Raw genomic sequence first — 53,090 nt, 5'->3', positions numbered from 1 at the left:
CCATTGCGCTGCTGAACAAACCCGACATCATCGTTGCGGATGAACCGACAACGGCGCTTGATGTGACGATTCAGGCGCAGATCCTGTTCGAGATGCAGTCCCTTTGCGCCAAAACCGGCACCGCGCTGATTTGGGTCACTCATGATCTGGCCGTGGTTTCCGGTTTGGCGGATCGACTCGCCGTCATGTATGCGGGCCGGATCGTTGAGCAGGGAACAACCACCCAGATCATCGAAAATCCCCTGCATCCCTATACAAAAGGGCTGATCGGGTCGGTGCCACACGGCAAGAAACGCGGGCAACCTCTGGCGCAGATCGGCGGCATGACCCCCTCGTTGGTGAACCTTCCCAAGGGGTGCGCCTTTCACCCCCGGTGCCCCCGTGCGGATGCGGCATGTCTCAAGGAACCCGCGTTGTTTGAACCCGTGCCGGAACGTCAGGTGCGCTGTTTCCACCCGCATCTTGAGGACGCAAAACATGAGGTGACATCATGAACCAACCAATCATCGAGATTGATGGCGTTTCAAAACGCTTTGTCGTCGATCTGGATCTGGCCGAACGTGTGGCAAACCTGATGGGTGCCAATCTGCGCAAAATGGCGGTTCATGCGGTCGATAACGTCAACCTGACCATCCACAAAGGCGAGGTTCTGGGCCTTGTTGGTGAATCCGGCTGTGGCAAAACCACCCTTGGCCGGATGGTTGCCGGTCTGCTGCCCCCTTCCGAGGGCGCAATTCGGTATCGGGGGCAAGACCTGACAAATCTGAACGCCCAGGAGGCCCATGAGGCCGCGCTTAAGATTCAGCTTGTCTTTCAGGATCCCATGTCATCTCTCAATCCACGGTTCCGGGTTGATGAATTGGTTGGCGAAGCGCCCCGCGCCCATAAACTTGTCCCGCGCGGCGCGTTGGATGGCTATATCAATGATACCCTTGCCCATGTCGGCCTGGACCCGGCCACGCGGCGACGTTACCCCCACCAATTTTCGGGCGGGCAACGGGCGCGCATCGGCATTGCCCGCGCCCTGGCGGTGCAACCCGAGGTGATCGTCTGTGATGAATCCGTGGCAGCACTGGATGTGTCGATTCAGGCGCAGATTCTGAACCTGTTCATGAAATTGCGCGACGATCTTGAACTGACCTATCTGTTCATCAGTCACGATCTGGGCGTGGTTGAACATATCTCTGACCGCATCGCGATCATGTACCTTGGCCGGGTTGTTGAATTTGGCACCAGCACCGAAATATTCGCACGGCCAAACCACCCCTATACCATCGCGCTGCTGGCCGAGGTTCCGACGTTTGAAAGCCGCAAACGCACCTATTCACCGATCAAGGGTGAAATACCATCGCCGCTGGAGCCACCGACAGGGTGTCATTTTCACCCGCGCTGCCCCCACGCCCATGCCCGTTGCAAGGTCGAAGCACCGGCATTGAAAGAAATCGCCCCGGCCCGCTTTTCTGCCTGTCATCTCAATGATGCAAGCGTCTGAAAATCCTCTGGCCGACAACCCACCGATCACACCCACAACAACGACCTGTGCATAAACCACCGAAAAGGCAGTAGAAATGACCGGCAATCCTGTAAAAGAGCCTTTTGATACCGGCTATCTTTCGGTTGGGGACGGCCACGATATTTATTACGAACAATCGGGCAATCCCGATGGTGTTCCGGTCATTCATCTTCACGGTGGTCCCGGCGATGGGTTGCGTCCGACCAATCGTGATTTCTATGATCCAAAGCAATACCGCCTGATTCAACTTGATCAACGGGGCGCAGGGAAATCCAGGCCGTCAGCAGGGATTGGCCATAACACGACCCAGCACCTGATCAGTGATCTTGAAAAGCTGCGCAAGGAACTGAAGATCGACACCTGGCTTGTGGCAGGCGGATCATGGGGCAGCTATCTGGCCATGGCCTATGGAATTCACTATCCCGCCCGCTGTCTGGGGTTGGTTCTGCGCGGAATCGTTCTTGGGCATCGCGATCAGATTGAGTGGTGGTTTAACGGGCGTTCTGTGCTGTTTCCCGATCTGCACGAGGCCTTTGCAAACTACATCCCCGAGGATGAGCGCGCGGATCTGGTTCAGGCCTATTACGTGCGTCTGGCTGATCCCGATCCGGGGGTCCATGGTCCGGCAACCGTCAGCCTGAGAAATTTCATGGGCCCCATGAGAAGCATGGGCGTTTCCGAAGATCCGCTTCCGCCCATCGACATGCACCATGCGCTGAACGTGGCGCGGTTGTGGACCCATTACTGCACCAACGGGTTCTTTTTCGACGAAAGCTTCATTCTGAAAAATATCGGCATACTCAGATATCTGCCCGCAGTAATCGTACAGGGGCGTTACGATGTCGTGACCCCCATGCGCGACGCGTTCAAGCTGCACCGTGCATGGCCCGAGGCCGAATTTGTCGCCGTGGCTGGTGGCGGGCATTCCACAGATGATCCGATCATCGCCGCCGCCTTACGCGGGGCGAATGACCGGATGTATCACCAAATAGCGGCGGGAAACGGCACAACCTAGGCCCCTGTCAGCAAACCCGAACCAATGAGACTGGCACCTTGAATGAAACCCTGACCCATCTTGGGACGACGATAAACGTGTCAAAGATCGCGGGCGTCAGCGGTAGGTGCGGATCGTTCCAACGGGTGCGCCGTCAGGTGACATGAATCGCAAAGCTTCCCAGCAGGACGAACAGCGCGATGATCAGCAGGATCAGGAAAATCTCGGCCAGGTCGGTATCGTCGGGCAGGCGTTCCGCGCGGTCAATGCGTTTGCGCACATGTCGCATCCGTGCCCAGGCCAGCAGGATCACCGCAGCGCCCGACCCCAGCAAGAGCAGATCTGACCAGCCCGGGGCGGGGGTGTTGCCCAGCCGCGCTGCCGCGAGGCCGAAACCGACAATGGCAACGGCCGTGCGCACCCAGGACAGGAACGTCCGCTCGTTGGAGGCGTGGGTTTCGAAATTCACGATCATCGCTGTCTCCTGTTTCATTGGCCCGGCAAACGCGCGTCCGGGGCATGGCGCATCAGGTCGCGCAAAATCCATGGGGCCGACACCTGTGTGCAACTGGCGCGGATCAGGTCGATGTCGGATGCCGCGCCTGTTCAGTTCGTCAATCTGTTTCTGAACGCACTAAGGCATGGGGCTGGCAAGCAAATCAAGTTGCGTTTCGGCCAAAACGAGGGGTGCGATGTGCACCCCTCGTTTGATCCCCCGTGACGTATCGGGCCAAGTATTATCCGGCCGCAGAGACATCCTCGGCGATGTGCTGGCTGCCGATGGTGTAGGTGGTAATCGTCACCGTGTCGCCGGTGTTGAAACCCGAGACATCGACACCCGAGTCGTTGTCGAAGTGATAGACGGTGCCGTTGTCCAGCGTCAGGGTCATCGCATCCTTGTCGGTGGATTTCACTGTGCCGGTCACGTTTTCCGAGTGGGCCGAAGCGATTGCCATCCCCTGGCTGTCGTCGCCGTCGCGTGCCGAATGGATGACCACATCGTCACCGGCGTGGAAACCTGACAGATCGATTTTCTCATCGCCACTGCTGGCGAAGGTATAGTTTTTGCCATTCTCAAGAGTGACCGAATTGTTTGCAGTGTCGACGGCCTTGATCTTGCCCATATGGCCGCTGGAACGGTCGGCGCTCATCGCCTGTGCCATGTGTTTGTCGCCTTCCGCGGCCCAAGCGATCGTCACCTTGTCACCGGCGCGGTATCCATCCAGAACCGGTTGGCGATACGTCTTGTCGCTGAAATCGTAGGTTGTGCCGTTTTCCAGGGTCACCGTATTCGCACCGTCGTCGATGGCGGCGATGGTTCCCGAAGTCGTGGCGGCCTGCGCAAAACCACCGGCGAACATGGCGGCCAGAAGCGCGGCGGAAAAGACGGATTTTTTCATTTCATCGTTCCTTTTTTGTTGCCCGCAGGCAAACGTTTCATTTTCGGCCCGGTTCTGCGTTGCGCCTGTTCTGCGGTCAGCTTGGTTCCGATGGGGTGTTTTTGACAGCGCGACTTGTCACGAACTTGGTGCGAACATTACAGATGCTCAAGGTTCATGCGAATTGTCGAAATCTGCCGATCTGCCCCGCCGTAAACGCCAGAGAATCGGCGATCCGCGCCTGACTCTGGTCTTGATGAATCGCCACGCCAGTGTTGCCGGGACCGAATCGTCAGGTGCCTTGAAAAGAGAAGGGGGCGACACATAAGGCCCGACCTTTGCACCGGCGGCGCGGCATTCGCGCAAGGCCGCAGGACGCGCGATCAACCCGCCCTAATGCACGGCCGTCGCTGCCGCGCCTTTCGGCGGGCGTTGCAGGAACAGCACCACCGGCAGCATCGCAAAGGCAGCAAGCCCGCTCAGCCAGAATGCATCCTGAAAGGCAAGCATCGTCGCCTGCGCCTGAACCTGAGCGGCGAGTTGCGCGGCCCCGGCGGGCGAATCCGGCGTCAGGCCGAGCGGCGCAAGATAGGCGCGCGCGGCCTCGCTGTAAGGTGTGATCCCGGCAGACAGGGCCGACCAGTGAAATTGCATCCGGCTGGCCACCTGCCAACCGACGATGGCGATGCCGACCGAACTGCCGATGGAACGGGTCACGCCGTAGATTCCCGATGCCTCGTCCTGCCGGTCCGGGCCAATGTTCTGGAACGCAAGGGTCGACATCGGCACAAAGAAAAGCCCCATGCCAAGCCCCGAAATGACCCCGGGCCAGGCCAGATCCCAGAACCCCGCCGTCAGATCGAGCCAACCCATCATGACGTTTCCCGCCCCGGTCAGAATCAGCCCGACCGCGACCAGCAGGCGCTGATCGACCCGGTTGACCAGCACCGCGCCGGTGAACACCATCGAAAAGCCCGCTGCGATGCCGCGCGGGATGAACAGATAGCCGGATTCCAGCACCGGATAACCCAGCAACCCCTGCACGAACAGCGGCAGGATCGCGATCGAGCCGAACATCGCGACGCCAAAGCCCATGATCGCCACGTTGGCGCCGGCAAAACTGCGGTCGCGAAACAGCGAGAAGTCGATGATGTTGTCGCCCTTGCCGATCCCGCGGATGACAAAACTTGCCGCGCAGACGACGCAGGCGATGGCCGCAATCTGAATCAGATGCGACGAAAACCAATCCCATGTTTCACCAAGGTCCAGCATCAGTTGCAGCGCAGCGATGGCCCCGACCATCAGCGCCAGTCCGACCCAATCCACCGAAAGTTTTCTGGTTTCCTCGTTCTTCAGCTCGCCCGAGATCATGACCAGAGCAAAACCCGCAATCGGCAGGTTGACGTAGAACACGGCACGCCAGGAAAAATATTCGGTCAGGATCGCGCCCAGTGTCGGCCCCAGCACGGGCGCCACAACAACGCCCAGCCCGAACAACGCCATGGCCTGCCCGCGCTTTTCCTTGGGAAAGCTGTCGAACAGGATGGACTGCGATAACGGAATGAGGAACGCGCCAAAGATCCCCTGGCCGATCCGGCAGGCGACAATGATCTCGACGCTCCAGGACAGGCCGCACAGCGCCGAGAACCCGGCAAAGCCCAGAATCGCCATTGTGATCAGCCGCCGCCGCCCGATCCGGCGCACAAAGAACCCCGTCAGCGGCATGACCACCACCGAGGACACGATATAACTGGTCAGGATCCACACCGTCTGATCGTTGGTGATGCCGAACGCCGCCTGCATGTGCGGCAACGCCACGTTGACGATGGTGCTGTCAAGCACCTCGAGCACTGCCGTCAGCACGACGGCAAGGATGATCGTCCAGCGCGCGCGCTGCGGGGCGGCGGCGGATGGGGCGATGGTTGTCATTTCGCCTTATCCATCGACGAGGTGTCGACCGTTGCCGTCACGCTGGCCCCGACGCGCAGTTGCATGGCCGCGTCCTGTGGTTTGCTGTCCAGCCTGATCCGCACCGGGAAACGCTGCGTGACCTTGACCCAGTTCCCGGTCGCGTTCTGCGGTGGCAAGAGCGAAAAGACTGCGCCTGAACCGGCGCCGATGCTTTCAACGGTGCCGTTGAGAGCAAGACCGGGATACATGTCGACCGACAGCGTGACCGGCTGCCCGGGCCGGATGCGGGCAAGATCGGTTTCCTTGAAGTTGGCGTCGATCCACCAATCTCCATCCTCGACCAGTGAGAAGACCGGCGCATCCTGTGCGACGATGCTTCCGACCCGCAAGTCGATGTTCGAGACCCAGCCGCCGGTTGGCGCGGTGATTCGCGAATGGGCAAGCTCGATCTGCGCTGTGGTCAGATTGGCGAGCGCGGCGCGCACCGCGGCATTGTCGTCACCATGCGCCCCGGCCTGATTCCGTGCGGCGGCAAGGGTGGCATCTGCCGCATTGACGGCGGCTTGCGCCTGATCGCGCGTCGCTGTTGCCTGATCCAGGGCGGCCTGTGCCACATCGCCAAGACGAAACAGTGCCTGCGTCCGGTCAAGGCTGACCTGCGCATCGGTCAGCGCGGCTTTTGCGCTTGCCAGATTGGCCGCTGCCGCCGAAACGTCCGACCCGGATGCGCCTGCGCTCTGCCGGGCAATATCGTATTGCGCCTGCGCCGCCTGAACCGCCGCGTTCAGCACAGCCGTATCGAGTTGCACCAGCAGATCGCCCGCCTTGACATGATCGTTTTCGGAAACCGCAACGCGGGTGACGCGGCCACCGACTTGTGGCGCGACCGTCAGGATATTGGCCTGAAGATAGGCATCGTCGGTGGATGGATATATCTTTTCGTGGTTCCACCACCACCAGAGGCAAGCACCAAGAGCAAGAACCGCGACAAGCAGAATGATGAATTTGAGGTTTTTCATGGTGTTTCTGTCCCAAGGCCGTGTTTTTCGTTTTGGTCGCGAAGACGGCGGGCCCAAGGGCCCGCCGTGGGGTGTCAGTCACATGAGTGGTCTTCAGACGCCGCCGAACACATGCGGAAAGAGCCCGGCCAACCCGAAGAGGATCAGAAAGCCGGCAATCACATAGTTCAGGATGCGCGGAAACGCGAGAATCAGGACACCGGCAATCAGCGCCATGATCGGTTGAAGATAGACAACGGTTGTCATGCCGGTTTCTCGTCGTGGGCCTTGATTTCGGCAGCGTGCGCCTTTTCGAACGCGCGGCGCAGGTGGCTTTCGGCATCGGTATCGAGGTTGGTGCGCAACACGCGGCCGCCCTTTTCGCCGAGCCTCTCGATCACCCTGTCGGAGGCGTTGGTGCGCACCATCATGAACAGCGCGGCCTGGCCCGGTTGCAGGATGGTCGCGACGTCCTTCATGAATGTGTCGTCGATACCATAGTCAGTCAGGCCGCCGGACAGCGCGCCCGCACCTGCGCCGACGGCAACACCGAGCAGGGGATTGAAGAAGATAAGCCCGACCAGCAGGCCCCAAAAGGCGCCGCCGGTGGCGCCGGCCGTCCAGAGATTGACCATCTGGTTCAGCTTGACCTTGCCGTCCTTGTCGGCCGTGGCCACCACGGCATCGGCAACATCGACCAGGTATTCACGGGCCATCGACATGAGTTCGTCACGGGCGGTTTCGGCCTGATCGGGTTTATCGTAACCTATTACGATGAGTTCGGACATTGATAGAGTTCCTTTCCTGGCTGGGTTTGGGGAATTTGATGATCTGGTGGCGCCGCTCAGGCGATTCCATCGCGTTGATCGGGTCGCCTGGCGTGTTCATTGCTTTTTTCAGGATCCGCAATCGAAGCCCGATGATCTTCGGCGATACTATCGAGCCACTGATGGACCGATTTTTCGAGATCGTTGATATGGTGGCCATGGGCCTCCGCATCGGTCCCATCGCCGTTCAGCCGATTCTGCAGGATGTGATAGCGCTCTTTCAGGTCATCCGCCGTCAGATGCATTTCGTCGTGAAAGAGATGCGCCTCGCGTTGCATGCGCTCGCGCGTCTTGGTGATTGTCTGGCCAAGCCGTTCAAGACGGGCGCGCAGGTCGTTGCTTTTCATCGGAGTTTCCTTTGCGTCGTTCGGGTTCAGTTCATGTGCCAGTCGTGGCTGACCACCAGCGATTGCCCGCTCAGTGTGTTGGTAGAGAGCCTTGTCAGCGACGCGCAGGCAGGCTGCTGTGTCTCGGTGGTGGCCTGCCTGTTTCGTGGCGGGGGGTCGAGAATATTACCCCCGCCCATGGGTAACGCGATCCACGGTGTGACCCGCCCCGCAAGGGCCGCGGATCACGAACGCAGCCCCCTGATCGACGTCATCGGCGATAGGGATCTGCACCGCCGCAGCCGGTACCGCTCAGTTGCTATAGAGCCAACCCTGCCGTGCGTATTCGGGTGGCGGCGGGCCGTTGAACACCGCACCATAGACCTGCTGCTCGAATTTGGACACGTTGCTTTCGCTGCGCTGATCCTGGGCTGCGTCCGTATTGAGCCAGGTGCAGTAGGATGAAATCATGATATCGGCGATATCGGTGTCGCCCGCCTGCGGATATTTCGTGCGCAGGTCATCTGCGATGGAGCCGAGGCTCTGTCCGTCCTGGCCCGCGCTGCCGACGGTTCGGGCAAGATCGCTCAGCATGGCCGTTCCGGCATCGGCTTCGCCGAACACGGCTGGCGCGTCCGGACAGTCAAGCGGCGCGGCAAGGCCGAGCGACGGTGCGCCAAGCGTGAAGGTGACGATCAAAAGTGCGAATGAGGTCTGCATGGGGTTTCCTTTCGTTGACAGTGGAAATCAGTCGGCCCGCGCGATCTCCCGGAGGTCGGGCGCGTTCATGTTCAGCACAAGCCTGGCCGTAATGCCGTCAATCTGCACGGTCGCGCGACTGGCAGGAAAGAATACCGGCATGGCGTCAATGCCAAGGAACCCGCCCACATCAACGATATAACCACGCACCAGCATGGTTTCGTCATGGATCACGTCGACGATATCTCCTACATCGACATCGCCCTGCGCGATGGCCCGCTGGCCGATCAGCGCCGCGGCGCTTTGGTTTGCATCGAACTGACCGGGTGGCACCTGGCCTATGGTGTTGTAGTCAAAGTCCTGCGCGAACGCGCTGAGCGGAAAGGCGAGCGCAAAACAAAGCGTCGCGAACGTCTGGGTATGCCGTTTCATTCTTCCAAGGCTCCAACCTGCCGCGATTCCGGTGCCGGCTGAATTATCCGGCTGAAATGGCGAGGATTTCAGTAGCCTCTTGATGGCCTGATTTCATGTCACAGAGTTGGCCGCGACTTTACTTTGATGCAAAGAAGCCCCCGGAACAGACAGCGGCCTTCAGGCCAACCCGGGCAGCACGGCCAGCAGCCCCGCCATCAGCATCGCGATGCTGATGGCCAGCAGGATCATGCCCATCAGCCGCGTTATGATGACCCGCATGGTCTGCGACAAGGCGCGACTGAAGAACGGCGCGAAATATAAAACGACAAACAGCAGCATCAGAATGGGCACGATCACCAAGCCAACGGACAAAAGGCCGATCGGGCCCTTGGCATGGGCAGAATAGATGATCAGTGTGCTGATGGTGCCCGGCCCGATCATCATGGGAAAGGTCATCGGATAGAATGCCAAGGCGGATAATTCGGACATGTGATCACGTTCCGCCGGGGTGCCATGGTGCGCGACGATTTCGCGGCCTTGCAGCATCGACCACGATATCTGTGCCAGAACCAGGCCACCCGCGATGCGGAACTGATCGACCGTAATTCCGAAAAACTTGAGGATCTGGGTTCCGACAACAAGAATGACGGCGCACATCAGGGCCGAGAAAAGCGTCATCCTGATCGCCAGCATCCGCTGTCCGGCTGCATCGTAACCTTCTGTCATGGCAAGGAAAATCGGGAGAACCGTAAACGGATTCAACAGTGCAAAGAAGGCGCCGAACGCCTTTGCCAGTTCGGTATAGTCCATCAAGGGCCTTTCTGTCGGGGTAAGATTGGGCAGCAGATGGATCAACCAGTTGCTATTGCACCATTGGCGATTTTGCCGCTTCGAGATCCACCCCGTCGAGATCTGCCCGCCCCGCCAGGATGCTTATGTATTGTCGGATAGCACGCTCGGACGCCTCATCGCGCAGGGTTTCGGCAATCTCGCCGGCGACGGCCCCGAACGGCAGACGCTCGCCTTTGATCCGCTTGTCCACCGCAATGATGTGAAAGCCGAACCGGGTGCGCACGATGCGGGGCAGGATACCCATGTTGACGGTATCAAACACCGCCTTTTCGAACTCGGGCACCGTGGCACCGCGCTGGATCTGGCCAAGGTTGCCGCCCTGCGCGCCCGAGGGGCAGTTGGAATTCTTGCGTGCGACCTCGGAGAACATCTTTGGTTTGTCGCGCAGCTCTTTCAGCACGCCTTCGGCATAATAGGACAGCCTCATCGCCTGAACGCCGGGTGTCACCTGAAACAGGATGTGGCGCACATGGGCCAGATCACCGCTGTGGTATGCCTCTGGGCGCGCGTCATAGATGCGGCGGCACTCCTCTTCGGCGGGCTCGGGCACGTTGACCTCTTGTGCCAGCAACCGCTCGATCGCGGTATCGTCGTCAATCTCTGCGCCGCTCAGGCCCAGTTCCTGCGCCCGCTGGCGCAACAGCTCGTGGGCGGCGGCCAATTTGTCGCTGGCCCATTCCTCGGTCTCAACTGCGGCCCCGTTCACATGAATCGTCATCGTCTTGTCTTCCATTTGCGGCTGCGCACCAGTTGATAGGGGCGGAACAGGTAGAAAACACTGACCAGGCCGCTCCAGATATGGACCATTCGGGTAAAGGGCGAGACGAGGAAAATCGTGAAGCCCAGGAAGATATGAAAGTGATAGACCCAAGGCGCGCCTTGCAGCAGGTCCGGGTCGGGTTGGAAGGTGACGATGCTTTGCACATAGGCGACCAACAGATGAAAATGGGCGCCCGACATATCCTGTGCGCTATAGGGAACGGTCAGAACGCCAAGCGCCAGTTGCAAAAACAGCATGAGCAGTATTGCCAGATCCCACTTGCGGCTGTTGGCGCGCACACGTTGATCTCCAAAACGCCGCAAGGTCAGAAGTGAGATCCCGATCAGCGCGATCGACCCTGAAATTCCACCCACGACCATCGCAAGAAGCTGGTGCTGTGTCGGGCTCATCAGCCAGGTGATAAAGACTTCGGGCATCAGAAAACCCACGAAATGCCCACCGATCACGACAAGAACACCATAGTGGAACAGGTTCGACCCCCATTTCAGATACCCGGTGCGCAGGATCTGCGATGAATCGCTTTTCCACGAATAGGGTTCGCGGTCGAACCGTACCAGGCTGCCCATCAACAGGATCGTCAGGCAAAGATAAGGATAGATCGCGAAAAGAAAGAAGTTCAGCGACGTGGGGATGGTCATGGCCTCGCCCTCCTTCTGGCGGCAGCGGGGTGTTCTGGCAGTGCCGGTTTCGGCTTGGCAAAGGCTGGCTCCTCCTCCCAACTCTTGTCGAAATCCTCGGGCGGTGGCGGTGGCGCGGCGGCATCCAGCCCCTTTTCGCCGGCCAGCGACAAAAGCGCCGCCATCACACAGGCATAGGGGCTTTGACGCCCTTGCAGCGCATTGCCGATCTTGCGCAGAACATGCGCCACCTCGCGCAGGGTGTCGCGGGTCTCGGCCCTGTCACGGCAACTGAGATACTCCAGCATCAGCGGCAGATGGTCGGGCATCTCGTCGGACTGTGGCTCCATCCCCGCGGCCCGGTACCGCTGGCGCAACTGAATCATCGCCGGTCCGCGACCGCGCCCGTCGCCGTGGACATGTTCGAACAGGTTCAACGAGGTGGCACGCCCGCGATCAAACAGATCGACATAGCCGGCCTCGACCTCCAGTTCGGGGCGCGCGGCGATACCTTGGGCCAGCGCGATCAGATCGGCCTTTGTACGCCGGTCGATCCCGCGCGCGGTGCGGATGGCATCTGCGATTTCGGGGATGGCGGCGCGCAGTTCGGCGTCGGGATAGGTCAGCAGGGCCGACAGTGCGCGCAGCAAAAGGGTGGGATTGCGTGCCATGGATCAGGCCGAATCTTCGTCGAAGTCGTGATGGTGGTTCATGTGCCGCCGCCCCATTTTCCCACCGAACAGGCCTTCGCGCGCGTCGATGCCATCGCAGCCGTTGCCGAAAGTGAACCCGCAGCCCCCGCGCAGCTGATAGGCGTCCTCGGCCTCTTCGCGGTGCGCCGTGGGGATGACAAAGCGGTCCTCGTAATTGGCGATTGCCAGATAGCGGTGCATCTCGTTCACCGTCGCCTCGTCCAATCCGACGCTGTCCAGGAAGGACCGATCCAGCGGTTCGCCCAACTGCCTGGCGCGGAACCAGGCGCGCATTGCCATCATCCGTTCCAGTGCGCTGACCACCGGGGCCTCGTTGCCGGCGGTCAGCAGGTTGGCGAGATATTGCACCGGGATGCGCAGGCTGGCGACATCCGGCAACCCGTTGGACGCGCTGTCGATGGCGCCAGCGTTGGCATGGGCGGTGATCGGCGACAGCGGCGGCACATACCAGACCATCGGCAGGGTGCGGTATTCGGGGTGCAGCGGAAAGGCGATCTTCCACTCTACCGCCATCTTGTAGGCGGGCGATTTGCGCGCGGCTTCGATCCACTCGTGCGGGATACCGTCGGCCTCGGCCTGTTTGCGCACCTCGGGGTCGTTCGGGTCCATGAAAATGTCGAGTTGGGCCTGGTAGAGGTCATGTTCATCCTCGACCGATGCCGCCGCCTCGATGCGGTCGGCATCATAGAGGACGACGCCCAGATAGCGGATGCGCCCGACGCAGGTTTCCGAGCAGACCGTCGGCATGCCCGCCTCGATGCGCGGATAGCAAAAGGTGCACTTCTCGGATTTTCCGCTCACCCAGTTGTAATAGATCTTCTTGTAGGGGCAGCCTGACACGCACATCCGCCAGCCCCGGCATTTGTCCTGGTCGATCAGGACGATACCGTCCTCCTCGCGTTTGTAGATCGATCCGGAAGGGCAGGATGCGACGCAGGCCGGATTCAGGCAATGTTCACAAAGCCGTGGCAGATACATCATGAAGGTGTTTTCGAACTGCCCGTAGATGTCTTTTTGCACGTTTTCAAAGTTGTAGTCCTTTGAGCGCTTGTCGAACTCGCCGCCAAGGATCTCTTCCCAGTTCGGGCCCCATTCGATCTTGTCCATGGTCTTGCCGGAAATCAGCGAGATCGGCCGCGCCACGGGCGGCGTGGGCAGTTCCGGCGCGGTTTGCAGGTTCTCGTAATCGAAGGTGAACGGTTCGTAGTAATCGTCGATTTCGGGCATGTTCGGGTTGGAAAAGATGCGGGCAAGAATGCCCAGGCGCCCGCCCTGCTTTGGGTGCAGCTTGCCGTTCTTGCGCCGCTCCCAGCCGCCCTTCCAGTGGTCCTGGTTCTCCCAGTCCTTGGGATAGCCGATGCCGGGCTTGCTTTCGACGTTGTTGAACCACGCGTATTCCATGCCCTTGCGCGAGGTCCAGACGTTCTTGCAGGTGACCGAGCAGGTGTGGCAGCCGATGCATTTGTCGAGGTTCAGCACCATCACGATTTGCGAACGGATTTTCACGGTGTCACTCCTTGCGCCTTTTCGGCAATTTCCTGCGTGCGCGCGGCACGCTGGTGTTCATCCAGCCAATCAACTTTGGCCAACTTGCGCAGGATCACGACGCTGTCGCGGTCCGATCCGACGGGGCCGTAATAGTTGAAGCCCCACGAAAGCTGTGCCGCACCGCCCGCCATCTGCGTCGGTTTCAACAGGATACGTGTGACTGAATTGTGGATGCCGCCCCGCTGGCCGGTCACTTCGGAACCGGGCACGTTCACGATCTTTTCCTGCGCGTGATACATCATGCACATGCCTTCGCTCACGCGCTGGCTGACCACTGCGCGTGCGGTCAGTGCGCCATTCGCGTTGAAGCATTCGATCCAGTCGTTATCCTCGACACCCGCGCGTTTCGCATCGGCTTCGGACAACCAGGCGATCGGGCCACCGCGTGACAGCGTCAGCATGATCAGATTGTCGGTATAGGTGCTGTGGATGCCCCATTTCTGGTGTGGGGTGAGAAAACTGAGCGTGATTTCGGGGTGGCCGTTTTCCGTCTTGCCCAAAAGCGCGCGCACCGCGCGTGTATCCACCGGCGGGCGATAAAGCGCGAGGTTTTCACCGAAATCGCTGAACCACGGATGATCGAGAAAGAAGTGCTGCCGCCCGGTCAGGGTGCGCCACGGCACCAGCTCATGCACGTTGATATAGTTGGCATTATAGCTCACCTCGTCGGTTTCGATTCCCGACCAGGTGGGCGAGGTGATGATCTTGCGCGGTTGGGCCTGCAAATCACGAAAGCGGATCTTTTCGTCCTCGCGTCCGGTCGCAAGGTGGCGATGATCGCGCCCCGTCGATTTTTCCAGTACCTCCCAAGCACGCACGGCAACCGCGCCATTGGTTTCGGGGGCCACCATCAGGATGGTTTCGGCCGCGTCAATGTCAGATTCGATCCGTGGTCGTCCCTTGGCGGGGCCGTCGGCCACAACACCGTTCAATGCGCCGAGCGCCTTGACCTCTGGCCCCATGTCCCAGCGCAACCCCTTGCCGCCATTCCCCAGGGAATCCATCAGCGGACCGAGCGAGGTATAGCGCGCCAGCGTCGCGGGATAATCGCGTTCAACCACCGTCATCGCCGGGCCGGTGACGCCGGGGATCAGCGCGCATTCGCCGTTTTTCCAATCGCGCCCGCCAAAGGGCTGGGCCATTTCGCCGGCGCTGTCGTGCATGATCGGCGACAGCACCACATCACGTTCAACCCCCAGATGCCCGTCGCAGAGTTCCGAGAATTTCCCGGCGATGGCCTTGAAGATTTCCCAGTCGTTGCGCGATTCATACACCGGGTCCACCGCTTCGGAAAACGGATGGATAAAGGGGTGCATGTCAGTGGTCGACAGGTCGTTCTTTTCGTACCACGACGCGGTCGGCAGGATCACGTCGGAATACAGCGCCGTGGTGGACATGCGAAAATCGAGCGTCACCACCAGATCAAGCTTGCCCTCGGGCGCATCGCGCCATTTCACCTCTTGCGGTTTCACGCCGCCATCCTCGCCCAGATCCTTGCCCTGAAGCCCGTGCTGGGTGCCAAGAAAATGGCGCAGGAAATATTCGTGCCCCTTGCCCGACGAGCCGAGCAGGTTCGAGCGCCAGACAAAGAGGTTGCGGGGGAAATTCTCGGGCGCGTCCACATCTTCGCAGGCCATCGACAGATCGCCCGATGTCAGTTGGTCCACGACATGTTGTTTCGGATCGCCCGCACCCGCCTCGCGCACCACCTCCAGCGGATTGCGGTTCAACTGTGGTGCCGATGGCATCCAGCCCATGCGCTCGGCGCGTACATTGCAATCAATGATGCTGCCGCTCTGACGGGCCGGATCGGCCAGCGGTGAACGAATATCGTCCAGCGTCATTGTCTCGTATCGCCACTGATCGGAATGGGCATAAAAGAACGAGGTGCCCGCCATATGGCGCGTCGGACGCACCCAGTCCTGCGCAAAGGCCAGCGCCGACCACCCGGTCTGTGGGCGCACCTTTTCCTGGCCGGTGTAATGGGACCAGCCGCCCCCCGATTGGCCGATGGTGCCGCAGAGCATCAGCATGTTGATGATCGCACGATAGGTGGCGTCCTGGTGATACCAGTGGTTGGTGCCCGACCCGATGATCACCATCGAGCGCCCGTTGGTCTTTTCCGCGTTCGAGGCAAACCCGCGCGCCACCTCGATCACCCGTGCGGCGGGCGTGCCGGTGAATTTTTCCTGCCATGCCGGCGTATAGGCAATGTCGTCGTCGTAACCCTTGGCACCTGCGCCGCCCAAACCCCGGTCCAACCCATAGTTCGCGCACAGCAGGTCAAAGACGCTGGCGACCATGATTTTGCCGTCGGTGGTTTCGACGTTTCGGACAGGCATCCTGCGCGTCAGGATCCCGGAATCGGTGTCGCCTGCGAAATAGGGGAATGCCACATCAAGCACCGCGTCGTGGCTGTCGATCGCGCTCAGTTGCAGGTGGATATCGTTGCCGCCCGCGTCCTTTTGCTCAAGGTTCCACTTCTGCGCATCGCCGCTGTCCTTGCCGGGCCAGCGGAATCCGATGGAACCGCGGGGCACCACGGGATTGCCGCCTTTGTCAAAGCCGACCGTCTTCCATTCGCCATTCTCCGGCGTGCCAAGCGCACCGTCAAAATCGCTGGCGCGCAGATAGCGGTCGGGCACCATGCGCCCGTCCCGTTCGACCAGCCGCACCAGCAGCGGCAGATCGGTGAAACGCCGCGCATAATCCTGGAAATAACCGACCTGACGATCAAGGAAGAAATCGCGCAGCACCACATGGCCCATGGCCATGGCCAGCGCCCCATCGGTGCCCTGCTTGGGGTGCAGCCACTGATCGGTCAGCTTTGACACTTCGGAATAATCGGGGCAGATCGCGACGGTCTGGGTGCCGTTATAGCGCGCCTCGGTAAAGAAATGCGCATCTGGCGTGCGGGTCTGTGGCACGTTCGAGCCCCAGGCGATGATATAGCCCGAATTATACCAGTCGGCGGATTCCGGCACGTCGGTCTGTTCGCCCCAGACCTGCGGGCTGGCCGCCGGCAGGTCGCAATACCAGTCGTAGAATGAAAGGATCGTGCCGCCCAGCAGCGACAGATACCGCGTGCCCGAGGAGTAAGAGACCATCGACATCGCCGGAATCGGCGAAAACCCCGCTATCCGGTCCGGCCCCCAGTTCTTGATCGTGTGGACATTCGATGCGGCGACCAGTTCCAGCACCTCGTCCCATTTCGCGCGCACGAAACCGCCCATGCCGCGCACTTCCTTGTAGTCCTGCGCGGCCGGATCGCCACTCAGCGCGGCCCAGGCCTCGACCGGCTCCATGGTTTCGCGCAGGCGCCGCCAGTGGCCCAGAAGACGGGCGCGGATCATCGGGTATTTCAGACGGTTCGCGCTGTAGAGATACCAGGAATAGGACGCCCCGCGCGGACACCCGCGGGGTTCGTGGTTGGGCATATCGGGGCGGGTGCGTGGATAATCGGTCTGCTGGGTTTCCCAGGTGATGACCCCCTGCTTGACGTGGATGTGCCAACTGCAAGACCCGGTGCAGTTGACCCCGTGGGTCGAGCGCACCTCCTTGTCGTGGGCCCAGCGGTTGCGATAACTGTCTTCCCACTGGCGGGTTTCGGCGCGCTTTTCGCCCCAGCCGTTCGCGTACTTTTCCCGTGGATTGCGAAAATAACGCAGACGTTCGAGAAACTGCCCCATGTCGTGCCTCCGTCCCTGCCAAATCGGCGATCTGTCCAAACCTTGTTATAAAGCACCGTACAGCCATGGTTGTGAGGGAACCTTACAAATTTGCAAACTTTGCCTGAGTGTCGATCGGCCTGTCCGGCGATCCGGTGATCGCGGTTGCCGGCTGGGGCGCGTCACCGTTTTGGTGACACGCCGGTATGATCGTTTCGCCGTGGGCGCGCCGCTAGCTGACGGTAATCTCATAGTCCACGCCTTCCCAACGGTCGTTGCCGGGCCAGAAGATCGTGAAGACAACCATTTCGCCTGGCTTCAGTTTGTCGGTGGCGATATCGGCGAAATGAATGCCAAGGCCGCTGTCGGTTGTCGGCGCGTCATGGGGCGTGGTCCAGCCATCGGTGCTCCAATGGATAACGGCAGGCATCGGCAGTTCGATCCGCAAGCCATGGCCGGCCGCCAGTTTGCGGCACTTGTTGTTGAACCGCCAGGTTGCGTATTTCGACTGGACTTTTTGAACCTGATATCTCTCGTAGGTCTGGGACGGCATGTCAAAGACCCGCCCATCGAACAGCGAGCGCAGCAGCTTGACATGCTCGGCATGGGCCCAGACCAGCGGCATCGCCGACCCCGAGGGTTTGCCCAGAAACAGCCCGCGTTCGGGAATGTCGGGACTGTCCCAGACCTGTTCGGGAAGCAGGTGGCCGTCACTGGCGAACCCTTCCATCGCGGTCAGAAGGGCCTTGGCATCCTTCTTTCTGCCGCAGGCCAGTTCGTAATGCGCCCGTTCGCCGGTCAGCAATGGCCAGCAGCGCCCGATTCCGGTGCCGTCAAACGCGCGGCCATCGTCATGTTCGCCATAGCCATCGTCATTGTAGCGGTGCCAGCTTGGCCCGGATGGCAGATCGGTCTTGAGCAGCGCATCGATCACCCGAACGGTATTGACGATGCGTGGATCGTCCGGCGCGCGTAATCCGAACCGCACAAGCGCCAATGCGTCGGGACTGACGATATGAGAGACTTTCTCGGCGGTTGCGCTGGCCGGGCGGTTCTTGATCGGCACAAACCCGTCCTTGGGCGACGCTGCATCAGCGGTTTCGGGCGGCGTGATGCGGACATAATAACCCTCGACCCCGACCTCCTTTGCCAGCGGGGTGCCGGTGACATAGGTCCAATGTTCGATCAGGTTGTTCCAGATATCCGCAGTCTCACGCAGGAACGTGGCCTGCGCCGTCTTTTTCATGCGGTCCGCCATATCGGCAGCAGCCAGAAGCGCGGCAATCTCGGCCGCCAGCGTGAATGACGTATAGCCGCCGTTTTCCTCCCAGCGGTCCTGGGGTGTGATCGGTCCGTTCTGGACAATGAATTGCGCCGCCTTGCGAACCATCGGCCACACGTCGGGAATATCCGCTTTTGTCAACGCACCCTCGCGCAGGGCCAGATCCACCAGCAGGATCGGCAGGGCGGTTTCATCCATCTGGATGCCACCCCAATAGGGCGTTCCGTCAAGCCAGCAGTTCTGTGGCCAGTGCCCATCTGCCTCTTGCGTGGCTTTCAGAAACCCGATGACCTCGCGCGCTTGCGTGTTGGAGCCTGCCGCCAGCAGGCCACCGGCGGTTTCAACCAGATCGCGTGGCCAGGCCAGGTGATAGCCGCCCAGATCATCATCGCCCTTGGCATAGCCCCACGGGATCGACAGGCTGGCGATATAGCCGCCAAGCTGTGAACTTGATTCATGGGTGCGCAACACCGCGGTGCTGACCCGATAGGTCTTGCGGCCCGGCGCTCTGGTGCCGTTGTCCAGCGGCAGCAGCCCATCCTGCCATGCACGCCATTCGGCGGCATAGGCCTCCATCGCCACATCAGGATCCTGTTGCAGGCTGGTGCGCACCTTCAGCGCGGCCTCTGCCGGGCTGCGGCCAAAGCCCAGAGCCAGAACGAAACGGCCGTTGCAAGCCGCAAGATCGATGCCCCCTGTCAACGCAACGTTGCCGTTGCGCGCCTCATCATACTGCCAGCGCATCTGGAAATGCCGCGACAGATCCTGCCAGCCGTCCGAGACGCCGACGAACCCGGCCGATCTGGCCAGGAAGGGCGCCGAGCACCCCACGGCGATCGAGGTTCCGCCACCTGTGGCGAACAGCATCGGTTGGCCCTTGTATTCCCCCACCCAGGCAGAGTTGTCCGCGCTATTGTTGACAAGATGCGGCGCGAGAAGGGCGAACAACCGGTAATCCGCAAGCGTGCCCGCAAGTGCCGTGAAATTGATGCACTGCAACACGACATCGCGTGCGGGGTCGGTGAATACGCGCTTTTCGATCCGGTAGCGGCCGCCGTGGCACCGGCTGGTGATGTCAAAGGCCGGCACACCCTTTTCAACGGGTTCAATGGTACTGTCCGAATTGCGTTTTTCCTCAGAGAAGAAACTTTTGCCATCGGTGACGATCAAACCGAAATCGCGCGTGCAGGCCTGGTCGATGCGGGGGTAATAGATCTCGTTCAGGATGCCATGGCTCAGCGTGAACCAGACATTGCTGCGATCCTGCAACGCCGTGCCGACGCCGCTTTTGGCGCTTGAGGTCCAGCGTCCGGGGTTGCCCGGCCATCCGGGTGCGGGGTTGTTGAATGACATTTCAGTTTTACTCCCTCAATTGTCGCGCTCGGCCGCAGGTGTGGCCATATTGTTCCCGGCATGTCGCCCGACAAGCCGTGCATAAAGATCGACGTAGCATCGCGCAGAGCCTTCCCAGCCAAAGTCCTTGCGCATGGCCCTTTGCCGAAGACGCGCCCAGGCATCGCGATCACGATACCACGACACCGCGCGGGCAACGGCGCGTTCCACGTCTTCGACGCCAAGACCGTCACACATGAAACCGGTTCCACGTCCGGGGGCGGCGTGTTGGTCACCGGCGTCCTCGACCGAATCGGCCATGCCGCCGACGCGGCTTGCGATGGGGATCGCCCCGTATCGCATTGCGTACATCACCGTCAGGCCGCAGGGTTCAAAGCGGGCCAGCGACAGGAACAAGTCGGCCCCGCCGATCACCTGATGTGCCAGGTGTTCGTCATACCCGATCCGCACCGCGACATTCTCGGCATGATTGTCTGCGGCACACATGAAGTGCGCCTCGAAACTTTGATCGCCCTGACCGTGGATGACCACCACCATCGCGCCGTGATCAACAAAATGCGGCAGCGCATCCAGAACGACATCGGCCATCTTCTGATGGGTCAGCCTGTTGACACAGGCAATCACCGGCGCATCCGTGTCGGGCGGCAGGTTCATACGGGTCAGCAGTGCGCGTTTGCATTCCTGTTTGCCCGATGGATCAGCGGCGCTGAAACGCGCGGCCAGATCGGTATCGATTGCCGGATCCCAGATGTCATGGTCCACGCCATTCAGGATGCCACTCAGATCCGCGCTGCGGGCACGCAACAATCCGTCCAGCCCGCAACCGAATTCGGGCGTCAGGATTTCCCGGGCATAATTCGGGCTGACCGTATTTATGCGGTCGCTGTAAACAATCCCCGCCTTGATAAAGGAAACCTGCCCATGAAATTCGATGCCATCTGTCCCCGAGGCCTCGGCGGGGAGGCCAAGGGATGCAAACGAGGACATCGGAAAATTGCCCTGAAAGGCGAGATTGTGAATGGTAAAGATGGTTTGCGGGCGCGTTTGCCCGCTAAAATGCATATAGGCGGGCACGAGGCCGGTATGCCAATCGTTGGCATGTACGATCTCGGGGCGCCAGCCAAGCGAGGTGTGCCCCAGCGCAACCTGGCTGGCGGCCCGGCAGAACGCCGCGAACCTTTGATCGTTGTCGGGCCATGGTTGTCCCGCTTCGTCCAGATAGAGACCCGGGCGGCGGAAAAACCCGGGGGCATCAAACAGAATGACCGGCACGTCCGTATCTGGCATCCGGCCTTTCAACAGCCGCCCCTCGGGCAGATCGCCCCCTTCGACGACCGCCAGGTCGCGTGCAAGATCAAGGGCCTGCTCATAGCCCGGCAGCATCGTCCAGACATCCACCCCTTTGCGCCGCAATGCCGCCGGAAGAGCGCCGGCCACGTCGGCAAGCCCGCCGGTCTTGGCCAGCGGAAAGGCTTCGGCGGTGACGAACAGGACGCGATGGTCAGCGCCTTGCCCGAATGGGTGATGCTCCATGTGCAAAGTCCCCCTGAAAACCATCCTGCGGGCGCTGAGTGCGGGCGAAAGGACGGGCGGCATCTGACCTCTTGTTGCTGGAGTGGTTTATGCTGGGCTTTTCACGAACATTAAGAAATTGTAAGGAATCGGAGTCCAAAGGCTGCGGTGCCGTTTCAGGCGCGCGGATTGTCCCTGCGATGGACCGTCGCGGACGCGCCAAGCTGGCGGATGATGCAGTCGGAAATCTCGCTGACCGGGGGGCCGATGTCGACGGTTATCGGTTCCTCATCGGGGCCTGGTGTTTCCAGCGTGTCGTACTGGCTTTGCAACAGATCGGGGGGCATGAAATGTCCTTTTCGCTTTGCAAGGCGTGCGGCGATCAGATCATGTGCGCCGCGCAGATTGACCAGCCGCACCTCTGGTCTGTCACCGATTACCCTGTCGCGATAGGACCGTTTCAGCGCCGAGCAGGTGATGATGCCCGGCTGCCCGCTTTCGCGTTGATGGTCGATCCATGCGGCAACCGCATCCAGCCACGGCTTGCGGTCGGCGTCGGTCAGCGGAATGCCCGCGTGCATCTTGGCACGGTTGGCGTTGGGGTGCAGATCGTCGCCTTCCTGAAACGTCCAGCCCAGCCGCGCGGAAAGATCCCGCGCGATGGTCGACTTGCCCGATCCCGACACCCCCATGAGGACCAGGATCGGTGGCGTGCCGCGATGGGCGCGCGGACTGATGAGGCGGTGAACCCCGGTTGCATCCGCGACAAAGACCGGATCGGCGCGGCCAATGAAAAGCCCGCTTTCGACGACGCCGACGACAGCCCGGATGCGCGCATCGAGAGCAGCCGGATCATGGATGGACCCGAACCCGCAGTCGAGAATCCGGTTGTGGTTGTCGCTGACAAACGGCGCGCCGTCCGCTGCTCTGCGCATGCGAACGCTGGCGCCAAGCGCCGCCAAGGTGGCCTGTGTCGCCTCGAGTCCGAATTCGACAACCTCCACCGGCACGGGTGCATGCGCGCCCAGCCGATCCACCAGCTTTGCATCGTCGACAATGATGACAAGCCGCTGGCTGGCCGCCGCGACGATCTTTTCGCGCACCAGCGCCCCACCCAGACCCTTGATGAGGTTAAGCGTGCCGCGCTCCACCTCGTCGGCGCCGTCGATCGTCAGGTCGATCCGATCGTGATCGGCAAAGCGTACCAGGGGGATACCCGCCGCGCGCGCCTGTGCCGCCGTGCGTTCGGATGTGGGAATTGCGGCAAAGCGCAGCCCCTCGTCATGGCGCCGGGCAAGCGCGGCGACCGCAAAGGTGGCGGTCGACCCGGTGCCAAGCCCGACGACCATGCCATCCTCGACCAGCCCGACCGCCGCCTCGGCGGCAGCGCGTTTCAGCGCATCGCGTGCGGTGTCGTCGTTTGGGTGTTCGCTGGTCATGATGGGGTCTCCGATGCTGCGGCGCGGTCGGTGTACCAGACAAGATCGCCAACTGACGTGACCCTTGCGGCGGGCGCCTGACTGTTCCCGGTGCGGATTTCCTGAAAGATCGGCGCCTTTGCCGCACCTGATACCAGGAATGCGACCTGACGGCTGCTTGCGATCACTGGATAGGTCAGCGTGATGCGCACCTCTGATCGGCCGTGCGGGACGGCAGCCACCCAGCGGCCTTGCTCGTTCAGAACCGGCTGGCCCGACAACAGGGATGCGGTATGCCCGTCCTCGCCGATGCCCAACAATGTGACGTCGAACAATGGCCGTTCGGGCGTCAGGGTGGTGCCGCCATAGGTCTGTTGCAACAGGGCCGCATAGCGGTGCGCCGCGTCATCGGCGGTGCCGTCTGTCGGGATCGGGTGGATATTTTGTGGCGGTACGGGGGCGTTGTCCAGCATCGCTTCGCGGGCCATCCGGTAGTTGCTGTCGGGGTGATCATGGGGCACGAACCGTTCGTCGCCCCAATACCAATGGACGCGCGCCCATGGGAACCGGCCAAAGTATGTCTCGGATGCAAGAAGTGCATAAAGGGCCTTGGGTGTCGAACCACCCGAAAGCGATACCCGGAACGGGCCGTCCGTCGCAAGCGCAGCAACGGTCAACTGCTCGGCCACATGGCGCGCCAGGGCATTGGCATCAGGCAGTGTTTCGATGCGACCGTGAAACCCTGTCATCGGATGGCGCCCCTTGCGTCGAGGACAAATCGTTCGATGGCCTTGGCGAACCCCTCGTCATTATAAGAGTCGGTGGTGACACTGGCCTGTTGCTTGACCTCGTCCGAGGCGTTGCCCATCGCGATACTGAAACCCGAGCGATTGAACATGAGAACGTCGTTGGGTTGATCGCCGATGGTGGCGATTTCCGTCACCGGGATGTTCAGGTGCCGCGACAGGTAATCGACCACCGCACCCTTGTTCGCATCCCTGTGGGTCACATCCAGATAATAAGGCTGCGAGCGGGCCGCCGTGACGCGGCCACCAAAGGCCGTCTGCGCGTCGGTCTCGCATTGTCGCACCTTTTCCGGATCATCGCTGATGCCGACGATCTTGGACACCATATCCAGCTTGCCGTCGAAATCCGTCACCAGCGTCGGGCTGAACTTTACCGTCCAGGCCTCGCGGTCCACATGGGGTGCGTCCTTTTTCGTGATCAGCCAGTCGTTGCCGCGATAAACCCAAGCGTCGAGCCCGTGCTGGCGGATCAACTCGATCGATTTTTCCGCGACATCCTGCGGCAGGGTCTTTTGTTCGAGGATGTTCAGATCGGGCGTCAGGAACAGACCGCCGTTGAATCCGGCAATCGGCGTGTCCAGTTGCAGCGGATCCAGCAGCATGGCCATGCCACGCGATGGCCGCCCACTTGTGATCGCGAACCGGATGCCCGCCATACGCAGCCCGGCCACCGCCGCCGTGGCGCGGTCTGTCAACACCTTGTCCTCGGTTACAAGCGTGCCGTCCACATCCGCCAGCACAAGCGAGATTTTCCCTGTCTGCGTCATTGTTTCGCATCCTTCGATGAAAGGGCACGCCAGGATCGGCCATCGCGCCCCAGCAACGCGTTTGCGGTCTCTGGGCCATCGCTGCCTGCCGCATAGTTCGGAAATCCGTCTGGCGCGGCATTGGCCCAGGCGTCCAGAACCGGCTGCACCGCCTGCCATCCCGCCTCGATATTATCCGCCCGCTGGAACAGGGTCGCATCACCGATCATGCAATCATAGATCAGCGTCTCATAGCCGGTGTTCGGCTTTGTCTCGAACCAGGTCTTATAGGCGAAATCCATATTCACCGTTTCCAGCTTCACGGTGGGTCCGGGACGCTTGGCTGCGAATTCCAGCGCCACGCCCTCATCTGGCTGAATGCGCAGGATCATCCAGTTCGGGTTCATTCTTTCGACATCGGTGCCACGAAACAGGCTGTAGGGGGCCTGATGGAACCGGATGGCGATCTCGGTCTGGCGCGCCCCGAGGTATTTCCCGGTGCGCAAATAAAACGGCACACCGGCCCAACGCCAGTTGTCGATCTCGAATTTCAGCGCGACAAAGGTTTCGGCCATCGAATCGGCTGCGACGTCGGGTTCGTTGCGATAGGCGTTGACCTGCTGCCCCAGCACGCGGCCCGCGTCGTACTGGCCACGCACGGCATGGGTCGCCACCTCGTCGGCGCGCAGGGGGCGGATGGCCTCGATCACTTCGGCCTTCTTGTCGCGCACCGCGTCGGCGTCGAAGGAAAGCGGCGGCTCCATCGCGACCATCGACAGAAGTTGGAACATATGGTTCGGCACCATGTCGCGCAGCGCGCCGGTCTTTTCATAGAACTTGCCGCGATGTTCCACGCCCACGGTCTCGGCGGCGGTGATCTCTATATGGTCGATATGTTCACGGTTCCACAGCGGTTCGAACAACCCGTTGGCAAAGCGAAGCGCCATGATGTTTTGCACGGTTTCCTTGCCCAGAAAGTGATCCATCCGGTAAATCTGGCTTTCGCGCAGCGACTTGAGGATCTCGGAGTTGAGCGCCCTGGCCGATGGCAGATCGTGGCCGAAGGGCTTTTCGATGACCACGCGGCGCCACCGGCCGTCTGTTTCGTCGGTCAGGCCCGCCGCCCCGAGCCCGGCAACCGCAGGGGCAAAAAACCTGTCCGCGACGGCAAGATAAAACAGCGCGTTACCACCGGTTTGCGCGGCTTGTTCCAGATCCTGCAAATGGGCGCCGAGGCGATCATACAGGCCGGCATCGGTCAGATCCCCCTGAACATAGCTCATGCGCTCTGTCAGCCAGCGCCACGCGTCGTTGTCAATGTGATCCGCCTCGAACTCACCTCCGCCGTCGGTGACGAACTGCTGCATCATCGTTCCCAGCCCATCGGCCCAGTCCTGCGCCGAGATCTGTGCCAGATCGACACCGATCAGCCTGAAATCCTCGGGCAGACGCCCGGCGCAGACCAGATTGTAAAGCGCCGGCACAACCAGCCGCTTGGTCAGATCGCCCGCCGCGCCGAAGATCGCCATCGCGCAGGGCGGGGCCATGGGCGCATCATCCGTCGCTGCGTCATCTTGTTGTTGCGCTCTCATGTTTCCCGCCTTCGTTTTTTGCGTTTCATGGTGGTCCGCTGCCTCGGCGCGGTTAGTCTGACGCGGGGCAAGCGGCGTTCGTCATTTGCGCGCCATCACCTCTTTCACCGCGGCGACGACATGCCCCGGCTCGAACCCGTATTGTTTCAACAGTTCTTGCAGCGGCGCAGAGGCGCCAAAGGTCGTCATGCCGATGATTGTGCCGGCTTGGCCGACATAGCGTTCCCACCCATGAGTCGCGCCCTGTTCCACCGCCACCCGTGCCGTGATGCCCGGCGGCAGCACCTTGTCGCGGTATTCGCGCGACTGGCGCTCGAAGATGTCCCATGACGGCATCGAAACGACGCGCACGCCAATCCCTTCGGTGGCCAGGGTCTCATGGGCGGCAATGGCCAGCGCAACCTCGCTGCCGGTGGCAATCACGATGGCCTCGGGCGCGCCATCCGCCGGATCGGCCATGACATAGGCGCCGCGCGCAAGGCCGGATGCAGGCGCGTATTTCGTCCGGTCAAAGGTTGGCAGTGCCTGTCGCGTCAGGAAGATCACCACCGGCTGATGACGCAACTCCATGGCAACGCGATAGGCCTCGACCACCTCGTTGGCGTCCCCCGGGCGCATCACCGAAAGGTTCGGCATCGCCCGCAGCGAGATCAGCTGTTCCACGGGCTGGTGGGTTGGCCCGTCCTCTCCGTCGCCCATTGCATCATGGGTCAGCACCATGAGCGTCGGAATTTCCATCAACGCGGCCAGCCGTATCGCGGGGCGCGCATAGTCGGTGAAGATGGCGAAGGTCGCGCCGAACGCTTTGAGCTTGGACAGGGACATGCCGTTGATGATCGCGGTCATGGCATGTTCGCGGATGCCGAAATGCAGGTTCCGCCCCCGGGCGAGCCTGCCTCGAAATCGCCCGCGCCGTCAAACTTGAGCGTGGTGCGGTTGGACGATCCCAGGTCGGCCGAGCCGCCGATCATCCACGGAATATTCCGCGCCAGCGCGTTCAGTACCTGACCCGATGCATCGCGCCCGGCAATGCCTTTGGCATCCGCAGGGAAAACGGGCAGGTCGCGATCCCAGCCGTCGGGCAGGTCACGGTGCTGCATCTGGCCGATTTCCTGGGCAAGATCAGGGAACGCCTTGCCGTAGGCCGCGAACTGCGTTTCCCACTGCGTGCGGGCCTGTGCACCGCGCGCGCCGATCCCTGCGTCAAAATGATCGCGCACGCCATCCGGCACCAGAAACTGTGCATCCTCGGGCCATCCATAGGCGCGCTTGGTCAGCCGCACTTCTTCTTCGCCCAATGCCTCGCCATGGGCGGCGGATGTGTCAACCTTGTGGGGCGAGCCCAAAGCCGATGTGGGTGTCAAGCACGATCAGGGTCGGCTTTCCAACGGTGTCGCGGAAGACGGCAAGCGCGTCCTCGATCCCGGTCGGATCATTGGCATCGCCCACATGCAGCACGTTCCAGCCATAGGCCCGAAACCGCGCCGATACATCCTCGGAAAAGGCAAGGTCGGTGCTGCCTTCGATGGTGATGTGGTTGTTGTCGTAGATCCAGCACAGATCATCAAGTCCGAGATGCCCGGCCAGCGAGGCCGCCTCGGAACTGACGCCTTCCATCATGTCGCCGTCGCCGCAAATCACATAGATGTTGTAATCGAACACGTCGAAACCGGGCCGGCCATAGCGGCTGGCAAGCCATTTGCGGGCAATCGCCATGCCGACGCTGGTCGCCACCCCCTGGCCCAGGGGGCCGGTCGTGGTTTCCACGCCCGAGGTCCAGCGGTATTCAGGGTGCCCCGGCGCCTTGCTGGCGAACTGGCGGAAATTGCGGATCGCATCCAGATCAACGGCCGGTTTACCGGTGGTTTCATAAGCCTCGTTCACCGCTTGCGTCCCGGTCAGGTGCAGCAGCGACCAGAGCAGCATCGAGGCATGGCCGTTGGACAGCACAAAGCGATCACGGTTCGGCCAGACAGGATTTTGGGGATCGAACCGTAGCACGCGATTCCACAGCGTGTAGGCCAGCGGCGCCAGTGCCATTGGCGCGCCGGGATGCCCGGAGTTGGCCTTTTGCACCGCATCGATCGAAAGTGTGCGGATCGTGTTGATCGCCAGTTGGTCGAGATCATCGCAGGCCATGCCGGGTTCCTTTCATGGGTTGGCGTACAAGGTTATTTGTCCGCCGGTTTTTCCAGGTGGCCGCCGAATTCATAGCGCATCGCCGACAACAGCTTGTCCCCGAAGGCCGCGTCGCCGCGCGAGGAAAAGCGTTCATAAAGCGCCGATGACAGCACATGCGCCGGCACACCTTCGTCGATGGCCGCCTTGATCGTCCAGCGCCCCTCGCCGGAATCCGAGACCCGGCCCGAGAAATCGTCAAGCTTTGGATCTTTTGCCAACGCCGTCGCCGTCAGATCCAGCAGCCACGACGCAATGACGCTGCCACGCCGCCAGACCTCGGCGATCTCTGGCAGATCAAGATCATACTGGTAAAGCTCGGGGTCGCGCAGGGGGGTTGTTTCGGCATCGACAATGCCCGATTGCGCCCCGATGTTGGCGCGTTCAAGAACCCCCAGCCCTTCGGCATAGGCGGCCATGATGCCGTATTCGATGCCATTATGCACCATCTTGACGAAATGGCCGGCACCGTTCGCACCACAATGCAGATAGCCGTCCTCGGCGGTGGATTTGGCATTGTCGCGCCCCGGCGTGGGGTCGATGTTTCCCTGCCCTGGTGCCAGGCTGACAAAAACCGGATCAAGCCGCTTTACCGCTTCGGTGTCACCACCGATCATCATGCAATAGCCGCGCTCCAGCCCCCAGACACCGCCGCTGGTGCCAACGTCAAGATAATGAATGTTCTTTTCCCGCAATGTCTTGGCGCGGCGAATGTCATCAATGTAGTAGGAATTGCCGCCATCGATGAGGATGTCATCGGCCTCCAGATGCGGTAGCAGATCGGCGATCGCCGCGTCCACGGCACCAGCGGGCACCATCAGCCAGACCGCACGCGGCTTGTCCAGCTTGCCGATGAACTCGGCCAGCGATCCGGCGCCGGTGGCACCGTCACCGGTGATTTCGGCGACAGCCTCGGCTGAGCGGTCGAAAACCACACAGTCATGTCCGTCCGTCATCAGGCGCCGCACCATATTGGCGCCCATCCGGCCCAAACCGATCATTCCAAGTTGCATGACACTTTCCCTATGCTGTGTTCTTGCGGGTCACACCCGCTGCCCGGTCTGTGCGCGGGCGGTTTCGAATATGTCGACCAGTGCGCGATAGTGCGTGGCGATGCGCTGAACCGCTTCGTCGCGTGTGATCCGGTTCTCACGCCACTGCCTGAGCGGTTCCCAGAAAACCGTACGGCCAACTGCAAACCCGACAAAACCGGGCACCCCGGCCGCGACCGCTAGCCACTCGCGGACCTTCGCTTCGTTTTCGCCCCGCCCCAGAATGATACAGCCGACATGATCGCGCCCTTCTGCCTGTGCCGTCGCGGCGATGGCGGCGCAATCCTCGTGCCGATCAAGCCCTTCGATCTTCCAGAGGTCGGGTTCCACGCCCGCCTCTTGCAGTTCCCGGATGGTGCGCATCATCAGATCGGGTCGCAGTTCGTCGTCATAACGATTCTGATCGCCACCCAGACCGCTCAGCTGCACATCCTCGGGGGGCACCAGCAACTCGAACATGAAACGGCTCTTGTTGCGCTTGGCAAGATACTCTGACAGGCTCTTGAGCCGGGCGGCCTGCCGGCGGTTCAGCTTCGGATCCCCTTCGGGGTTGTAGCGCACAAGCACCTTGCAAAAGGTCGGATCGACAGCTTCGATATGGTGGCCAAAATCCGCGCCATATTCGAAATCGAATTCGTCCTGCCCGCTTTTTTCGACACAGCAGGCGGTGATGATGCGGTCGGCCCTCGCGTCGCGCAGGATCGCTGCGCCGAATTGCTCATCCACCAATATTCCCGCATCTTCCGGGGCCACGCCACCGGCCAGCGCCGATCGGAAACCGTCATAGATAACCCTCTTGGCAGCGGCGATTTCCGCAGTCTGCGCGTCGCTCAGGGGCGACTTCCAGCCGAACAATTTGCTTTGGAACGACGCGCGATGATCGAACGGAAGAATATGCAGTGTCTTGTCGTATCCAAGGGGCATCAGATCAGGCCTTTCGATGTGCGGTAGCGCTGGATCAGACCATTGGTCGAACTGTCATGGACAAGCTGCTGTGCGGCCCCATCTTCAAGTTGCGGAATGATCTTCTGGGCCAGTGCCTTGCCCAGTTCGACCCCCCATTGATCGAATGAATCGATCTGCCAGATGGTGCCTTGGGTGAACACGCTGTGTTCATAAATTGCGACAAGCCGGCCCAGTGCATTGGGCGTCAGCCGGTCCAGCAGAAGCGTGTTGGACGGGCGGTTCCCCTCGAACAGCCGGTGCGCCACCAGCCAGTCCGGTGTCCCTTCCGCCTTGACCTGATCGGCGGTCTTGCCAAATGCCAGCGCCTCACTTTGGGCGATGACGTTAGCCATCAGAATGTCGTGATGGCGGCCCAGCGGATTCAGCGTCTCGGCAAAGGCGATGAAATCGCAGGGGATCAGCCGCGTTCCCTGATGGATCAGCTGATAAAAGGAATGCTGACCGTTGGTTCCCGGTTCGCCCCAATAGATTGGCCCGGTGTTGTAGTCGACCCGGGTGCCGTCCAGCGTGACATGTTTGCCGTTGCTCTCCATCGTAAGCTGCTGAAGATACGCCGGAAAGCGTTTCAGATATTGCGCGTAAGGCAGCACGGCGACAGTCTGCGCATCAAAGAAGTTGCTGTACCAGACGCTCAGAAGGCCAAGAATGACGGGCAGGTTGTGCGCGAACGGGGCGGTGCGGAAATGTTCGTCCATTTCATGAAAGCCGTCCAGCATGGCGCGGAAATGATCGGGCCCGACCGCGATCATGGTGGACAGCCCGATCGCCGAATCCATCGAATAACGTCCGCCGACCCAATCCCAAAAGCCGAACATGTTTGCGGTGTCGATGCCGAATTTCCCGACCTCTGCCGCGTTGGTGGATACTGCGACGAAATGTTGGGCGATCGCCGCCGCCTCCCCGCCCGATGCGGCCAGCAGCCAGTCGCGCGCAGTGTGGGCGTTGGTCATTGTCTCCAGTGTGGTGAAGGTTTTGGAGGACACGATGAACAGGGTTTCGGCGGGGTTCAGCCCCTGCACGGCTTCGGCAAAATCGGTGCCATCGACGTTCGAGACAAAGCGCAGGGTCAGGTCGCGGTCGCTGTAGTGTTTCAGCGCCTCACAGGCCATCACCGGGCCAAGATCCGATCCGCCGATGCCAATGTTGATGACGTTGCGGACGCGCTTGCCGGTGTGGCCTTTCCAGGCGCCGCTGCGCAGTTTGTTGCTGAATGCCGCCATCCGGTCCAGCACCTGGTGAACATCGGGCACAACATTGCGGCCCTCGTGCATGATTTCGGCACCTTTGGGCGCGCGCAGGGCCGTGTGCAGCACCGCCCGCTGTTCCGTCACGTTGATCGCGTTACCGCGAAACATCGCGTCAATATGCGCGCGCAGGCCGGATTCTTCCGCCAGTTGCAACAACAGGGTCAGTGTTTCCGCGGTGATCCGGTTCTTTGAATAGTCAAGGAATATCCCGGCACCCTCGACCGAAAATCTCTCGCTGCGTCCGGCGTCCTCGGCGAAAAGCTGACGCAGATGCAGCGCCTTGATTGCATCGTGGTGCCGTTCCAGCGCGGCCCATGCGGGGCGGGACCGCAACCGGGCGGGTGGGTTTGCTTGTCTTGCCATGTGTTTTACTCTGCCTTGCCGATTTCGGCGCGCTTGCCCTCGATATGCGCCATGAGGTCATTCCAGGACGTGTCGAACGATTGCGCGCCCTCATCCTGAAGCCGGGTCGCAAGCGCGTCGATATCCACGCCGGCATCGGCAAACCGGGCGAGTACCGCTTCGCAATCGCCGCCGTCGGGGGCCATGCCCTCGGTAACGCTTCCGTGGTCGTGGAAGGCTTTCAGCGTGGCTTCGGGCATGGTGTTGATGCTCAGGGGGGCCGCCAGTGCCTGAATATACAGCGTGTCGGGCGCCTTGGGGTTCTTGGTGCCGGTGCTGGCCCAAAGCAAGCGTTGTGGCCGCGCGCCGCAATTCTGGGCACGGGCAAACCGGTCAGATGCCAGATGTTCGCGATAGGCCTTGAGGGTGCGTTGCGCAATGGCGATGCCCAGCTTGTCGGTCAGATCGTCGGGAACCTTGCCCGCGATCGCGACATCCCAACGGCTGATAAAGACCGACGCGACAGAGGCAACCGCGGGGTTCAATCCGGCCTCGATGCGCCGTTCGATCCCGCGCATATATGCCTCTGCGGCGGCGATATATTGTTCGCGCGAGAAAAGCAGCGTCACGTTCACCGGAACGCCGGCAAAGATCGCCTCTTCGATGGCGGGCAGACCTTCGGGCGTGCCGGGGATCTTGATGAAAAGATTGGGCTTGCCGCTGCGTGAATGCAGATCCCGGGCCGCCGCAAGGGTGCTTTTGGTGTCACGCGCCAAAAGCGGCGAAACCTCCAGCGACACCCAACCGTCCACCCCGTCTGTGCGCTCGAATACCGGGCGGAACACATCGGCCGCATGGCCCAGATCGGCCAGCGCCAGTTCGAACAGCAGCTCTTCCGCCGATTGGCCCGACGAGGCCTTGCGCCTGATATCGTCATCATAGGCGTCACTGTTCCCGATTGCCTTGCCGAGGATCGTCGGGTTCGATGTCAACCCTGTCACCGACCACTCGTCGATATAGCGTTTCAGCGTGCCACTGCCTAGCATTTCACGCGTGAAACTGTCGAGCCACAGGCTTTGGCCCAGGTCATGAAGCTTTTGAGTCGGTTTCATCGAGACGCCCCGCCGGTAAAGAATTGTCACGCCGACACATATGTTGCCCGCCTGTGACAGGGATTGCGGGAACCTTACATTCCCGTAAGTTTCGCAAAGCCGTCCTGCGGCGCTGTCCACTGTCGGGCGGGGCGCCCGAAGGATGCAAGCGAGGGTGCGCAAGGTGAAATCAGTCGCGGAGCTTTTCCCTGGCATGCGTCATTGCGCTTGATCGATCAGCAATGTCATGAACGTCTGCGTCGCCAACGCCGCGGTGATTGCCGGATGGCCAGACATGGGGCAGGGCGCCGCCGGTTCTGGGCGAGGGCTGAAAAGGGAATTTTCGTTGGCGCTTTTCAGCCCCCGGAACCAGAGGTGTGATCCTGTCTGAGCCAATCTTCAGGGCGGCTCTTGCCGCTGCGGGGGCGCCCGGCCCGGCCCCCGCCGGGATGGGCGCCGTTTTTCCGACCGCCTCAGATCGCTTCGAACAGGATGTCGGTCGCACCGTTCCACAGGACGTGGGGGCCAAGTTCGGGCAGATATTCCAGCCCCTTGGTCACGGTCAGAAAGTGATTTCCGGCGAGTTGCCCCATTTTGCTTGAAAAATCAACGCCGCCATAGGCCAGCAGAACCTCGGTTTCGCTGATGCCGCCGGGATAAAAGATGAAATGCCCCGGCGCGGGATGGCTCGTGTGATTTTCATAGTCCAGACCGAACTTGCGCTCGCCCAACGGAATCCACACGCCTTCGCCGCTCCAGCGCACATGAACAAGCTGGCTCTGCCACGGCAGCAGCGCCTCGAACGCGCGGCATGTCTCGGGCGCGGCCTCTCGTTCAAGCCTGGCTTCCATGGTCCATTGGCCGGCGGTGATCTTGATGTCGTTCATGGGATTTCCTTTCAGGTCATGTATCAAAACGGGTGAGATCGAATTCGGCCAGATCCGCGCGCATCTGACCACAAAGCAGGCCCGCCGCAGCCTCGCGGCCGATCAGCGGACCAAGGGTATAGCCGTTTGCCGTTGCCGCAACGACCACCCGTGGATGCCCCGGCAGATGCGACACCAGCGGCGCGCCGTCGATGTCGATATTCATGGCCGCCCAGCTGCGAACGACCGACAGCGCCGCAATGGCCGGAACTGTACGCGCCGCGACCCAGAGGTTGCCCTCAAGGCTGTCGGGCAACACTTCGGACTGACCCGCGTTGTTCACCGCAGCAGGCCAGGCGCCCCCGATCAGCAATCCGCCCGTCGCCGCCTGTTTCAACGTCAGGTGCCGGTCGGCGTGGGCGACAAGGCAAGGAACAAGCGGGGGTGCCGGTTCGGTGACGATCATCTGCAACGGCGCGCCCCGAATTGGCAGCGTGCTGCCAAGCATTGCGCCCAGGGTCGCACTCCACCCGCCTGCCGCGATGACGATACGTTTGGCGTGTACGGTGCCGCCGGATGTTCTCACCGCGTATTCTCCGCCTACCTGTTGGATAGCGAGCGCGGGGCACCGTTCGGCCACCAAAACCCCCGCGTCGCGCGCCGCGGCCAACAGCGCGATATTTGCGGCAAGCGGATCGATCTTTCCCTCACCCGGGCACCAGGCGGCGGCGACGAACCGGTGTGACAATGCTGGTGCAATACGGGCGATTTCGGCTTGGTCGATCACATGTGTCTCGACCCCGACCGTTCCTTCGGATTTTGCCTTGGCGGTAAGAAAGTTGATCTGACCGGGGTTCTCGGCCAGCATCAGGCCGCCCGTGACCTTCATTCCAAAATCGCCGTTCCGGGCCTTTTCCAGATCCGCCCAAAGCGCGATGGATTCCGCCTGCAAGGGCAATGTGCGCAGGGCCGGCGACCCGCCCGCGACCGCCTTGGCGCCGAAATCCCACGACAGCAGTTGCAGGTGCAGGCTGCCTGCGTTGCCACCCGATGCCTCTGCCCCTGCTCGTCCGCGATCAATGCACAGAACGGATGCGCCCGAAAGCGCCGCATGGCGCGCGGCGGCAAGCCCGGTCACCCCCGCCCCGATCACCAGAACATCGACGTGATCCACAGGCACAGGCGAGGTTTCGGGCGGTTCGGGCCGGGCCGATGGGCGGGCCTCGCGGTGACCACCCCATTCGGGTTTTTCGCGGGTCAACAGGTTTGCCTTGACAGGGCGCGCGGGGATCTGCGGCGCGGCGAACCCGGAAGGTGCCACCGCGATACCCCGCGCTTCCAGCATGCCAAGCATCGTGGCGGTGCAAAACCGCCCCTGACAGCGCCCCATCCCACAGCGTGTGGCCCGCTTGATCGCGCCGGGGTCGTGGGCGCCGGTGTCGATGGCCGCCTCGATCTGCCCCGCGTTCACGGATTCGCAGCGACAGACAAGCGTGGCACCCGTGGGCGGTTTGCGGACCGGCGCGGCATAGGCCGACCACAGCGCAGTTTGAAACCGGCGCGCGCGGCGCAACCGGCGAAGTGCGTCTTCATCCTGCGGCGCCACCTTTCCCAGATAACGTGCCGCAGCCAAGCCAGCCAGCCGGCCCTGCGCCTGCGCCGCCTGCGCACCACCCAGCCCGCCGCCATCCCCGGCAACCCAAAGCCCGGAAACGTCTGTCGCACCGTCTTTGGTCCGGCGAATTGTGGCGATGCCGCTGGAATCGCGCTCTAACGGGCAACCCAACAGCCGGGCCAGCTCGATCTGTGGCAGAAACCCGTCGCCCATGCATACGACGTCGGCGCGAAGATGGCGTGGTGCCGAGCCGTCGATTGCGGCCAATGTCACGTCGCGCAAACCGTCATCCGCATCCGGTGGACCAATGTTCGTGACTTCGGTGCTGCGCAAAACCGGTACACGCGCGCGCCTCAGTCGCAAAAGGTAACCGGCGCCCGTGGCGGCCAGTCGCGGACTGGCCAGGGCGGTGCGCGCCAAAAGATGCGGTGCCATGGCACCACGTTCCGCCACTGCGACAACATCAGCCCCGATCCCAAGCAGTTCGACCGCCAGTTGCAGCCCCAATGGCCCCTGACCGGCGATCAGCACGCGCCGCCCCGGTGCCACGCCGTAACGCCGGGCAAAGGTTTGTGCGGCCCCGATCGTCATGACCCCCGGGGCACACCAGCCCGGCACTGGCGCGGGCTTTTCGTAGGCGCCAGTGGCAAGAATGACCGTTGTGGCGGATACCCGGGTTTCGGTGTCATTCAGCCCAAATCGCAGGACGAATGTGCCTTGATCCGCGCGGGCAAACCAGACCGAAGCCTCGGACACGAGTTCGGCGCCGCAGTCTGCAAACCGGCGGCGCAATGCGTCTCCGGCCCGGTGCTGAGCATCGCGTCCTTGCTTGCGTGCGCCCTCGCTTGGGGGTTTGAAATACTGTCCGCCAGGGGCGCCCCGCTCATCGACGACCAGGACGGACAATCCCGCCCCGGCGGCAGAAATCGCCGCCTCAAGGCCCGCAGGCCCGGCGCCGACGATCAGGCAATCGAACGCACGGTCCTGCACCGGTTGCGCATTGTCACCGGCGCCGCCAAATTCACCGGTGTTGTCGTCCTGAGTGCGCACATCGGCGCCAGGCTGCGCCTCTGTCATGCAGGCGCGCACCGAGCGTTCTCTGTCGACCGTGACCAGACAATCCTGACAAGCGCCCATGCCACAATAAACACCGCGTGCGGCGCCCGACATTCGCGTGCCCAGCCTGTCGATCCCGGCAGAGCGCAGGGCAGAGGCGATGGAATCACCGGGGCGGGCCGTTATCTTTCGACCGTCGAACGTGAAACTGAAACGCGACCCCAGCATGAAACCTCCTCAGCCTCCGTCTTTCAGGCAAACACCCGTATCGCGCAGGCTTTGCCGCAGATCGCCTGTCCGGGCGTCGGTCATGGGAAAGAATTCTGCGGTCGAACCCGGCGGAACCCGCCCGTGGATTCCCTGATGTTGCGGCCAATCCGCAAAGGTGGCCAGACAACCAGAGTTCAGCGCGCCGTTGCGGCCGAATGGCGAAGCCATCGCTGAAAATCTATCGCTGCGGCGCGTCATGTTCGCGTTTCGCCCAAGGTCAGCAGGCGCAAGGGCGTCCGGCGGGTCAGCGCATTGATGAGGTCGGGCGGAAAGGAAAGCCGATTCATCAAAGGGGGCATGTTGCGCAGGATGTGGCCGTAGCCATGACCGCCCAGATGGGTCAGGCGGGTCCGGGTGCAGATATCATGGGATATCAAGATCTGGTCGCCAAAGCCGCGCGCGGCCAGATCGCCAATCAGGCGCAGGCGGCCAAGATCGGTGGGAAGCTCGACTTTGCCCATCCAGTAATGGGATTGCTCGATGCCGAAGAAATCCCATTCGACACAGGCGCCCCGGTCGAGCAGCGGCTCGATTCCGGTGCCGTCAGGGTGCGTCCGGTCCATGTGACACAGCACGACGCGCGACAGATCGCCACCAGCCTCTTGCAGGATATCGAGAATCTGGCCGCAGGCCTGCGGATGGCGGCCGGGATGAACGCTGATCGCGGCACCGGTGCGGCGCTGCGCATCAGCGGCGGCGACAAGGGCGCGGCGCTCGACCGGTTCAAGGGGCCAGGAACATCCGATTTCCCCGATCAGCCCCGCACGAATGCCGGTGCCATCCATGCCCTCGACGATCTCGGCGCTGAACAGATCCGCCAGTGCGCCCTCGGTCATCGTCATGATGCGCGCGTCAAGATAGGGTGCGGTATAGGTGCCTGTCGCGGCGACCACGCGCACGCCTGATGCGCGGGCGGCGGCGCGCTGTCCCTCAGGATCGCGGCCCAGCCCTATCACCGACTGATCAACCAGAAGACCGCCACCATCCGCCGCAAATGCACCGAGTTCCGTCGCCGCCACCTCTGCGCTGGTCTGGCGCGCATTGGCGGGATTGGCGTTGGACAGATAATCAGTTTGCCAACGGTTGGTGATATCAATGGGTGTTCCCGGCCCGGCGCCGGGCCCGGCGATGTCAAACAGCAGATGTTCATGAAACGCGACGGGGCCAATGTCTTGGGCCGGTATGTCACCTTCAACGGTTCGAACTTTATCTTGCATGGTTGTTATCCGCTTTGGGTGCTGTCAACGGTTGTTGGTCGGTATGACATCCAATTCGGCGCCGGACCTGCGGTGCAGCAAGGTCAGCGCATCCAATTTGTTGGCCATTGCATTTCTCCGATCAGTCTCAAGTTTGCGCACTGATTGTATACCATAGTAATACCGAGCGTCGCCCCGCACGCAACAGAATTCTGGGATTCAGCATGGTGAATGTGGCGGATTCGGTTTTGCACAATGGTGATTGTCCGCCCTGAAAAGACGACGGTGATCTGGAGCAGGGATGCCGCTGGCCTGCCGCCAACCATGGGAGAAGTCAGGGGCGGGGGCACCATGCGCCGCCCGATCACAAGGACAATCCTGACCGTTTCGGCATTGGTACCGCACCCCGATCACGCCGGTGGCATTGGTCGGCCCCGGTTTCAGGTTTCAGAATGGATGGGCCATCACGTCACGCGATGGCGGCGATCGCCGATTTTATCAACGACCGGATATGTGTGGCCACAGCGCGGCGGACCAGCTTGCCATCCTTTTGTTCCAACGCGTCGAGTATGGCGTCATGTTCGCGGGAATCCGGGTCCAGCCGGTCGGTCAGCCGATCAATCTCGAACAATTGTGTGGTGATCCGCAACGACGTGAGCGTGGCCTGCATCACCTCGTTGCTACAATTGCGGATGAAGAGTTCGTGAACCAGATCGTCGCATTTCCAGTGTTCGAGAAAATCATAGGGGCGCGTCGCCCGAAGGCTGGCGAGCACACGGCGCGCATCGTCAAGCTCTTCGGGGCTGACGCGATCGACCGCGAGGAACGCAGCTTCGGGTTCGAGTATTTCGCGCACGCGCAGACTTTGCAGATACTCGGCGATGCTGACCTTGCGCACGACGTGGGAACGCCCGCCAGACTTGACCAGAAGGCCCTCGATCTCAAGGCGCTGCAACGCCTGCCTCAGAGGGGTGCGCGACAGACCCAGATGTTCTGCAAGGTGTTGTTCGACAACGGCCTCGCCACTTTTCAGTTTACGTTCGCGAATCATTGCTGCCAGCGTTTCATAGGCAAGGTCCGACAATTTCCGCGATGCCGGTCGCGGCGTAATCCTGGAAGATTTCATTTCAGTTGTTTGCTGATTCACCGAACCATTCCTATTTGGCTAACGCTCGCCAGGCGCGGAGAGCTTTTGACAGCGCATGTATTTTCAACAGTCTTGCTGAAAATCTATACTGGAAATGTTCTCTGTCTGTATACCGGCAAATCAGCGTTGGTCTCCACGAAACGCTATTTCGGGGGTGAAATGGCACGCAAATCATCAAAATTAGCCGGAAAACGGGTCATGATCGCGACGTGATGCCGCAGTGCAGCGTGAAAATCCTAGGTGGTCGCCAAAGAAAAACATTGCGTTGCAGGAAATTTTGGTCATGCTTTGTATACCGACGGTGTCCTAAATGGGTGAATGCAATGATCGATAACAGTTCCGCCAACGCTGAAACGCGTGCCATCTCATTCCTGCAGGATCTGATCGGCGCACAGGCTGACGGCGAATCTGCGGTACAGAAGGTGATCGCCGACCGGTTGGCAACAGTGGGGTGCGATATTTCCGATCTGACCTATGACCCGTCGACCGTTCCGGTGATCGGCGATTTCGGTGTCGGAAAGAAACAGGCGTCGGGCGTGCGAACCGCTGTTGTCGGAACCTATGTCGGCGACCCGGATAAATGCAGCCTTCTGGTTTTTGCGCACCCCGACGGCGAGGTATTTCAGCCCGATCACGGCTGGGCCCGTGATCCGTTTGCCGGAACAATCGACAACGGGCGCATCCACGGTTGGGGCGTCGCTGACGATCTGGCCGGATGCGCCGCCGCCGTTCTTGCCATCGAAGAGGCGGCGCGTTCTGGCGAAACACTGGGCACTGTCGTCTTTGCCAGCACCCCCAGCAAGAAGAACGCACGCGGGGTTGCTGCCCTGTTGTATGACGGGCTTTCGGCGGATGCGGGATTGTATCTGCACCCCGCCGAATCCGGTGTCGGCATGCAGGAAATCAAGGCGGTGACGCCGGGCTATCTGGATCTGAAGATCACCGTCCCTGGACAACTGCCGGACACGGAAGAACCCAGCCACACAGCGTCGTCGCATCGGGCCATCAACGCGGTAGACAAGGCAACGGTGATCATCGCCGCATTGCACGATCTGTCAGAGGCGCGGGCGGCCCGGATCAGCCATCCGCAGATCGACGCCTTCGTTGGCCGGTCGACCAATATTCTCGTGTCGTATTTCAACAGTGGCAGCGCCGCCAAATTCTCGCGTGTGCCCGAAACCTGCGAATTGGGTCTTTCCATTACGTTCCCCCCGCAAGAGAGCATGCAAGAGGTTCAGAATGAGGTCGAGGCAGCCCTGAACGCCTGTTTCAATGCCGATCCGTGGATGGCCGACCACCGCCCGTCGCTGGAATGGCTGGCCGGTGCGACCGGCGCCGAAGTGCCCGAAGATCATCCGCTTTACCGCGTGACCAGCGACGCAGTTACGAAGGCGACCGGCAAAGGCCCCTTCGTCAACCCGCTGCACATGGCCAGCGACATCCGCAATCCGGCCGTCGAAAAGGGCATCCCCACCGTCGCCTTTGGCTGTCTTTGCGGTGATCTGACCCAGAACGAAAAGCGCGACGAATGGGTCGACGTGGAAGATTTTCATCGGATGGTGAAAGCCACCACCGACGTCGTCACCAATTGGTGCGCGCGTCCCCGCACAGCCAATACCGGCCAATAAAGACGCCTGAAAAACAGGCATAACTCAACCAACGGGAGTAAACAAACTATGAGCACCCTGAGAAACAAATTCACCCTGGCGGCCGCCGCGACGTGTGCGGCGGTTATGGCCCAACCGCTTTTGGCCATGGAGTGTCCCGAAAACCTGCCGCTGGTCGAAGCGGGTAAATTGACCATGTCGATCAACGCGACATTGCCGCCCATCCAGTTCATCAACAGCGACGGTGAATTGATGGGGCTCAACCGCGACATGGGCGACGAGATCGCCAAGCGCATGTGCCTTGAGCCCAAGTATGTCAACGTCAGCTTTGAAGTGCAGATTCCCGGCCTCGCCTCGAACCGCTGGGATATGATCAATACCGGGCTGTTCTATACCCCTGATCGCACCAAGATCATGCACCTGATCCCGGTCCGGGTGGTTGCACTGGCGATGATCGCCCAGGGCGGAAATCCGCTTGGCCTGAAGGGCCCCGAGGATCTGGCCGGACGCGTCGTCGGGGTTGAAATCGCCGGTGCCGAGGAAAAGCAGCTGCGCGCGCTGAACGACGAACAGATCGCGAAAGGCATGGATCCCATGGATATCCGTGTCTTCAACAATTACGGCGATGCCTTCCTTGCCCTTGGCGCGGGTCAGGTGGATGCGATTTTTGCCGCTGACAGCACCGGCGCCTATTATCAAAAGCGCGGGCAATTCGCGATGGCGGCCACTGGCCTGTTGGCCGGCACTGCGACCACGATGGCGGTGGACGAAACCTCGACTGCCGAAGCGGTTGTCGCCGCGCTCAACGAGATGCTGGAGGACGGCACCTATGACAAGCTGATGAAAGATTCGGGCGCGACCAAGGTCGACAAATGGAAGGACTGGTCGGGCAAGTTCGAATATCACTACAACCCCGATTCCTGATCCACGTTCTCCCTGCGGGCGGGGGCCATCCGGCCCCCTGACCGTCCCAAGATAAGGACTGCGCAATATGCAATGGAGCTGGGAGTACTTCTTCCAATACCTTTTCAGCGGCTACATGGTCGAAGGCGTTTGGACAACCGTCTGGCTTGCCGTGGTGTCAATGGTCATCGGCGTCACCCTGGGGGTGATCCTCGCCTTCATGAAGATGTCAAAGACCCGGTTCGTGCGTTTGATCGCCAATACCTATATCTGGCTTTGGCGGGGCACACCGCTTTTGGTGCAGATGGTCATTATCTATACGGGCCTGCCGCAGGTGGGCATCCGGCTGGGGGTGATCGAATCCGCAATTCTGGCCCTGTCACTGCACGAAGGCGCCTATTTCGCTGAAATTGTCCGATCCGGCATCATGTCGGTCAACAAGGGGCAAGAGGATGCATCATGCGCCCTGGGAATGACCTGGGCACAGCGGATGCGCATTGTGATCGTGCCACAGGCAATCCGCGTCATCATTCCGCCACTGGGGAACCAGTTCAACCTGATGCTGAAAACCACGTCGCTGGCCTCGGTCATCTCGATGGAAGAGCTGTTGCGCCACGCGCAACAGCTTGCGCAGATCGAATTCCGCGTGCTCGAAGTCTATCTGGTTGCGGCCTGTTGGTACATTCTTCTGACCACGATCTGGGGACAGATCCAGCAGCGGCTGGAAAATCACTACGACAAACCCTTTGGCCCCGCCGGCAAGCCCGACAGCCAGCAAGACGGCGACGACACGCTGAAACAACCCGTCGCCAACCAGATATGAGCGCCGCCCCAAGGAGGACCGACATGACCGACATGCCGAACGTGACCCCCGTCGAGAAACCGCGCCAACTGGGCGAACCGATTGTCGAAATCAGGAACCTGGCCAAGTCCTTTCACGGGGTCGAGGTGCTCAAGGACGTATCGCTGACCGTCCATCAGGGCGAGGTGATCGTGATCGCCGGGCGCTCGGGTTCTGGAAAATCGACGCTGTTGCGCTGCATCGACCACCTTGAAACGATCGATGGTGGGTCAATCACCGCCTGCGATCATCTGATCGGCTTTCGCAAGGGCAGCGGCGGCAAGATGGTGCCGCTGAGCGACAAACAGATCTCGATCCAGCGGCGGGATCTGGGTATGGTGTTCCAGAGCTTCAACCTGTTTCCCCATCTCAGTGTGCTGGACAACATCATCGTTGGACCCGTCAAGATCATGGGGGTGGACCGCACCACCGCAGTGAGCGAAGCGCGGGAGCTTCTGGACCGCGTCGGGCTGCCGGAAAAGGGCAACGCCTATCCTTCCCAACTGTCAGGTGGGCAACAACAACGTGTCGCCATCGCGCGGGCGCTGGCAATGAAACCCAAGGTCATGCTGTTTGACGAACCGACTTCGGCGCTCGACCCCGAGATGATTTCAGAGGTTCTGGACGTGATGGTCGATCTGTCGCGGCAGGGCATGACGATGATCGTCGTGACCCATGAAATGGGTTTTGCCCGCGCCGCCGCCGACCGCGTCGTGTTGATGCATGGCGGCAAGATCGTCGAGGAGGCCGACCCCGAGACGTTTTTCAACGCGCCCAAAAGCGAGCATACGCAGCTGTTCCTGTCCAAGATACTCAAGCATTAGGATCACGGCTGCCGCTTGCGCCCATGAACCTTGAATTTACGATCCCGGATTTGTTTCGGGGCATAACAGAACCTTGTTCGCAACACCGCGTTGCGGCTGCTTACCCTGAAGGAGTGTTTAAATGGTCAACCGGATCCGGGGTACGTTTTCCGTAATGGTGACGACGTTCGACGCCGATGGCGCTATCGATCTGGGCGCGATGGCGCGCTATACCGAATGGCAGGTTGGTGAAGGAATCCACGGGTTGGTCCCGCTGGGATCGACCGGCGAATTTCTGTCGATGACCGACAGCGAACGCCGCGATGTCGCCAAATGTGTGATTGACACGGTCGCTGGCCGGGTGCCGGTATTGATCGGAACCGGTGCAGAGAATACCGATGATGTGATCCGCTATTCACGCCAGGCTCAGGATCTGGGCGCCGATGGCGTGATGATCATTCCCCCTTTTATTCGACCCCGACCGAAGACGAATTGTACGAGCATTACCGTCGCATCGCCGAAGCGATTACGATCCCGATCATGCTCTACAACAACCCCGCGACAGCCAACGTCGATCTGACGCCCGATATCGTGGCGCGCCTTTCGATGATCCCCGGGGTCGATTACATCAAGGAATCGACGATGGATGTCACCCGCGTGCGGGACATTCTGGACCTGTGCGGCGACCGGATGACGGTATTTGGCGGTATCATGGGATTTGAATCCTTCATGAACGGGGCGCAGGGGTGGGTCGCCGTCGGCTCGAACGTGATGCCGCGCGAATTCTCGCGGCTGTTTGAACTGACGGTTGATGAACAGGATATCGACGCCGCCCGCGCGCTTTATCGGCAAATTCTGCCGGTGATCCGGCTGGTCGGTGGCCACCGCTATGTCTCGGCGACCAAGACCGCGCTGACAATGCTGGGCCATGCGGCTGGTGACCCCCGCGCACCCCGTCTCCCCACCCCCAAGGCCGAGATTGACAATGTTCGCGCCGCGTTGACCGCAGCGGGGCTTAGCCTCAAACCTTAAATGCAGTTTTCCCGGCAGTTGCTGCACGCAGCGACCGCCGGTGAGCAGATTGACGACAGTACCCAACCTCTGCGCGGACCGTCATGGGGGAACCCGTTCTGGTTTCTCTTGTCCCGTCACAATACCAATTACCGCGACGGGATATAGACCGGGCTTTTCGACCACAGCACAGTTTGTGGATCCGGCAAACATTGCGTGGGGGAATGCGGTCAGGGTTCTTTCCGCAGGCATGGCGCCGGGGGCCGGCGGGTTTCAAAATTGCAGCATCTGCTGATAATCTGGCCCTTGTCGATGCCATTGGTGATGCGCTGAATATCCTGTGCCTGGCGCGCGGACTGCCAAAGCCATCACAGGATCGTATTTGATCACCCATGAGGAGAAGTCAACGCTGGCGCTGTCGCGCCATCGTTTCGGCGTGCCTGATCGGGCGCCCTTATTCCCTTATCGACTAAAATATGTGCGCTTCTTCATTGGACAGGAATTGCCCCCGCGCCGACAGTACCGTGAAACGAAATGATAGATCTAGCGGGATAACATCATGCAAAACGCCGAGCCAATCTGGCAGCACGTGGAAAGCCATCAGGACGATCTGGTCGAGCTTTCGGACCGGGTCTGGGGAATGCCGGAAACGCTTTATGCCGAATACCGATCCTGTGCCGAACACACCACCGTGCTGCGCGACAAGGGGTTTGTTGTGACCGAAGAGATTGCCGGCATTCCAACGGCGGTCATGGGCGAAGCGGGCAGGGGGGGCCGGTGATTGCCATCCTCGGAGAATATGATGCCCTGCCCGGGTTGAGCCAGGAAGCCAACATCGCCGAACCCCGCCCGATCGAGCCCGGCGGAAACGGTCATGGCTGCGGGCATAACATGCTCGGCTCTGCCGCCCTTCTGGCCGCTTGCGCGCTCAAGGATTGGCTGGAGGAGACCGGCACCCCCGGGCGGGTGCGATATTACGGTTGTCCCGCCGAAGAGGGCGGCGCGGCCAAGGCTTTCATGGTGCGTGATGGCGCCTTTGACGATGTGGATGCCGCGATCACCTGGCATCCGGCGGGCATGACCAAGGTGGACGAGGCCGAAAGCCTTGCCAACACGCGGATGGATTTTGAATTCACCGGCCGTTCAAGCCATGCCGCCGCCGCGCCGCATCTGGGCCGTTCGGCGCTGGACGCGGCCGAGCTGATGAACGTGGGTGTGCAGTATTTGCGCGAACATGTCCCGCAGGAAAGCCGTATCCATTATGCCTATCTCGACGCGGGGGGAACCGCGCCCAACGTGGTGCAGGGCAAGGCCAAGACACGCTATGCCATCCGCTCTACCACCTTGGCGGGGATGATGGCCCTGAACGACCGCGTGCGCCTGATCGCCGAAGGCGCGGCAATGATGACCGAAACCAAGGTGGATATCTCGATCATGTCGGCGGTATCCAACATGCTGGGCAACACGCCGATGGAAGAGGCCATGCAACTGGCGATGGACACGCTGGGTGGCGTGCCCTTTGACGAGGCCGACCGCAAATATGCCGCCGAAATCCAGGCCACGCTGTCCGCCGAGGATATCGCCGCCAACTATATCTCGGTGGGCCTGAAGCCCCGCAGCAAGGAACCCCTTTGCGATTACGTGGTGCCCCTGGAAAACCGTGGCGACAAGATGATGGGCTCTACCGATGTGGCTGATGTATCCTGGGCGGTGCCCACGGTGCAGGCGCGTGTGGCAACCCATGCCATCGGCACGCCGGGCCACAGTTGGCAGATCACGGCGCAGGGCAAGGCGCCCGCCGCCCACAAGGGCATGATCTATGCCGCCAAGGTCATGGGGGCGACCGCGCGGATGCTTTATGCGGATGAAACTCTGGTGGCCCGCGCCAAGGAGGATCACCAGAACCGTCTGGCGGCAGAACCCTATATCTGTCCGATCCCCGATGATGTGCGCCCGCCGCTCAAACCTCGCCCGGCGAAGGGATAAGCCCTCGGCCAGCGCAAGTCTCGCTGTCGCATCGAATCATCAGTGCGGCGGCGCAGCCGGACCGGGGGACAAACCATCCGGCCGTTGTTCCACCAACAGGGAAAAGGACTAAGCACATGAAACATAATCGTTTTCGTATAAGCTCGCTAACCTTGGCCACAATGCTTGCCGCTTCGGCGGCACAGGCCGAAACGCCGGCGAATGCCCTGGTCATGGCATGGAACATCGATTCCATCTCGACATTCGACCCCGCGCAGGTTGGTGAAGTCGTGACCAATGAACTGTTGCAGAACACCTGCGCCTTTCTTGGCACCTTCAACCCCGCGGACGAGGCCGAGGTGCTGCCCGCGCTGGCCGAAAGCTGGGATGTCTCGGAGGACGGCAAGACGCTGACCTTTCATCTGGCCCGCAACGCGGTGTTTCCCTCGGGCAATCCGGTGCGCGCCCAGGATACGGTATGGTCGCTGCGCCGGGTGCTGTCTTTGGGGTATGGCAATGCCGCGACCCTGACGGAATACGGCTTTACCACCGAAAACATGGATGACCGGATCACCGCCTCTGACGATCATACGCTGGTGTTGAAATTCGAAGACCTGTATCCAACCTCGTTGTTGTTGCAGGCCATCGCCGCGAACCGTGTGGCAGCCACCCTCGACAGCGTGTTTTTGAAAAAACACGAGCAGGACGGCGATTTCGCCAATGCCTATCTGAAAGACAAGATGGCCTGTTACGGCCCCTATCAGCTTGCCCAGTGGAACCAGGGTGAAACGGTGGTGTTGCAGGCGAACGAAAATTACGCTGGCCAGAAACCCGAACTCGATCGGGTTTTTATCCGCCATGTGGCGGAAACCGGAACCCAGCGCCTGATGCTTGAAAATGGCGATGTCGATATCGCGCGGGATCTGACCCCGGACGATCTGCGCGAGATGGAAACCAGCCCGGACATCAATATCAGTTCGGCCCTCAAGCCGCAGATCCTTTATTGGACATTCAACACCGCCGATCAGATTTTCGACGATCCCAAGGTGCGTCTGGCGATGAAATACCTGATCGATTATGATGCCCTGGCCGATACGGTGATGAAATATCTCGGCACCCCCTGGCAGAGTTTTGCCCAATCCGGGGCTTTTGGGGCACTGTCCCGCGACGAGGCCCTGCCGTTTTCGCTCGATACGGCCATGGCGCGGAAATTGCTAAGCGAAGCGGGCTATCCCGACGGGTTTGAGGCGACGATCTATGTCGGGTCGCTGGCCTGGTCTGCGGCGCTGGCCCAGCACGTTCAGCAGAATGCATCAGAAGTGGGCATCACGTTCAACATCGAACAGATGGCCAATGCCCAATTCTTTGCCAAGGTTCGCGGGCGGGATTTCCAGAGCGGGATCAAGACCTGGCAAACCACCGTTCCCGATGCCCATGGCAATGCCTCGCGTCTGGTCTACAACCCCGACAACAGCGACGAGGCCCAGGCCACCCAATACCCGTCGTGGCGCGCATCGTTCTATGACGCGGCAATGAACGAAACGGTCATGGCCGCCGCGGTCGAACCCGACCCCGAAAAACGCAGGGCAATGTATGCCCAACTTCAGAAAAACTGGATGCAGACAGGAGAACTGGCAGTAATGTTCCAGACCTATTTCGTGGCCGCCACGCGCGCCGACCTCAAGGATTGGACCTGGAACGGTTTCCAAGTCTATTATGGAATGGCACACAAGTGATGGCAGATACGGGAACCATGGCGGATCCGCGCTCTGGCGCCGCTCACAGCAGGGCTTTGTTCCTGCTGCGGGTGATCGGGGTGTTCAAGCGGCTCGTTTCGGTGATGGTCACCCTGATCGGGCTGGCGGCGCTGACCTTTCTGATCGGGCGGATGTTGCCGATCGATCCGATTCTGGCGATCCTCGGCGACAATGCCACGCAACAGGCCTATGACGCCCTGTCGGCCAAGATGGGGCTGGACCGGCCCATTCTGGTGCAGTTTGCCGATTACCTCTGGAGCTTGCTGCATTTCGATCTGGGCAATTCCCTGTTGTCGGGGCGGCCCGTGGCCGATGAAATCATCCGCGTGTTTCCCGCAACAATGGAGCTTGCCACCCTTGCCATGCTGATCGGTACGGGCATCGGTGTGCCTCTGGGCGTGGTCGCGGCGGTCTATCGCAACTCGTTCATCGACCATGTGGCGCGGATCGTGTCGCTGCTTGGGTATTCCGCGCCGAATTTCTGGCTGGGCCTGATGGGGCTGGTGCTGTTTTATTCGGTTCTGGGGTGGGTCGGTGGGCCGGGTCGGATCGACATGATCTATGAATTTGACCTGCAAACGGTCACCGGGTTTTACCTGATCGATGCGGCGCTCAGCGGGAACTGGCAAGTCTTCGGAAATGTCTTGAGCCACCTGATCCTGCCGGCGCTGATCCTTGCGCTAAGCGCGCTGGCCTATATCAGCCGGATGACCCGGACCTTCATGATCGACCAGCTTGAGCAGGAATACGTGATCGCGGCCCGGGCCAAGGGCATCGGGCGCTGGCGCATCGTCTGGACCCATGTTTTCCGCAACATCGCGGTACAGGTGATCACCGTCGTGGCGCTGTCCTATGCCTTTCTGCTCGAGGGGGCGGTGCTGACCGAAACCGTCTTTGCCTGGCCGGGTTTCGGGCGGTATCTGACCAATTCCCTGCTGTCGGGCGATATGAACTCTGTTGTTGGCTGTACGCTGGTGATCGGTGTGATCTTTGTCGTGCTGAACCTGATCTGCGATCTGCTTTATCGCGTGATCGACCCGCGCACCCGCTGAGCCGAAAGGGCCATTGCATGACCGATACTTCAACGCCTTCCCGGTCCGGTTCGCTGCGCCTGTGGCTGGCCGATCCGCACCCCACAACGCCGTTTCAGGCCCGGATGCACCAAAGCTGGCGCATGTGGCGCAAATTGCGGCGCAACGGTTCGGCCCTGCTGGGCCTTGCCATCCTTTTCGTTATTGTCATCGCAGCGATTTTCGCGCCGCTGTTTGCGACCCATGACATTTTTGCGCAGGATCTTGGCAATCGCCTGGCGCTGCCCACAGCGGAACATTGGTTCGGCACCGATGAATTGGGCCGCGACATTTATTCCCGGCTGCTGTATGGGGCGCGGATCACGCTTTACATTGCCGGGCTTACGGCGGTCATTTCGGCACCTGTCGGGTTGGTCGTCGGAACGGTGTCGGGGTATTTCGGCGGCTGGATCGACACGATCCTGATGCGCGTGACCGAAGTTTTCCTGGCCTTTCCATCGCTGGTTCTGGCGCTGGCCTTTGTTTCGGCCCTGGGGCCGGGGATCAACAATGCGATCATCGCCATTTCCCTGACCGCCTGGCCGCCCATTGCGCGGCTGGCCCGGGCGGAAACCATGATCATCCGGCGCACGGATTATATCTCGGTGGTGCGGTTGCAGGGCGCTTCGGCAATGCGGATTATCACCCGCCACGTGATGCCCATGTGCATTCCCTCGGTTATCGCCCGTGTGACCCTGAACATGGCGTCGATTATCCTGTCGGCGGCCGGGCTCGGGTTTCTTGGTCTGGGGGCGCAACCGCCCAGCCCGGAATGGGGCGCGATGCTGTCTTCGGCGCGTCAGTTCATCCTGTCGAACGGCTTTGTCGCCGCTGCGCCGGGCATGGCCATTCTGATGACGTCGATCGCTTTCAATCTCGTGGGTGATGGCCTGCGCGATGTATTGGACCCCGCCATGACTGATATGCACACAATCGAAGACCCGATCCTGAGTGTCCGCAAGCTCAACATTCATTTCAAAGGGGATGATCGTGTCACCCATGCGGTGCGGGATGTGTCCTTTGATCTGGGGGCCGAGAAATTGGGCATTGTCGGTGAATCCGGGTCGGGCAAAAGCCAGACCGGCCGCGCGCTGATGCGTTTGTCACCACCCTCGGCCCGGATCACTGCCGAACGCATGCAGTTTGGCAAAACCGATCTGTTGAACGCCAGCGAACGGCAAATGATGCGCCTGCGTGGCAACGATATCGCGATGATCCTGCAAGACCCGAAATATTCGCTGAACCCGCTGATGAGGGTGGGGCAGCAGATTTCCGAGGCGTACCGCGTGCATCACCGCGTCAGCCGCGCAGTGGCGCACAGCCGATCTCTGGAGATGTTGGAAAGCGTCCACATCCGCGACCCCGAGCGGGTTTTCGACCTTCTGCCACATCAGGTTTCGGGCGGGATGGGACAGCGCATCATGATTGCCATGATGCTTATTGCCGAACCCAAACTCATCATCGCCGATGAACCGACCTCGGCGCTGGATGTAACCGTGCGCCGGCAGGTGCTTTCGGTGTTGCAGGAATTGGTGGATCGCGCCGGTGCCAGTTTGATTTTCATCAGCCACGATCTGAACCTTGTCGCGGATTTTTGTGATCGGGTGCTGGTGATGTACAGCGGTCGCGTGCTTGAGGATCTGCCGGCGGCCGGATTGGGCAAGGCACAACACCCCTATACCCGTGGTCTGCTCGATAGTCTGCCGCGGCTCGATAATCCCTGTGACGAACTCGCCGTGCCCACACGCGATCCGGCATGGCTCAACGGACCGGTTGCCTGAAATGGACGAGACAAAAATGGAAACTCCCAAACTTGAGGTGGCGGACCTGAACATCGGCTTCGGGCATGGCATCTCACGTATTGAAGTCGTGAAACAGGTAGGGTTCCGCATTGCCCCGGGCGAAAGTTACGGGCTGATCGGTGAATCGGGCTGTGGTAAATCGACCATTCTGTCGGTCGTGGCCGGGTTGAACCCCCACTATGACGGCAGTTTGCTGTTCGAAGGCGATGACCTGCCGCGGCGCCGGATCAAGACGTTCTTTCGCAAGGTGCAGATGGTATTTCAGGATCCCTATGCATCGTTGCACCCGCGCAAGATGGTGCAGCAGGTTCTGGCCGAAACCCTGACGATCATGAAAATGGACCGCGCACAGGAACGGATCGATGCCATTTTGACGGATGTCGGGCTTGATTCCACCTTCCGGTTTCGGTTTCCCCACGAACTTTCCGGCGGCCAGCGTCAGCGCATCGCGATCGCACGGGCGCTGATCGTCGAACCCGAACTGATCCTTCTCGATGAACCCACCTCGGCGCTGGATGTGTCGGTACAGGCCGAAATTCTGAATCTGCTCAACCGGCTGCGGCGTGAACGGGGGTTGACCTATCTGATGGTCAGTCACGATATCGCGGTGATCGCCCATATGTGTGACCATCTGGCGATCATGAAAGGCGGGCGGATTCTGGAAAAGCTGACCCCGGCCCAACTGCGCAGCGGCGACGTGAAAGAAACCTATACGCGCGATTTTCTGGCGGCCTCTGCACCTGCGGTGGTTCGCTCGGACAAAGATTCAGGACAGAAATCCGCATGACAACCTTGCTTGAAAAAATTGCAACCCGTGCCGCGGGTACTGTTCCGGTAACCGCCGCCAACCGCCGTGCCGCAGAGCATGCCATCGCCGACACTCTGGCCTGTATGGTCGCGGGGCAGGGCGATATGGCCACCCTGGCCGTACGGCAGGCGACTGCGGCCCAGCACGGGGCGGGGTCTGCCCTTGTGGGGGGCGGAACGGCGGCCGCCGCAACAGCGGCGTTGGTGAACGGAACGGCGGCCCATGCTCTTGATTTCGATGATAATTTTGGCCCCGGGATGAGCCACGCCTCGGCGGTTCTGGTGCCTGCATTGCTGGCGCTGGGGCAATCCGCAAAGGCAAGCGGCGCGCAACTGGTTGACGCCTATCTCACCGGCCTTGAGGCACAGGCTCTGGTCGGCAGGGGGTTGCGCCGGAACATTACGTGGCGGGCTGGCACGGAACCTCGACCGTCGGGGCGATCGGCACCGCGGCTGGCTGTGCCGCGATTCTGGGCCATGACCGCGCAGGAATTGTGCAGGCGATGTCACTGGCAGTCAGCATGGCGTCGGGGATGAAAGGCCAGTTCGGCACCCCGGCCAAACCCTTTCACGCGGGCATGGCGGCGCGCAATGCGGTTGAGGCGGCTTTGCTGGCCGGGGCCGGGTTGTTCGGGCGCGAGGATATTCTGGAACGCGCGCAGGGGTTCGGCGATCTGATGAGCGGCGGACAGGAGCCCGACTGGACCCTGCCCGCATGCGACGTGCCCCATGCCATTGAAACCGATGGGTTGATACCCAAGATACACCCCTGCTGCGGATCGACCCACAATTCGGTCGATATGGTTCTGGCGCTGCGCCACCAGCATGGGTTTGCGCCTGCGGATGTGGCCGAAATCGTGCTGAGCGTGGGACGGGCGAATTACCGCAACCTGGCCTATCCCGAACCGACAACGCCGATGGAGGCGCGGTTCTCGATGCAATATTGCGTCGCACTGGCCCTGACGCAGGATATCCTGTCCCTGTCCGATTTCACCCCAGCTGCGGTCGAGCGGCCGCACCTGCGGGCGCTGTTTGACCGGATTTCAATGAAGATCATGCCGTTGGAACAGGAAACAGCCGTGAAACGCCCGCCCCATCATGCGCTGATCCGGCTTGCTGACGGGCGCGAGTTGAGCGCCGAGCTGGCCAATGCGCGCGGCAGCCTGCAAGACCCGCTGGACGAGGACACCCGCATCGCAAAACTGCGCGATTGTTTCGATTATGCGGGGGTGGCGCTGGATGCGCCGGGGCTGGCCTTGCTGAACGGGATCGACGCATTGCCTGATCTGTCGGGTCTGGCTGCGCTGGTCACGACCCCGGCACGGCAGCCGGCCCCGGTTGCTTAGGCCACGGACTTGCCGGTTGCGGCGATTTCTTCGCGTGCGGCGCTCCAGAGTCGTTCCAGTATCCGGCGCTGTGGGCCTTTCTTGCGATAGATCGCAATTTCGGTGTCGATGATCCAATCATCCTTGCCGGCCATCACAAGGCGCCCCGTGCGCAGGTCGTCGCGGGCAAGGGTTTCGGGAATCCAGACCATTCCTATTCCGAC

General features: G+C 61.1%; 43 protein-coding genes and 4 pseudogenes (1 of these 47 only partly in view). 15 read left to right on the top strand and 32 right to left on the bottom strand.

Going from position 1 to position 53,090, the window contains the following annotated elements; all coding sequences use genetic code 11:
• The 3 genes from AC0L7P_RS22665 to pip all read left to right on the top strand — a co-directional run.
• A partial coding sequence (locus tag AC0L7P_RS22665) for an oligopeptide/dipeptide ABC transporter ATP-binding protein (RefSeq protein ID WP_473436380.1) occupies window positions 1-494 on the top strand: 494 nt, incomplete at its 5' end.
• A complete protein-coding gene (locus AC0L7P_RS22660) occupies window positions 491-1,492 on the top strand; it encodes an ABC transporter ATP-binding protein (RefSeq protein ID WP_473436379.1) in 1,002 nt (333 codons plus the stop codon). The genes AC0L7P_RS22665 and AC0L7P_RS22660, both read left to right, overlap by 4 nt.
• A gap of 76 nt (window positions 1,493-1,568) precedes the next feature.
• Window positions 1,569-2,528: a prolyl aminopeptidase gene (gene pip, locus AC0L7P_RS22655; RefSeq protein ID WP_473436378.1), complete on the top strand. Its 960-nt coding sequence runs from the start codon at window positions 1,569-1,571 to the stop codon at window positions 2,526-2,528.
• A 133-nt stretch (window positions 2,529-2,661) separates the two neighbouring features.
• Here pip and AC0L7P_RS22650 read toward each other — a convergent pair whose 3' ends face one another.
• From AC0L7P_RS22650 to AC0L7P_RS22500, 31 genes and pseudogenes are all read right to left on the bottom strand, one after another.
• Window positions 2,662-3,054 carry a YidH family protein gene (locus AC0L7P_RS22650; RefSeq protein WP_473436377.1) on the bottom strand — a complete coding sequence of 131 codons (393 nt, stop codon included), beginning with the start codon at window positions 3,052-3,054 and terminating at the stop codon, window positions 2,662-2,664.
• Between the two features lie 190 nt (window positions 3,055-3,244).
• Window positions 3,245-3,907, bottom strand: coding sequence for a DUF1344 domain-containing protein (locus tag AC0L7P_RS22645; RefSeq protein WP_473436376.1), 663 nt, complete (start codon window positions 3,905-3,907; stop codon window positions 3,245-3,247).
• A gap of 372 nt (window positions 3,908-4,279) precedes the next feature.
• Window positions 4,280-5,815, bottom strand: coding sequence for an MDR family MFS transporter (locus AC0L7P_RS22640; protein ID WP_473436375.1), 1,536 nt, complete (start codon window positions 5,813-5,815; stop codon window positions 4,280-4,282).
• A complete protein-coding gene (locus AC0L7P_RS22635; protein ID WP_473436374.1) occupies window positions 5,812-6,816 on the bottom strand; it encodes an HlyD family secretion protein in 1,005 nt (334 codons plus the stop codon). The genes AC0L7P_RS22640 and AC0L7P_RS22635 overlap by 4 nt, the downstream gene beginning before the upstream one ends.
• Window positions 6,817-6,909: 93 nt before the next feature.
• Window positions 6,910-7,062, bottom strand: a complete 153-nt coding sequence (locus AC0L7P_RS22630; protein WP_473436373.1) for a DUF3096 domain-containing protein — start codon at window positions 7,060-7,062, stop codon at window positions 6,910-6,912.
• Window positions 7,059-7,583, bottom strand: coding sequence for a DUF1269 domain-containing protein (locus AC0L7P_RS22625; RefSeq protein WP_473436372.1), 525 nt, complete (start codon window positions 7,581-7,583; stop codon window positions 7,059-7,061). The genes AC0L7P_RS22630 and AC0L7P_RS22625 overlap by 4 nt, the downstream gene beginning before the upstream one ends.
• A gap of 56 nt (window positions 7,584-7,639) precedes the next feature.
• Entirely contained in the window at window positions 7,640-7,969 is a 330-nt protein-coding gene (locus tag AC0L7P_RS22620) for a zinc ribbon-containing protein (RefSeq protein WP_473436371.1), read from the bottom strand.
• 291 nt (window positions 7,970-8,260) lie between these two features.
• Window positions 8,261-8,668: a hypothetical protein gene (locus AC0L7P_RS22615; protein WP_473436370.1), complete on the bottom strand. Its 408-nt coding sequence runs from the start codon at window positions 8,666-8,668 to the stop codon at window positions 8,261-8,263.
• 27 nt (window positions 8,669-8,695) lie between these two features.
• Complete coding sequence (locus AC0L7P_RS22610; RefSeq protein WP_473436369.1) at window positions 8,696-9,079, bottom strand: PRC-barrel domain-containing protein; 384 nt, start codon at window positions 9,077-9,079, stop codon at window positions 8,696-8,698.
• Window positions 9,080-9,238: 159 nt separating this feature from the next.
• A complete protein-coding gene (locus tag AC0L7P_RS22605; protein ID WP_473436368.1) occupies window positions 9,239-9,871 on the bottom strand; it encodes a MarC family protein in 633 nt (210 codons plus the stop codon).
• A gap of 52 nt (window positions 9,872-9,923) precedes the next feature.
• The gene (locus AC0L7P_RS22600; RefSeq protein WP_473436367.1) at window positions 9,924-10,631 is read right to left on the bottom strand and encodes a peptidylprolyl isomerase; all 708 of its coding nucleotides are present in this window, start codon (window positions 10,629-10,631) and stop codon (window positions 9,924-9,926) included.
• Window positions 10,628-11,326, bottom strand: a complete 699-nt coding sequence (gene narI / locus AC0L7P_RS22595; protein WP_473436387.1) for a respiratory nitrate reductase subunit gamma — start codon at window positions 11,324-11,326, stop codon at window positions 10,628-10,630. The genes AC0L7P_RS22600 and narI overlap by 4 nt, the downstream gene beginning before the upstream one ends.
• Window positions 11,327-11,328: 2 nt before the next feature.
• Window positions 11,329-11,982 carry a nitrate reductase molybdenum cofactor assembly chaperone gene (gene narJ, locus AC0L7P_RS22590; RefSeq protein WP_473436366.1) on the bottom strand — a complete coding sequence of 218 codons (654 nt, stop codon included), beginning with the start codon at window positions 11,980-11,982 and terminating at the stop codon, window positions 11,329-11,331.
• 3 nt (window positions 11,983-11,985) lie between these two features.
• On the bottom strand, window positions 11,986-13,530 hold the full coding sequence (gene narH / locus AC0L7P_RS22585; RefSeq protein ID WP_473436365.1) for a nitrate reductase subunit beta: 1,545 nt from the start codon (window positions 13,528-13,530) through the stop codon (window positions 11,986-11,988).
• Window positions 13,527-17,261: a nitrate reductase subunit alpha gene (locus AC0L7P_RS22580; protein ID WP_473436364.1), complete on the bottom strand. Its 3,735-nt coding sequence runs from the start codon at window positions 17,259-17,261 to the stop codon at window positions 13,527-13,529. Before AC0L7P_RS22580 ends, narH begins: the two co-directional genes overlap by 4 nt.
• A gap of 211 nt (window positions 17,262-17,472) precedes the next feature.
• Window positions 17,473-19,875 (bottom strand): glucan 1,4-alpha-glucosidase, encoded by a 2,403-nt coding sequence (locus tag AC0L7P_RS22575; protein WP_473436363.1) that lies wholly within the window; start codon window positions 19,873-19,875, stop codon window positions 17,473-17,475.
• 15 nt (window positions 19,876-19,890) lie between these two features.
• Entirely contained in the window at window positions 19,891-21,408 is a 1,518-nt protein-coding gene (gene glgA / locus AC0L7P_RS22570; RefSeq protein WP_473436362.1) for a glycogen synthase GlgA, read from the bottom strand.
• A gap of 155 nt (window positions 21,409-21,563) precedes the next feature.
• On the bottom strand, window positions 21,564-22,826 hold the full coding sequence (gene rpiA, locus AC0L7P_RS22565) for a ribose-5-phosphate isomerase RpiA (protein WP_473436361.1): 1,263 nt from the start codon (window positions 22,824-22,826) through the stop codon (window positions 21,564-21,566).
• Window positions 22,823-23,554 carry a 6-phosphogluconolactonase gene (gene pgl, locus AC0L7P_RS22560; RefSeq protein ID WP_473436360.1) on the bottom strand — a complete coding sequence of 244 codons (732 nt, stop codon included), beginning with the start codon at window positions 23,552-23,554 and terminating at the stop codon, window positions 22,823-22,825. Before pgl ends, rpiA begins: the two co-directional genes overlap by 4 nt.
• Window positions 23,551-24,378 (bottom strand): Cof-type HAD-IIB family hydrolase, encoded by an 828-nt coding sequence (locus AC0L7P_RS22555; protein WP_473436359.1) that lies wholly within the window; start codon window positions 24,376-24,378, stop codon window positions 23,551-23,553. The genes pgl and AC0L7P_RS22555 overlap by 4 nt, the downstream gene beginning before the upstream one ends.
• Window positions 24,375-25,949, bottom strand: coding sequence for a glucose-6-phosphate dehydrogenase (zwf, locus tag AC0L7P_RS22550; protein WP_473436358.1), 1,575 nt, complete (start codon window positions 25,947-25,949; stop codon window positions 24,375-24,377). The genes AC0L7P_RS22555 and zwf overlap by 4 nt, the downstream gene beginning before the upstream one ends.
• Before the next feature lie 81 nt (window positions 25,950-26,030).
• Window positions 26,031-28,088, bottom strand: a pseudogene (tkt, locus tag AC0L7P_RS22545) (transketolase).
• A 32-nt stretch (window positions 28,089-28,120) separates the two neighbouring features.
• Complete coding sequence (gene gnd, locus AC0L7P_RS22540) at window positions 28,121-29,140, bottom strand: phosphogluconate dehydrogenase (NAD(+)-dependent, decarboxylating) (protein ID WP_473436357.1); 1,020 nt, start codon at window positions 29,138-29,140, stop codon at window positions 28,121-28,123.
• Window positions 29,141-29,170: 30 nt separating this feature from the next.
• Complete coding sequence (locus AC0L7P_RS22535; RefSeq protein WP_473436356.1) at window positions 29,171-30,103, bottom strand: 2-deoxy-5-keto-D-gluconate 6-phosphate aldolase domain-containing protein; 933 nt, start codon at window positions 30,101-30,103, stop codon at window positions 29,171-29,173.
• Entirely contained in the window at window positions 30,103-31,755 is a 1,653-nt protein-coding gene (gene pgi / locus AC0L7P_RS22530) for a glucose-6-phosphate isomerase (protein ID WP_473436355.1), read from the bottom strand. Before pgi ends, AC0L7P_RS22535 begins: the two co-directional genes overlap by 1 nt.
• Before the next feature lie 5 nt (window positions 31,756-31,760).
• Window positions 31,761-32,846 carry a transaldolase gene (gene tal / locus AC0L7P_RS22525; protein WP_473436354.1) on the bottom strand — a complete coding sequence of 362 codons (1,086 nt, stop codon included), beginning with the start codon at window positions 32,844-32,846 and terminating at the stop codon, window positions 31,761-31,763.
• A 452-nt stretch (window positions 32,847-33,298) separates the two neighbouring features.
• Entirely contained in the window at window positions 33,299-33,712 is a 414-nt protein-coding gene (locus AC0L7P_RS22520; protein WP_473436353.1) for a DUF3830 family protein, read from the bottom strand.
• Between the two features lie 16 nt (window positions 33,713-33,728).
• Window positions 33,729-36,590, bottom strand: coding sequence for an FAD-dependent oxidoreductase (locus AC0L7P_RS22515; RefSeq protein ID WP_473436352.1), 2,862 nt, complete (start codon window positions 36,588-36,590; stop codon window positions 33,729-33,731).
• A 9-nt stretch (window positions 36,591-36,599) separates the two neighbouring features.
• Window positions 36,600-36,800 (bottom strand): hypothetical protein, encoded by a 201-nt coding sequence (locus AC0L7P_RS22510; RefSeq protein WP_473436351.1) that lies wholly within the window; start codon window positions 36,798-36,800, stop codon window positions 36,600-36,602.
• 26 nt (window positions 36,801-36,826) lie between these two features.
• Window positions 36,827-37,849: a phosphotriesterase family protein gene (locus AC0L7P_RS22505; protein ID WP_473436350.1), complete on the bottom strand. Its 1,023-nt coding sequence runs from the start codon at window positions 37,847-37,849 to the stop codon at window positions 36,827-36,829.
• Window positions 37,850-38,297: 448 nt separating this feature from the next.
• Window positions 38,298-38,954 (bottom strand): GntR family transcriptional regulator, encoded by a 657-nt coding sequence (locus tag AC0L7P_RS22500; protein ID WP_473436386.1) that lies wholly within the window; start codon window positions 38,952-38,954, stop codon window positions 38,298-38,300.
• A gap of 344 nt (window positions 38,955-39,298) precedes the next feature.
• Between AC0L7P_RS22500 and AC0L7P_RS22495 the strand changes: the two genes are divergently transcribed.
• From AC0L7P_RS22495 to AC0L7P_RS22440, 12 genes and pseudogenes are all read left to right on the top strand, one after another.
• Window positions 39,299-40,603, top strand: a complete 1,305-nt coding sequence (locus tag AC0L7P_RS22495) for a M20 family metallopeptidase (RefSeq protein WP_473436349.1) — start codon at window positions 39,299-39,301, stop codon at window positions 40,601-40,603.
• Between the two features lie 48 nt (window positions 40,604-40,651).
• A complete protein-coding gene (locus AC0L7P_RS22490) occupies window positions 40,652-41,506 on the top strand; it encodes an ABC transporter substrate-binding protein (RefSeq protein ID WP_473436348.1) in 855 nt (284 codons plus the stop codon).
• 67 nt (window positions 41,507-41,573) lie between these two features.
• Window positions 41,574-42,308, top strand: a complete 735-nt coding sequence (locus AC0L7P_RS22485; RefSeq protein ID WP_473436347.1) for an amino acid ABC transporter permease — start codon at window positions 41,574-41,576, stop codon at window positions 42,306-42,308.
• Window positions 42,309-42,340: 32 nt separating this feature from the next.
• Window positions 42,341-43,150 (top strand): amino acid ABC transporter ATP-binding protein, encoded by an 810-nt coding sequence (locus tag AC0L7P_RS22480; protein WP_473436385.1) that lies wholly within the window; start codon window positions 42,341-42,343, stop codon window positions 43,148-43,150.
• 121 nt (window positions 43,151-43,271) lie between these two features.
• Window positions 43,272-44,161, top strand: a pseudogene (locus AC0L7P_RS22475) (dihydrodipicolinate synthase family protein).
• A gap of 538 nt (window positions 44,162-44,699) precedes the next feature.
• Window positions 44,700-46,126 (top strand): annotated as a pseudogene (locus tag AC0L7P_RS22470) (amidohydrolase).
• Between the two features lie 116 nt (window positions 46,127-46,242).
• Window positions 46,243-47,841: an ABC transporter substrate-binding protein gene (locus AC0L7P_RS22465; protein WP_473436346.1), complete on the top strand. Its 1,599-nt coding sequence runs from the start codon at window positions 46,243-46,245 to the stop codon at window positions 47,839-47,841.
• Window positions 47,841-48,914: an ABC transporter permease gene (locus AC0L7P_RS22460; RefSeq protein WP_473436345.1), complete on the top strand. Its 1,074-nt coding sequence runs from the start codon at window positions 47,841-47,843 to the stop codon at window positions 48,912-48,914. Before AC0L7P_RS22465 ends, AC0L7P_RS22460 begins: the two co-directional genes overlap by 1 nt.
• Before the next feature lie 17 nt (window positions 48,915-48,931).
• Window positions 48,932-50,713, top strand: coding sequence for a dipeptide/oligopeptide/nickel ABC transporter permease/ATP-binding protein (locus AC0L7P_RS22455; protein ID WP_473436344.1), 1,782 nt, complete (start codon window positions 48,932-48,934; stop codon window positions 50,711-50,713).
• Between the two features lie 16 nt (window positions 50,714-50,729).
• Complete coding sequence (locus tag AC0L7P_RS22450; protein ID WP_473436343.1) at window positions 50,730-51,521, top strand: ABC transporter ATP-binding protein; 792 nt, start codon at window positions 50,730-50,732, stop codon at window positions 51,519-51,521.
• A pseudogene (locus AC0L7P_RS22445) lies at window positions 51,518-52,185 on the top strand (MmgE/PrpD family protein); the annotation flags it as partial. The gene AC0L7P_RS22450 and the pseudogene AC0L7P_RS22445, both read left to right, overlap by 4 nt.
• A 33-nt stretch (window positions 52,186-52,218) precedes the next feature.
• Window positions 52,219-52,887: an MmgE/PrpD family protein gene (locus tag AC0L7P_RS22440; RefSeq protein ID WP_473436384.1), complete on the top strand. Its 669-nt coding sequence runs from the start codon at window positions 52,219-52,221 to the stop codon at window positions 52,885-52,887.
• Here the strand turns inward: AC0L7P_RS22440 and AC0L7P_RS22435 are convergent.
• Window positions 52,884-53,090 carry the final stretch of a LysR family transcriptional regulator gene (locus AC0L7P_RS22435; RefSeq protein ID WP_473436342.1) on the bottom strand. The gene runs 717 nt beyond the window's last position, so the window shows 207 of its 924 coding nt (coding positions 718-924); its start codon lies beyond the right edge, outside the window — the gene reads right to left on this strand; the stop codon is at window positions 52,884-52,886. The genes AC0L7P_RS22440 and AC0L7P_RS22435 overlap by 4 nt on opposite strands.

The organism is Oceaniglobus sp. K40-3, assembly GCF_055808395.1.
The sequence above is the reverse complement of the archived record's forward strand: the minus strand, read 5'-3'. Positions and strand labels throughout refer to the sequence as shown.

What these genes read in the sequence shown, in the direction of transcription:
- AC0L7P_RS22660 (WP_473436379.1), top strand. Translation starts at nt 491, where the DNA reads ATGAACCAACCAATCATCGAGATTGATGGCGTTTCAAAACGCTTTGTC.
- pip (WP_473436378.1), top strand. Translation starts at nt 1,569, where the DNA reads ATGACCGGCAATCCTGTAAAAGAGCCTTTTGATACCGGCTATCTTTCG.
- AC0L7P_RS22650 (WP_473436377.1), bottom strand. Translation starts at nt 3,054, where the DNA reads ATGGATTTTGCGCGACCTGATGCGCCATGCCCCGGACGCGCGTTTGCC.
- AC0L7P_RS22645 (WP_473436376.1), bottom strand. Translation starts at nt 3,907, where the DNA reads ATGAAAAAATCCGTCTTTTCCGCCGCGCTTCTGGCCGCCATGTTCGCC.
- AC0L7P_RS22640 (WP_473436375.1), bottom strand. Translation starts at nt 5,815, where the DNA reads ATGACAACCATCGCCCCATCCGCCGCCGCCCCGCAGCGCGCGCGCTGG.
- AC0L7P_RS22635 (WP_473436374.1), bottom strand. Translation starts at nt 6,816, where the DNA reads ATGAAAAACCTCAAATTCATCATTCTGCTTGTCGCGGTTCTTGCTCTT.
- AC0L7P_RS22630 (WP_473436373.1), bottom strand. Translation starts at nt 7,062, where the DNA reads ATGACAACCGTTGTCTATCTTCAACCGATCATGGCGCTGATTGCCGGT.
- AC0L7P_RS22625 (WP_473436372.1), bottom strand. Translation starts at nt 7,583, where the DNA reads ATGTCCGAACTCATCGTAATAGGTTACGATAAACCCGATCAGGCCGAA.
- AC0L7P_RS22620 (WP_473436371.1), bottom strand. Translation starts at nt 7,969, where the DNA reads ATGAAAAGCAACGACCTGCGCGCCCGTCTTGAACGGCTTGGCCAGACA.
- AC0L7P_RS22615 (WP_473436370.1), bottom strand. Translation starts at nt 8,668, where the DNA reads ATGCAGACCTCATTCGCACTTTTGATCGTCACCTTCACGCTTGGCGCA.
- AC0L7P_RS22610 (WP_473436369.1), bottom strand. Translation starts at nt 9,079, where the DNA reads ATGAAACGGCATACCCAGACGTTCGCGACGCTTTGTTTTGCGCTCGCC.
- AC0L7P_RS22605 (WP_473436368.1), bottom strand. Translation starts at nt 9,871, where the DNA reads ATGGACTATACCGAACTGGCAAAGGCGTTCGGCGCCTTCTTTGCACTG.
- AC0L7P_RS22600 (WP_473436367.1), bottom strand. Translation starts at nt 10,631, where the DNA reads ATGACGATTCATGTGAACGGGGCCGCAGTTGAGACCGAGGAATGGGCC.
- narJ (WP_473436366.1), bottom strand. Translation starts at nt 11,982, where the DNA reads ATGGCACGCAATCCCACCCTTTTGCTGCGCGCACTGTCGGCCCTGCTG.
- AC0L7P_RS22580 (WP_473436364.1), bottom strand. Translation starts at nt 17,261, where the DNA reads ATGGGGCAGTTTCTCGAACGTCTGCGTTATTTTCGCAATCCACGGGAA.
- AC0L7P_RS22575 (WP_473436363.1), bottom strand. Translation starts at nt 19,875, where the DNA reads ATGTCATTCAACAACCCCGCACCCGGATGGCCGGGCAACCCCGGACGC.
- glgA (WP_473436362.1), bottom strand. Translation starts at nt 21,408, where the DNA reads ATGGAGCATCACCCATTCGGGCAAGGCGCTGACCATCGCGTCCTGTTC.
- rpiA (WP_473436361.1), bottom strand. Translation starts at nt 22,826, where the DNA reads ATGACCAGCGAACACCCAAACGACGACACCGCACGCGATGCGCTGAAA.
- pgl (WP_473436360.1), bottom strand. Translation starts at nt 23,554, where the DNA reads ATGACAGGGTTTCACGGTCGCATCGAAACACTGCCTGATGCCAATGCC.
- AC0L7P_RS22555 (WP_473436359.1), bottom strand. Translation starts at nt 24,378, where the DNA reads ATGACGCAGACAGGGAAAATCTCGCTTGTGCTGGCGGATGTGGACGGC.
- zwf (WP_473436358.1), bottom strand. Translation starts at nt 25,949, where the DNA reads ATGAGAGCGCAACAACAAGATGACGCAGCGACGGATGATGCGCCCATG.
- gnd (WP_473436357.1), bottom strand. Translation starts at nt 29,140, where the DNA reads ATGCAACTTGGAATGATCGGTTTGGGCCGGATGGGCGCCAATATGGTG.
- AC0L7P_RS22535 (WP_473436356.1), bottom strand. Translation starts at nt 30,103, where the DNA reads ATGCCCCTTGGATACGACAAGACACTGCATATTCTTCCGTTCGATCAT.
- pgi (WP_473436355.1), bottom strand. Translation starts at nt 31,755, where the DNA reads ATGGCAAGACAAGCAAACCCACCCGCCCGGTTGCGGTCCCGCCCCGCA.
- tal (WP_473436354.1), bottom strand. Translation starts at nt 32,846, where the DNA reads ATGAAACCGACTCAAAAGCTTCATGACCTGGGCCAAAGCCTGTGGCTC.
- AC0L7P_RS22520 (WP_473436353.1), bottom strand. Translation starts at nt 33,712, where the DNA reads ATGAACGACATCAAGATCACCGCCGGCCAATGGACCATGGAAGCCAGG.
- AC0L7P_RS22515 (WP_473436352.1), bottom strand. Translation starts at nt 36,590, where the DNA reads ATGCTGGGGTCGCGTTTCAGTTTCACGTTCGACGGTCGAAAGATAACG.
- AC0L7P_RS22510 (WP_473436351.1), bottom strand. Translation starts at nt 36,800, where the DNA reads ATGGCTTCGCCATTCGGCCGCAACGGCGCGCTGAACTCTGGTTGTCTG.
- AC0L7P_RS22505 (WP_473436350.1), bottom strand. Translation starts at nt 37,849, where the DNA reads ATGCAAGATAAAGTTCGAACCGTTGAAGGTGACATACCGGCCCAAGAC.
- AC0L7P_RS22500 (WP_473436386.1), bottom strand. Translation starts at nt 38,954, where the DNA reads ATGAAATCTTCCAGGATTACGCCGCGACCGGCATCGCGGAAATTGTCG.
- AC0L7P_RS22495 (WP_473436349.1), top strand. Translation starts at nt 39,299, where the DNA reads ATGATCGATAACAGTTCCGCCAACGCTGAAACGCGTGCCATCTCATTC.
- AC0L7P_RS22490 (WP_473436348.1), top strand. Translation starts at nt 40,652, where the DNA reads ATGAGCACCCTGAGAAACAAATTCACCCTGGCGGCCGCCGCGACGTGT.
- AC0L7P_RS22485 (WP_473436347.1), top strand. Translation starts at nt 41,574, where the DNA reads ATGCAATGGAGCTGGGAGTACTTCTTCCAATACCTTTTCAGCGGCTAC.
- AC0L7P_RS22480 (WP_473436385.1), top strand. Translation starts at nt 42,341, where the DNA reads ATGCCGAACGTGACCCCCGTCGAGAAACCGCGCCAACTGGGCGAACCG.
- AC0L7P_RS22465 (WP_473436346.1), top strand. Translation starts at nt 46,243, where the DNA reads ATGAAACATAATCGTTTTCGTATAAGCTCGCTAACCTTGGCCACAATG.
- AC0L7P_RS22460 (WP_473436345.1), top strand. Translation starts at nt 47,841, where the DNA reads ATGGCAGATACGGGAACCATGGCGGATCCGCGCTCTGGCGCCGCTCAC.
- AC0L7P_RS22455 (WP_473436344.1), top strand. Translation starts at nt 48,932, where the DNA reads ATGACCGATACTTCAACGCCTTCCCGGTCCGGTTCGCTGCGCCTGTGG.
- AC0L7P_RS22450 (WP_473436343.1), top strand. Translation starts at nt 50,730, where the DNA reads ATGGAAACTCCCAAACTTGAGGTGGCGGACCTGAACATCGGCTTCGGG.
- AC0L7P_RS22440 (WP_473436384.1), top strand. Translation starts at nt 52,219, where the DNA reads ATGAGCGGCGGACAGGAGCCCGACTGGACCCTGCCCGCATGCGACGTG.